Source organism: Synechococcus sp. H55.11 (assembly GCF_047462475.1).
In the GTDB taxonomy this organism is placed as follows: Bacteria; Cyanobacteriota; Cyanobacteriia; order Thermostichales; family Thermostichaceae; genus Thermostichus.
The window spans coordinates 1-49,212 of sequence record NZ_JANSJI010000340.1 but is presented as its reverse complement, the minus strand read 5'-3'; the positions used below and the strand labels follow the sequence as shown (position 1 = coordinate 49,212).

The following is a 49,212-nucleotide window of genomic DNA, read 5'->3' as shown; positions in this document are numbered from 1 at the left end:
CTAAGGGATCCACTCCAGGCCAAAGCCAAAGCTGGATTCCTGTGCCAAGGTCGAGTTGCGCAAGCTATAGCGAGCAGAAAGGCGAAAGGAAGGGCTGATGGCGTAGGCAGCGGTGATCTCCGCCAGGGTGGCTTGTCCTTTTTCCTGGGGGGCAACCCAACTGTAGCTGCCGGTCAAATCTGCTGCTTCGGGCGCCAGGGCCAAAACGGCAAAAGCCCCATAGCTAACTCCGCTGAGGCTGTGGTTTTTCTGTTCCAAAGCTCGATATCCCAGTTGGGGGGCCAGGTTCAAGCGGGATCCCATGGGGGCCAGAAAGTAGCGCATCTCCGACCCGTACTGGCGCACTTCTGGATGTTCGGAAGATTGTCGATAGTCGCCGCTGAGGGTGAGGCGATCGGCCAGGCGCAAGTCCTGCAGGCTGATTCGCCAGTGAGAGGAGGACTCGAAACCGGCCTGCAGGCGGGTGGGCAGGACGGGGGTATTGCGGATTTCTTCCAGGAGATTGGGTGGATTTTGCAGCCAGCGGCGCAGCACCGGGCTATTTTCCAGAACTTGGCCCTCCAGCCCCAAATCCAAAGCGGCTGAGAGCGGGGCCGGCACAGGATCTGGAAGACTTGCTTGCGTCGAATTGGCCCAAACTGGCCACCCTGGCGTCAGCTCGGCCCCGAGGAGCAACAGACCCAAGCAAAGCCCTTTGCCAGATCGCTCCACCAACTGCAACCCTCGCCTATCCCGTTTTTAACTCTAGCTGCTTCGAGAGGGATCCTCCACAGAAAACGGGACAGCGGAGAACCGGGGGCGGCTCAATGACAACGGAAAACCTAGCTCTTTCGGCTGTGGGCAACAACCCGCAGGCGCTCGGCTAACTTTTGCAGTTGCCGCTCAAATTGTAGATTCTCTCGCTGCAACTGGCGAACTTTTTCACAGCTATAGAGAACGGTGGTGTGGTCTTTCCCGCCAAAATAATCGCCAATTTTGGGCAAGCTGAGATGGGTGTAGTGGCGCATCAGGAACATAGCAATTTGCCGCGCTTGGCTGATGTCGCGCTTGCGGGAGGATCCCAATAAGCTCTCCCGGTCAACGCCAAACTCTTCACAGATGACTTCGATAATTATATCGGCGGTGATCTCTTTCGGCTCGCTGGGCGGATTGAGGATGGGTTGAATGGTCTCCACGCTCATCGGCAGGCCAGAAATGGAGACGTAGGCGACGGCGCGGATGAGGGCGCCTTCCAGCTCGCGAATGTTGCTGGTGTAGGTGGTGGCAATGTATTCGATCACCTCAGGTGGTAGATTCATCCCCTCGTACTCGGCTTTTTTCTTAAGGATGGCCATGCGGGTCTCGATATCCGGCGATTGAATTTCTGCAATCAAGCCCATCGAAAACCGAGAACAGAGCCGCTCCTGCAGACGAGGGATCAGGTGAGGGGAGCGGTCGGCAGCCAGCACGATCTGTTTACCCGATTCGTGCAGCGTATTAAAGGTGTGGAAAAACTCCTCTTGGGTGTACTCTTTGCCTTCGATAAATTGAATGTCGTCCACCAATAAAATATCCACATCTCGATAGTGCTCCCGGAAAGACTGCATGCTGTCTCGCCGGATGGCATCGATTAAATCGTTGGTAAAGCGCTCGGTGGACACGTAAAAGACCTTCGCCTGCGGATTCGCCTCCAGTTGGTAGTGGCCGATGGCCTGCATGAGGTGGGTTTTGCCCAGCCCTACTCCGCCGCAGAGAAACAGCGGGTTGTAGGCGCGCCCAGGCTTGTCGGCTACGGCCAGAGCTGCAGCATGGGCCATGCGGTTGTTGGGGCCAACCACAAACCGTGAGAAGGAATACTTGGGGTTGAGATCCGGCGCTCGCATCGGCAGGCTGCCGCCGACTTCCAGCCCTAGAGTGGGGGAGGCAGGTAAGCTGCCGGCTCTGGGCAATGTTGGGGAAATGGCTTTTGCAGGGGGTTCTTCCTCAACCAAAGCGTGGGGGGAAACCGAAAACTCCACCTGTAAAGGGATCCCGGCCACCCGCTGCACCACCTCGGTGATGGTGGAGGCGTAGTGCTTTTGCAGCCAACCCCGCGCCCATTCGCTGGGAGTCGAGATGGTGAGGCGGTTGTCCACCAACGACTCAGGCCGCGCCGTCTTGATCCAAGCCTCAAAAGTTGGACGGCTGAGCTGTACCTGTAGATGCCCCAGAGCTTCATTCCAGAGCTGATCCAGGGAGATATCCACACCACACACCCAGAGCGACACAGCAAAAGCCCAAGAGGAACAGCAGCCTCTGCTCCCTCGACAGTGGCTTTAGGATTCCCAATTTAGCTGCTCGGCGTGGGCTGGCCAATCTAGCTATTTTCCGTTGAGTCTGCTATAATTATTCGCCCCAGGCTGAATTTCGCTCTGGTCGGCTCTGGCAAGTGATGTTGGCTTCATAGGTTGGCTTCTCACCATGACTCAGCGTACCCTTCGCGGCACCAATCGCAGACGCATTCGCGTCTCTGGGTTTCGGGCCAGAATGCGCACAGCAACCGGGCGGCAGGTCTTGCGGCGGCGGCGGGCCAAGGGGCGTTATCGCCTGGCTGTTTCTTGAGGCGCGATCCGGCTTTAAGGGCAGGGCCCTTTGTTTAGTTCAGGGTGGGATCCGCCACCATGCTGCCTGCTCCTTATCGCTTGCGGGATCGGCGAGCTTTCCAGGCGCTTTACCAAGCGGGGCAGCGTCGTTCCGGTGCGGGCTTGACCCTTCTGTTTCAGCCGATGCCCCCAGGGTGTGAAGGGATCCCCAGCCAGGTGGGGTTGGCAGTTAGCAAAAAAGTGAGCAAATCGGCGGTACGGCGGAACCGGCTGCGGCGTCGCCTGCGGGAGGCCATACGGCCTCTCTGTCCAAACCTAAAGCCTGGCTACCAGTTGCTGCTCATCCCCAAGCCCAACCTGCTCACCTACAAGTGGCCAGAGCTACAGGCAGAGGTGCATCGTCTTTTGCAAAAGGCCGATCTGCTCGTCGATCCAAGCCCAGATCCTGGGCCTTCTTAGAGGCTGGGCAGGCTGCACTACCCGTGCTAGCCTGGTGCCATCATCTGCTGCTGGTTGCACCAGATATGGGGTGGGATGTACATCAAGCGGATCGAGCTGACCCGATTTAAGTCGTTTGGCAGCACGACCTCGCTGCCCCTGTTGCCGGGTTTTACGGTCATCTCCGGCCCCAACGGCTCCGGCAAGTCTAACATCCTGGATGGGATCCTATTTGCGCTGGGGCTGTCTTCCTCACGGGGGATGCGGGCAGAGAGGCTTTCGGATCTGGTGCATTCCGGCAGCCTCAACAGCAACCGGCGGGTGGAGACCCACGTTTCCGTCACCTTCGATCTGGGGCCGGGAGAAGATGGCCAGCCCAGAGAATGGAAAGTCAGCCGTCGGCTGCGGGTCAGCCCCGGCAAGGGGGAGGATCCCGACTCCCTGCCCTACACCAGCACCTTCTACATCAACGATGTGCCCTGCACCCTGAGCGAGCTGCACGAGCAACTGGAGGCGATGCACATCTACCCCAACGGCTACAACGTTGTCTTGCAGGGGGATGTTACCAGCATCATCTCCATGAACTCCAAGGAGCGGCGGCAGATCCTCGACGAATTGGCGGGGGTGGCCACCTTCGACCGCAAGATCGCCCAGGCCAACGCCAAGCTGGAGGGGGTGCGAGAACAAATTGAGCGCTTCCGGCTCATCGAGCAGGAATGGCAAGCCCAAAGAGAGCGGCTGCTCAAGGAGAGCGAAAAGGCGCAGCAGTACCAGCAACTGCGGCTGCAGTGGCAAACGCTGGAGCAGCAGCAACAGGTGTTGCTCTGGCGGCATTTGCAAGCCCAAGTGGAAGCAACCCAGGCAGCCATTCGTCAGCTTTTGGCAGCTCAGGAGCAAGCCACTGCTCAGGTGCAGACCTTGAGCGAGCAGTTGCAGCAGGCCGAAGCCGCCCTGAGCGAGCTGCAAAGCCGCATCCACGCCCTGGGGGAGGAAGAATACCTGCACCTGCAGGCCCAGATCGCTGCCGCCGAAGTGCAACGGCAACAGCTCAGCCAACAGATCGCAGCCTGGCAGCAGGAAATCGAGCAAGCGCAGCGCCTGCAGCAGGAGCGCCAAACCCAACAGCAGCACCTGCAGACAGAGCTGGAACACCTGCAAAGCCAACAGGAGCAACTGGCCCAAGCCCAGGGATCCCTGCAAGCCCAGGTGCAGAAAGCCCGAATCAGCCTGGAGCAAAGCCGCGAACAACTGCGGGCCCTGGCCCAATCTGCCGAGGCCTGGGTCAAGCAGCAGCGCTACCTCACCCGCCACCTCGAAGAGATCCGCGCCGAACAGGAGCCTCTGCAGCAGGAGCAAATTCGCCTGCAAGAGCGACAACGGCAACTGGAACGGCAAAGCCAGGAGACCCAGGCGGAGATCGCCCAGATCGAGACGTGGCTGGGATCCCACCTGGCCCTCACCGCCGAGCTGGAACAGGCCTGCCGGCAGTCGGAAGCCCAGGTGCAGGCCCTGGCCCAAGAGCTGGCGCAACTGCAATCCAACCTGGAGCTGGATCGCGCCACCCACGAGCGGCTGGCCGCCGAGTTCCACGCCAAGCAGCGGCAACTGGACAAATGGGAGACCCGCCGCCAAGTGCTGCAAGAATCCCAGGGATCCCGCGCCACCCAGGCCATCCTGAGCGCCCGCCTGCCGGGGGTTTTGGGATTGGTGGCCCAGTTGGGGCAGGTGGATCCCCAGTATCAACTGGCGCTGGAGATCGCGGCAGGCAACCGACTGCACTTTGTGGTGGTGGAAGATGACAGCGTCGCCGTCAGCGCCATCAACCTCTTAAAGCGGGAAAAACTGGGGCGCGCCACCTTTTTGCCTCTGAACAAGCTGCCGCCCGCCCGCCCGCCCGCCCCCCTCAACTTAAACGGTCTGATCGACTACGCCATTCGTTTGGTGCACTTTGAAGAGCGCTACCGAGATGTTTTTGGCTTTGTGCTCGGATCCACCCTGGTTTTCCAGAGCCTGGAGTTGGCCCGGCCCTACATCGGCCAGCACCGCATGGTCACCCTGGAAGGGGAGCTGCTGGAAACCTCAGGGGCCATCAGCGGCGGCACCAGCCCGCAGCGACAGGGGATCCATTTTTCTGCCGGCGAACACTCGGAAGGGGAAGCCCTGCGCGCCCGCCTGGCCGATCTGGAAGCGCTGCTGGCCGCCCTCACCCCTCGCCTAAAAGCCGCCCAAGCCCGCGAAAAACAACTGGCCCAGACCCTGCTCCTGGCCCGCCAGGATGCCCTGCAAGCCCGGCAATATCTGGAGCGACACCAGGCCGATTGCCAAAACCAGCAGGCCCGCCTGCAACACCTACAGGGATCCCTGACGCAATGGCAAAGCGAAAGCCACCAGATCCAGCAGCGGCTGCACCAGATTCAACTCCGCTGGGATCCCTTGCAACAGCGCCTGGCCGCCCTCACCCTCAAGCTCAGCCAACTGGAGGGATCCCCGGTCAACCAGCACTGGCAGCAACTGCAGCAGACAGTGCAGCAGCAGGAGAGCCACCTGGCGGAGCTGCAACACCACCTGGCCCACCTAGAGCGACAGCAACAGGAGAACCTCAGCCAGCAACACCTGAAGCAGGCCCAGATCCAGCACCACCAGGAGCGCCTGCAAGAGGGCGAACGGCGTCAGGCCCAACTTCAAGAGCAAATCGCCCAGGCCCAGGCCACTCTCGCCCAAATCCAGCAGCACATTGCCGAGCAACGGCAACAGATGGGCCAGATTGAAGCCCGCCTCGCCCACCTGCGCCAAGAGCGAGAGCGGCAGGAATTTCAACTGCGCGCCCAACAGCAGCAGCTCCAACGCCTGGAATGGGAACGCTACAACGCCCTCACCCAACAGCAAGAAAAAGAGGCCATCCTGGCCCAACTGCAAACCCAACTGCAAGCTGCGGCCCAAGCGCTGCCGCATCCCCTTCCCCCCTTGCCCCCCCACCTGACCCTAGACGAGCTGCAGCAGCAAAAACGCAAAATCGAAGAGCAATTGCGATCCCTGGAGCCGGTGAACATGTTGGCCATCGCCGAATACGAACAGACCCAAGCCCGCCTAGGGGATCTCAGCGCCAAACTGGCAACCCTGCACCAAGAGCGCACCGAATTGCTGCTGCGCATCGAGAACTTTTCTACTCTGCGCCGCCAAGCGTTTTTGGATGCCTTCCATGCCATCAACAGCCATTTCCAGACCATCTTTGCCCAGCTTTCCGAGGGCGAGGGCTACTTGGAATTGGAAAACCCAGAGGATCCTTTGGCTGGGGGTCTGACCCTGGTGGCCCGCCCCAAAGGCAAGCCGGTGCGTCGTCTCAGCGCCATGTCGGGCGGAGAAAAATCCTTGACGGCCCTCAGCTTTATTTTTGCGTTGCAACGGTTTCGCCCCTCCAGCTTTTATGCCTTTGACGAAGTGGACATGTTTTTGGATGGGGCCAACGTGGAAAAGTTGGCCGACATGATCTGGCAGCAATCCCGCCAGGCACAATTTTTGGTGGTCAGCCTGCGCCGCCCCATGCTCGAAAAAGCCGAGCGCACCATCGGGGTGACCCAGGCTCGCGGCGCCTACACCCAAGTAATTGGCCTGGTCAACCCCACCGCTCACGTCGGCTAAAGCAGCCAGCAGGCGGCCATCGCGGCGAGATCCCATCTCGCTCGCTATCCAGACAAAAGCGTAGATTCCAAAAACTCCGCAGGGCAAACCGGGAGATTTTGGTGATTTTGCAGGGCCCCAAGGCGGAGTTATGAGCTGCGCGCCAAGACCCACTCCACCAGCGTGCGCACCCCATAGCCGGTGGCCCCTTTGTTGTTGTAGCCTGCATCCTTCTCTGTCCAAACGGGGCCTGCTATATCCAGGTGGGCCCAAGGAGTTTTCTCCACAAACTGCTTCAGGAACAGGGCGGCGGTGATGGATCCCCCTGAGCGGGGGCCGGTGTTTTTCATGTCGGCCACAATCGAGCTGAGGCCCTCGAAATAGCCCTCCTCCATCGGCATTCGCCAGATTTTTTCTCCTGAGAGGTTGGCAGCTTGCTGCAGCTCCTGGGCCAGCGTCTCATCTTGGGTGAACAATCCGGCAATTTCTTCCCCCAGGGCAACCACACAGGCACCGGTCAGGGTAGCCAGGTCGAGAATGGCATCGACGCCCAGCTTTTCTGCAAATACCAGTGCATCTGCCAGGGTAAGGCGACCTTCTGCGTCGGTGTTGTTAACCTCGATGGTCTTTTGGTTGGAAGCGGTGAGGATATCCCCCGGATGGATGGCATGGCCGCTGATCATGTTTTCCGTGGCGGCGACAATGAAGTGCAGCTCCGCTTGAGGCTTGAGGGCGGCCAAGGCCCGCGCAGCCCCCAAAACCGCCGCTGCTCCCCCCATATCGGTTTTCATCATGGCGATGCTGCGGGAGTCGGTTTTGATGTTTAATCCACCCGAATCGAAGGTCAGACCCTTGCCCACCAGTGCCAATTTGGTGACGGGATCCCCTTGTGCCGGCTTGTAGGTGAGGTGGATGAACCGGGGCGGCAGATCAGAGGCTTTGGCCACACCCAGAAAGGCCCCCATCCCCAGAGCTTCACATTCTTCCTGCCCCAAGATCTCCGCCTCTAGACCGTATTCCTGAGCCAGTTGGCGGGCCGTATCGGCCAGGGCCAGAGGAGTAACGATGTTGGCGGGGGCAGCCACCAATTCCCGAGCCAAGATCGTCCCTGCAGCCATTTCAGTAGCCCGCTGCAGCGCGGCTTCGTAATCGGGGCGAGCCTGGGCCAACCCCGGCACCAAGAGGGTTACCTCCTGCACAGAAAAGCTGTTTTCCTCTTCCTGTTTGGCTGAAGATTTAAATCGATTGTCCCGGTGCGCCACCAATAGGCAGGCTTCGGCCACCGCCTGAACCACACGTACCCGATCCAACCCCGTCTCCGGCAAAGACAGCATCACCCGCTTGGCTTTTAAGCCATGAGCCTGGCGCAGGCCGTTGGCTGTGGCCCGTCGTAGGGCTTCTAGCGTCAGGGCAGCGGGATCCCCCAGCCCCACCAGCACCAGTTTGCGGAGCTCTCCGGTCAGGCGCAGGGCAACACTGCTGTTCGGCTTGCCCTGAAACCCTTGCTCCTGTACTGTTTCCGCCACCAGACCCGACCACACCTTTTCATCCCAAGAGGCGATCTCAGGGGGCAGAGGTAGGCGGCCATTTCCGCCAGAAGCCGCAAAGCAGTAGACCAGGGCACATTCCCCTTGAGTGAGTGGTGGCTCGCTGAGATGAAGCTGCATGAAAAACCCTTCGGTTACGCCGTTCACAAGCGATCCTCAGTCTATCCAATTTCACCGGCTCCCGGGATGGGGGTCTAGTGGGCGGGCCGGAAGATCCCGAAGCAAGAGGTGTAGCCGTGCAAAAAGGTGGATCCCCCAACTGGGCCGATCTCGCCGTTGCAAAAGAAGCCCCCCAGGGGTAGCTCCCCCAGCAATTCCCGAAACCGTTGCGAGTCAAAGTCGGGGGTGCCGTACAGCCCCTTGCCTCGTCCCAGACAGGAGAACATCAACGCCCCACAGGGCTCCGGCCTTGGTTGCGAGGGGCCCTCTGAGGAGTAGCTTTGCTGTAGGTTGCGCTCGGCACGATAGCGGCTGAGGGCCCACTGCAGATCTTCCGCCGAAGTCTGGGCATCGCGCAGATGAAATTGCACCGTTTGGCCGGGGCGCACCCGATCCCCGATGGCCATTGCCCCCAGCCGTGGATCGATGCCCAGGATCACGCGAATGAGAAAATCTCCCGGCGTCGGCTCGGATTTGAACTCGTCCATCAGCAGGCCGATAAAGAGAGCTTGGCGGGCCAAGCGTTGATCCGATGGGCTGAGCCGTTCGGCCAAATCCTGTAAGACCGCCAAAGGAGGACGCCCCTCTAAGCCGAGGATCACATTCCCCTCCGCTTCGGTGACGCGCAAGGGATCCCCGATGGGGCGACACCCCTGGGCCACTACGGCTTCCAGCACCACGTTGCCGGAAAGGGCCAACCCCACTGTGCCTACCCGATACAGCTCCCGCCGGGGTGTGGGGGTACGCGCATCCAGCAAGAACAGAGCATTGCCGCGCGGGCCGCGGCCGCCACTGGCCAATCCCCCCACCTTGACCGCCCCTGGATAGGCAAAATCCAACCCTTGCAGCAGCTCGGAGATGCGGGAGGAAAACCCATCCGCCAAGAGCAAAAAGTGCGGCTGGGTCTGCGGCGCAACTCCCACCAGATCGATCCACGCCGAAGGGGGTGCATCCAAGTCCGGCAATTGCTCCCCTTGCAAATAAAAAGGGCGCAAGGCTACATCCGGCAGCACCGCCAAAGACAGGGACAGGGCCGGCCCATCCTCAATTTCATGCCCCCCACCCACGATACCGCCGCCGGAGCAGCCGATCAAAACGTCCACCTCCAACAGCTCCGACAACAGGGGCAGCACGCGAATGTACTCGCTGGCAAAGGCCGCCGACACAAACAAAACCCCCAAGTTGGGCCGCAGAGGCTGAGAGGGGACATACCCGGTGAGCAGCCCCGGCAAGCTGCCGGATCCCACCGCCTGCACCTGTCGCGTCAGGGCGCTCTTCAGTTGGGCTGCCTGCAGCTTAGCCTTGGCTTCCTCCACCACCTGCCGCAGAGCCGCTTCCAGAGAAGGGAGCTGGGAGAGCGCGTTCACCCACTGCATCGGCGTGTTCCTACGGTCTGGAGTTTGCTTTTTTAGGCTAGCAATTTATGCCCGAACTGGTTGTTCGACCCAGGTTCTTTGGGGATAGGATCAGGGCAGATAGGGGCGGGGATCCACAGGTGCACCCCCGCCGGGGCGGACTTCAAAGTGCAGGTGCGGCCCTGTGCTGCGGCCCGTATTGCCCCGGCTCATGATCGTCTGCCCCTGCTGCACATACTGGCCCTGGGATACGTAGATCTGGTGGCCGTGGGCGTAGCGGGTAACGATCCCGTTGGGATGGCGAATATCCACGCGGTTGCCGTAGCCATCCCCGGCGTTGCCGGCAAAAATGACCTCCCCCTCCTGAACGGCTACAATGGGGGATCCCACCGGGCCGGGAATATCGACCCCCGCATGGAAGCGACCGCGACGGTAGCCAAAGCCGGAGGTGATTTGCCCGGCAACCGGCCAGATGAAGCCACTGCTGCGGGCCCGGGGAGGAGCTGGCGGCGCTGGCCGAGCTTGGGTCTGTCTCTGGGCTTGTCGGGCGGGGGCCGGGCGGGGGGGCTGCGTGCCCGGTGCCGGAATCGTCAGGCGTTGGCCAATGCGTAGCCAGTGGGGATTGCGCAGGTTGTTGGCCTCGATAATCGACCGCTGCGTTACCCCATAGCGAGCGGCGATCCGCTCGATGGTGTCACCGGCTCCCACCGTGTGGGTCAGGGAGCCACCGGCCAAGAGGGCCTGCCGTTCTTGCTGCATCTGCTGGGCCCGGCGCTGCTGCTCGGCCTGTAATCGAGCTTGCTCCTCGGCTTGGCGTTGGGCTTCCTCTTCCTGGCGGCGGCGCTCTTCCGCTTCGCGGGCCTTCTGGGCGGCGATCCTCTCCTTCTCGCGCCGGATCAGCTCGCCCACATCGCCGGGGATGAGTAGCCGCTGGCCGATGCGCAGATATTCAGGCCGATCCAGGGGGGTTGCCTCGATGATCCGCTGCTGCGGAACTTGGTAGCGGTTGGCAATGTCTTCCAGGGTATCTCCTGGCTGGACGGTGTAGATCAATCCCGGCTGGCTGGGGATCAGCAACTTCTGCCCCGGCTGCAGTGGCGTGCTGGCCTGCATACCATTGGAGACGGCGATAGCGGCGGCGTCGAGCTGGTACATCTGGGTCAGATGCCAGAGGGTTTCTCCCGGCTGCACCTCATGCTCGAGAATGCCTCGAGGCCCTTCCCCGGTTGGGATCTGGCCGGCCTCGAAGGCTTGCCGCAGTTGGGCTTTTTTTTGCTCGTAGTTCTGCTGCAGGGCGCCGGACAGCGTGTGCACCGAGGGCGGAATCGGCTCCGCCACCTGGGATCCCCAAGGGTGGCGATGCAGTTGTCGCTGCTGTAGGGTAGCGACCCCAGCCAAGCCCAGCATCAGCAGAAGGCTGGTGGCCCAAGCCGGATAACCCCGCCGCGCCGGCGCTGAATCCCCAGGCTCTGGCTGAGCTGTCTCAGCCTCGGTTGAGCGCCTGGCCGGCTGCAAATCCGCCATCTGCTCTGCCAAAGCTTCTGTGCAGGGATCCGCCTCCAGCTTCAGAAGCCACACCAGGCCCGTTAAGCTGAGAGAGAGGGCCAAACCGGCCCACCGGAGCCTCAAGGGGGCGGCAGGATCCCTGTCCCAGCCTTCATAGGCAGAAGGATCCTGAAGCGTTGGGATCTCGGGCGGAGAAAGGGGGCTCACGGCAGCACCCCTGTGCTCCAGCTCTCCCTGGCGGGGAGTTGAGAACGTCAATTTTGGGGGCATCCTCACACCAACAGGCTGACACTAGAGTGCAAGAGAAGAAGATGTCAAAATGAGGGGCACAGACCCCTTGTTATCCAACCCCACTGCGGTGGCTCAAGCCGAAGTGAAGTTGGATCATGAACAGGTTGGTTCGCACTCAGGTTAGGGTACCGTAGTTAACAAATCTAGACAAGCCTTTGCAGGTAATTTCGGCTAAAACGCTTACCCCACAATGATTTCAGCCCTTGGCCCGTTGAGATTTTGTCCAGCCTTATCCGATTCAGGGCAAAGTGTGCCACCTTACTTTTTTGAAAGATAGAGCCCACCTTGCTGTAGCTGAAACTACAAACTGGGGATATCAATGGACTTGGTTGTCTACAACACATTAACCCGCCGCAAGGAAGTGTTTCAGCCACTGGCAGCAGGGGGATCTGGGTTCATTTCTGCCGATCCTTCTCAGGGATCCGCCGAGGCGGCTGCTGGGGAGAAGCCCCTGGTGCGGATGTACGTCTGCGGCGTCACGGTTTACGATCTCTGCCACCTCGGCCATGCGCGCACCTATGTGGTCTGGGACATGGTGCGTCGTTACCTGGAGTGGCGGGGCTACCGGGTGAAGTATGTGCAGAACTTTACCGATGTGGACGACAAGATCCTCAAGCGGGCCCTAGAGCGGGGCGAATCGATGCAGGCGGTGGCGGAACGCTTCATCGCCGAGTATTTCCAGGATATGGATCGCCTCAACATCAAGCGGGCCGATCTCTACCCCAGGGCAACCCGATCGCTGCGGGCGATGTTCGAGCTGATCCAATCGCTGGAGCTCAAGGGCTTTGCCTACCGGGTACGGGATCCCCTTGCCCGTCAGGCGGAGATCCCTGCTTACGATGTCTACTACGCCGTCCGTAAATTCCCGGACTACGGCCAGCTCTCCGGTCGCAAGCTAGAGGAGCTGGAGGCAGGGGCCAGTGGCCGGGTGGGGGAGGAAGGGGCTGGCAAACAGGATCCCTTCGATTTTGCTCTTTGGAAGGCGGCTCCCCCTTCCGAGCCGGGGTTTGAGTCCCCTTGGGGTTGGGGACGTCCGGGCTGGCACATCGAATGCTCGGCTATGGTGCGAGAGACTCTGGGGGATCACATCGACATTCACGCCGGCGGAGCGGATCTCATTTTTCCCCACCACGAGAACGAGCTGGCCCAATCGGAGCCGATTACCGGCAAGCCGCTGGCCAAGTACTGGCTGCACAACGGCTTTGTCAACATCAACGGCCAGAAGATGTCCAAATCTTTGGGCAACTTCACCACCCTACGCCAGGCGCTTGCCGTCTATCACCCCATGGCCCTGCGGCTGTTCCTGCTCCAGACCCATTACCGCAGCCCGATTGACCTCACCGAGCCGGCGATGCAGGCGGCCAGCCACGGCTGGGAAACCCTCCAAAAAGGGATCCACTGCGCCCAGCAGTTTTGCCAGACGGCATCTCCCGATTGCGAGGCGATGCAAGCCTTTCAGGCGGCCATGGACGATGATTTTGGCACCCCTGGGGCGCTGGCCCTTGCTTTTGAGCTGGCCAAAGAACTGATCCGTGAGCACAACCTCTTGACCCACCAGGGCCACACCCACCTGCAGCCGCAGGTGCTGAGGCAGAAGAGCGCCGCCCTGCTGGAGATCCTGACCACGCTGGGCTTCTGCTGGCCCCAGCCTGCCACCGCCCAGGGATCTGAGAAAGCCGTCGCCAATGGGGAACTGGCCAAGCTTCCACCCCTCGAAGAAAAGCAGATCGAGGAGCTGGTGGCCCAACGCACGGCAGCCCGCAGGGCGAAAAACTTTGCCGAGGCGGATCGAATCCGGGAGCAGTTAAAGGCCCTGGGGATCACCCTCATCGACCAAAAAGACGGCACCACCCGTTGGCTGCGGGAGTAGGGGTTGCCCATCACGAAGGGATCCCTAGGCCGGAAACGGCCTGGCGGTAGAACTGGCGCATCTCGGCAAACCACTCCACTCGCGAGGGATCCCAGGTGTAGAACATGTGGCCGCCGCGGTAGTGGCGCAAGAGAAGGTTGGCCTTGAGGCGGGGATCCAGCTTCATCAAGTCCACCAGGTGGTCGGAGGCAAAGTAAGGGGTGACCAGGTCGTAGAAGCCGTGGTGAATGCCCACCCGCAGGTGGGGATTGAGGGCCATGCTGCTGCGCAGCTCGTCCATGGCGCCAATAAACCCTTGCTTGAGTTCCCCTTTGGGGGTAAACCGCCAGGACTTGAACACCTCTAAGTTCAGGAGGTGGTAGGTCAAGTCTGTGTCCACCTGGAGGGTCTCCCGCAGGTGGCTGTTGATGGCGGCGGTAAAGAGGCGATCCACCCCATCCAAGGTGGGATCGGATCCCTCGAAGGTAGGCCGATCCGGAAAGGGATCCACCGTGGTGACGGAAGCATCGTACAGCCCCAGCACCAGCCGCTGGGAGCGCAACAGCTCGCGGGCAAAGCTGGCCGGGTCGATCCGACCGCCTTTGTGGGCCACATACTCAGGTGAGAGTCCGATCCCTGCCGCCATCTCTGTGTAGATGGCCTGCCGCTCTGCCTCTGGCATCGCCTCCCCCATGGCCAAAAGAGGCAACAGCCGCTGGCGGGCAAAGCCTTCTGCTTTGGGCAGCAAGATCTGCAAATCCTCCCCCCAGCCACACCGCCCGTGATAGGCTGCCGTGGCTACATAGGAGGGGAACAGGGTTGCCCAGGTGCTGAGGTTGTAATCGGTGGTCTCCAGCAGCCCGAACTCGATGGCCGGCGAGATGAGAATCGCTCCTGACAGGCCCACCCCAAACTTGGCTTGCAGCTCCTTGGCCAGCCGCGCCACCCGAAATCCCCCGTAGCTCTCACCGGCAATGAAAATGGGAGAGAGCCAGCGCTTATACCGCGAGAGGAAGCCCTGGATAAACTCGCCCAAAGATTGCAAATCCCGCTCCACGTCCCAGAAGGGTGCTTCTTTGGGGGGCTCCTCCTCCTTCTCCTCCGGCTGAGTGGGCTTGGCCGCCGGATCGGATTTTTCCTGAGAACTTTTGGCGTCTTGAGACTCCTTGGGCAGGGCGCGGCTAAAGCCTGTCCCCACCGGATCGACGAAGACCAAATCAGAAAACAGCAGCCAACTTTCGGCGTTATCCACCAGTTGCACCGGCGAGGGCGGCAGGCTGCCGTTGGGCCCAAAGCAAATCCGTCTCGGCCCCAGGGATCCCATGTGCAAATAGGCAGAGGCGGCCCCCGGCCCGCCGTTGAAAACAAAAGTCAGCGGGCGGTGCGGGGAGTCAGAATCCTGCCTCAGATAAGCGACGTGAAAGATCTCGGCCACCGGCTTTTCTCGGCGGAAGAGCGTCTGCCAGCCAGCCACCGCCCTGTAGGGGAAGGACTCCCCCCCGGCGTTGAACGTGTGCTCTGTGGTGTGCAAGACAGGAGTGGACTTAGATTCTGCAGGCATAGAGACACGGGAGCTGCAACTTGCCTATCCAGTAAATCACAAGTTGCCAGATCTCCACCCCTGCCTTGGAACAGGAGCCGAGGGTTACAGGGTGAGCGGCGCTTCCAAGGTCAGATTAAAAGATTGGCCGGGGCGCAGCACCACCACCTGGGGAGCGGTAACATTGCCTACCACTACGCCAGCCGCTGCCCCTCCCAGGACATTGCCCGCCGAGACACCGCCGGTGATGGCTCCCAAAAGGGTGCCTGCGGCTGCCCCAATGGCCGCATCCTGGGCGATGGCCTCAGCCGAATACTGCCGGGGATCTTTCTCGTCGTGAAGAATGTTGGAAACAGCCCGCAGGCTATAGGTGCGACCCCCGAGGACGATGGCAGTGGCAACAAAGCGGGATCCGCCCGGCGCCGGCTCCATCTGCCCGAAGACGCGGCTGCCAGCCGGGATCACCAAACGCCCCTGGTTGTCGAAAATGTTTTGCGTGACGGCCACTTCCAGGGGATAGATGGTGTCTGGATAAAAGTATTGCGGCCCTTCGCTGCTGAGGCTGCCGACGGGAATGATCGTCCCCTGCTCAAGGCGGTAGGTGCCCAATTCAAAAAGCGGCTGGGCCACCACCGGCAAGGGGGCCAGCAGAGGGATCCCTGCCCAACCAATCACAGCGGCTGCTAAGATAGCTTTCATTGCAAATCTCCTAATTCTCCAGAGTTCTGGCGGGTGTCTGTGGCCTTGCGGGGCCAGTTGCCTTCCCTGTGCAGATCTCTCCATAACTTCTAGGTTATCGAATCAAAGTGCCAGCCCCTTTTCCGGGGTGAGTAGCTTTATCTGCAACTTTGGGCAGTTTTGGGCAGCCCGAAAGCCTACTTGTTCAACTTGAATTGAGGCGCACGGCCCTCACCCCCAGCCCCTCTCCCAGAGGCCCAAGCGCTCCGCGCCGCTCACGCGACCACCCCCAGCCCCTCTCCCAGAGGGAGAGGGGGGATGGGGCTCAAAAGTGCTGGAAGGCGTGCTGGCGGCTGAGGGGTTGTCCGTCACTCAACCACACCGTTCCCTGCGGATCCCAGCCGGTTACTTCCCCAATCCAGGTCGCCCCCGGCAACTGTTCCAGAAGGCGCTGGGCCAGCGCGGGCTCGGCGCTGAGCAACAGCTCAAAATCTTCCCCGCCGTAGAGCGCCCACTCCAGGGCTTGGCCCGGAAAAACATGTTGCAAAGCCGCCGAAATCGGGATCCGCTCCGCCTCGATCCGCGCCTCCACCCCACTGGTCTGGCACACCTGCACCAGAGCATCTGCCAAGCCATCGCTGGTGTCCATGCCGGCCAGGCGCAAAGGATCCGGGATCCTTTCCAAAAGGGGTAATAGATCCAAGCGCGGGCGCGGATATTGGTGCGCCCTGATTAACTGCTCTCGCTCGGCTGCCGCGGCTGAGGATCCCTGTTCGGGATGGAGCAGCAGCTCCAGGCCGGCCCGCGCGTCGCCATGGGGCCCTGTTACGATCAGCCAATCGCCCGGCTGGGCCCGTTTGCGCTCAATAGCCCGCCCCGGCTGTACCGATCCCAGAGCCGTGATCGCCACAAACCGCTGCGGCGACCGACACAGATCCCCCCCTACCAATTCCGCTCCCCAAGGGGCACAACAGGCTTGCATCCCTCGATAGAGCTCCTCCACCCAAGCCACCGGCGTGGATCCCGGCAGGCCCAGGCCCACCAGCAAAGCCAGGGGACGGGATCCCATCGCCGCCAGATCCGAGAGATTGGCCGCCACCGCGCGCCAGCCCACTGCATGGGCCGGGGTGGTTAAGTCGCTGAAGTGAACCCCCTCCACCAAGACATCGGTGGTCACCACCAACTGCCCCTTGGGAGCGGCCAACACTGCCGCGTCATCCCCCACCACCTGGTCAGGGCAGTAGCGCTGTACGATCTGCAACAGCCCTGCCTCGCCAATTGCTGAGATCTCCAGGGGAAAGGGATCGCTGCTTTGCTGAGGAGAGCTGTGAGAAAGACCGGAAAACAAAGGCACCTTTTGCGGACAAACAAAGCGGAAAGAGAGATCTGGATATCAGGATCCAATAGTGCCATGGGCAAGCCGGAGAACTTTATTCTGCCGCTCGCTGTCCAATCAAGGCATAGAAGGGATCCCCGCCTCCTCCTGCCAACAAGCTCAGCCAACCCATGGGGGCAGGCCGCTGGATGGCCTCGACAATCTCGAACCCCGGCACCGACTTAAAATAGCGCTTGACCAGCTCCACCCGCTCTGCTTCCGAGCTGTCCCGCCAAGCCTGAATCGCCTTCTGGAAAAACATGCGGTTGGAGAAGCTGACAATGAAAAGGCCCTGGGGCTTGAGGATGCGGTGCACCTCGGCAAACACCTCTTCCGGCTGCTGCAGGTATTGCACCGAAACCGTATTCAGCACCGCATCGAAGGATTGATCTGGGAAGGGCAGAATTGGGTTTTGGTTCAAGTTCTGGATGAAGAAGTGATGGAGCCGGGGGTTGGCCGCCAGTTCCTCGGCATTCATCCCATGCCCCTCCACATGGGCAAAATCCATCTCCGGCGGCAGATGAGAAACCCAACTGCTCATCAGATCGAGAATGCGGGTCTGGGGCCGCAAATACCGGCGGTACAGGTCGGTGAGCTGGCCGATAAAGCCGGCATCCACGTGGGTTACAAAGCGGGGATAGTCATAAAAGAAGGCATCGTCGCTGGGATCCAACTTGGAGCGCTGCCAATCTTCAAGAACCGCCATGACAAAAATCCTTTGCAAAGCTTAATCAAAGCTAACACTTTGGAACCCTCAGAAAGGGGGCGGGCGTGATAGCGTAGCAGGGCGACGGTGGCAATTTTGCGAGGGACTTCTTGCCGTGATGTCTGCGTCTTACACTTCTTCGACAGCTCGCTCCTCTTCTGCCGCTGGCTTTGGCCTGCGCGACTATGTAACCGAGCTGCAGCTCCACATGGCCCTGCAAGCCCGCAGCCTCACCCCGTCTCTGGACGTTTCCCCAGCTCAGGACAGCCCCCAGGCCCTGGTGCAGCAGGCGCAAGCGGAGCTGGAGAAGTCCGTCTCCCGCCAGTGGCTTTGAGGGGCACAGCCTGAGCAGAGGTGCTCAAGCCAAACTCTTGCGCAGCACCCCCTGCGCCAGCAGAACCGACACCACCACAAACCCCGTCAATAGGCCCAGGGATCCCGCCAGGGTGAGGTCGCCCCAGGGGGCCTGCAGTACCACATCGGCAAAGCTCCAATGGCTGCTGCGGTAAACATGTCGAATCGGCTCGATGGCAAAGGTGAGCGGGTTGAGGCTGGCCACCCAGCGCAGCCAGGTGGGCATAAAGCTGAGGGGAGCCAAAGCCGTGCTGGAAAAGATCAGTGGCAGATTCACCAAAAAGATAAAGGCCAGCAACTGCTGGTGCCCCGGCATAGCAAAGGCCAGGCCTAAGCTCAGGGCTGTAAAGCCCAAGACCAACAGGCCCACGATCAGGGCCACCACCGCCAAGCCCCGCCCGTCCGGGATCCCGGCTCCGAGGGCATAGTCTGCCCCCACGATCACCGCCGTCTGCAGCAGCGCCAAACTGACGATGAACAGGCTAGAGGCCAGCACAATGGAAAAGCGAGAGGTGAGGGGAGCCACCAACAATCGGTTTAAAAATCCAAATTCCCGGTCGAAAATCACCGGCACGCCGGCATTCAAGGCCCCGCCGAAGGCCGTAAACACGATCACCCCTGCCCCCAAAAACTGGGTGTAGTTTTGTCCGGCCCCGAAAATGCCGGCAGGGGCATTCTGGAACAAGGCCCCGAACAAAATCAACCAGAGCAGCGGCTGGATGATGCCGACCAGCAGGGTTGTGGGGCGACGCTGCAGTTGGATAAACAAGCGGCGGGCGAGGGCAAAGGTCTCCTGCCAAAAGTCGGCTGTAAATAGAGGAATTGGGTTGGATGGGGTTGGGGAAGCAGCAGAGGTCATACCAAGGCTCCTGCAAAGTTTTGAATGAGGTAGGGATCGGGAATCAGGGAAAAACTACTTCTTTTTGCCCAGGTTGGCTTCGGCGGCAGCCAGCTCCGCATCCAGGAGCGTTTGCCCGGTTGCCGCCAAATACACGTCATCCAAGCTGGGACGGGATTGGGTGCTGCTGAAGATCTCCAGCCCGTGGGCCTCGAGCTGGGCGCGGATCTGGCTGAGGGGATCCTCCCCATTGCGCTGCACCACGAGGTTGAGGGCGTTGCCCTGGGCGCTGTTGATCACCACTTTTTGGACAAAGGGCAGGGATCCCAGCAGTTCGGCCCCCCGCTGGGCCAGTTCTGGCGGCGCAAACTCCTGCAGCTTGAGGGTGATGCGCTCGCCGCCGACGCGGGCTTTTAGCTCTTCTGGGGTGCCTTCGGCAATTACCTTGCCGCGGTCGATGATGGCCACCCGGTCGGCCAACAGGTCGACCTCCTCCAGGTAATGGCTGCTGAGCACCACCGTAACGCCGGTGTTTTTAAGTTGGCGCAGAAAGTCCCAGATGGCCAGCCGGCTGGGGATATCCAGGCCCACCGTGGGCTCGTCCAAAACCAGCACCTGGGGCTGGTGCAGCAGTCCTGCCGCCAGATCTAGGCGTTTGCGCAAGCCGCCAGAGTAGGTGCCGATGCGTTGGTCGGCCCGGTCGGCCAGCCCCAGCAATTCCAGGACAGCGGCGATCCGCTCTTGGGCCAAGGGGCGAGGCAGGTGGTAGAGATCGGCCTGCAACTGCAACAATTCTCGCCCCGTCAGCACCTTATCCAAGGCCACCTCCTGGGCAACAAAGCCCAGCTTTTCCCGTACCGCCTTGGGATTTTGGTTGACCGGGATCCCGCACACCTCGATCCGACCTGCGTCAGGGCGCAGCAGGGTGCACAGGCAGTGCAGAGTGGTGGTTTTGCCGGCGCCGTTGGGGCCGAGAAGGCCGTAGATCTGGCCGGGCTCTACTTGGAAGGAGACATCTGCCACGGCCACTGTGGAGCCGTAGCGCTTCTGGAGTTGTTCTACCAAGACTGCAGGGGTATCTGACATGGGCATCCACCTTTCGCTCCTTCTAGGCTATCAAGCCGCTCAGGAGAAAGGGGGGGCGCCCCCTCTCGGCAGCTCTGTAGCCGCCGACTCCCTGGGATGGTGGGATCCAGACCGAGGCTCAGGATATAGTGGTTCAGGCGACGCTGAGGGGCTGCAGGTGGATTTTCGCCGATTTCCCGCTCAGCCCGCTCGCGCCGAACGGTCGCCAATGTCTGTTGTGGGGAGGAGATGAATGTTGAAACCAGAGCTCGCCCGCTGGCCTGCGCATCCCACCTGTGCGGGCCCGACTTCCCCTCTTCAATCTCTCATCCAAAATCTCATCAAACCTAAACTGGGATCTTTTGCAGCTTGGGCGATCTTGGCGCTCGGCCTGGTCGGCTGCGGCGAGGCGACAACTCCGCTTAGCCCGCTGGAAAATGCCTTTTTGCGAGCTGACGACTTTGAAATTACAGGGGGATCCCCGACAGCAGGCGGGGTGGGGCCCTACCTTCAGTTCAACCTGCGGCGGCAGCGGGACAACCAGATCTTGAATCGCCCCTTCAACGTCTATGTGGAAAATGCGGGGCTGGCGGAAGGGCGACCTCCTCTGGTCGATAACCAAAACCGCCCCATCCTTCTCCAACGCTCGGTGGCTTTTTTGGGCAACGGCCTGGACTTGAACAGGGATGGCCAGCCGGATCCGCCTCCCAGAGAACCTCCCAGCCTCGACAGTAGCCCGCTGCTGCCCTATGCGCCGCCCAACAACTGGCAAAGCCGCGCCGTCCTCGCCTACGTCCCCCGCCAGGCCAACATCCCCGGACGGGGCCCCGGCGACCGCTTTGGCCTCTACTTCTCCTCCATCCTGCCCTACAGGGGGCAACTTCGCTTCCGCGCCCGCGACGAGCTGGGCAACGCTCCCGCCCGCATCTTTGAGGTTACTTATCCCCCGGCACCCAGCCGGGCCAACGTCACCGTCACCTTGGCCAACGTTAGCGCCAGCGCCCAAGAACCGGTGCTCATCGCCATCTGTAACCAGTTGGGGGCTGCTGCCGTGGTGGGCCTGCGGAGCGGCACCTTTACCGAGCTGGTGGATCTTTTGCCGGCCCCCAGCTTGCCGGTGGATCCCAGCTTGAGCGAGCCCATCCGCTACGTGGCCGAAGCCTATCAGTTCAACCGCGAGCGAGCCGTTATCCGCGTCTCCCAGAATGCTGCGGATCCCAGCCGCATGAGCGTTCCCCTCTTGGGATCCGAGGGCACAACCGGCAGGGCAGACTTGACGATGGTGAACTCCACCGCTGATCGGCTCACCTGCTTTAACGACCGGCTCTCCGATCTGCGCAATACATTTTCTGACTTCTTCAGATAACAATTAAGCCACAGCTTTCCACCTGCCGGTTTGCAGCAAGCGGAGCCAGTAAAAGCTGGAATGTACGGCCTGGCTTTCCCAGATCGTCCAAAGTCTGCTGAAGAAGCTAGCCGAAAAAGCTCGAAAAATCTGTTCATGGCAAGCTTTTTTGGCTTTCCTGGCTTATTCGATTGCCCTATTGGCAAAATCTAGCCCTGACTTGGGCCTAACCCCTTTTCCTGTCGGATTGGATTGCGATATGCTGGTTTTCCAACTCTAAAATGTGATCGACTCCGAGCTGTTTTTCTGCCCATGAATCCCCATCGCTCCCAGGCTTCGGTTCCTATCCTGCAGGAAAACTGGCACTTTCAAGAGCGGGATGCCTGCGGCGTTGGGTTCCTGGTGGATCGCCAGGGGAGGGCCAGCCACGAGCTGCTGCAAAAAACCCTCCAAGCTCTCACCTGCATGGAGCACCGGGGCGGCTGCGGCGGGGACAGCCAAAGCGGCGATGGAGCCGGCATTACCACGGCCATTCCCTGGGCGCTGCTGCAGGCAGAGAGGGAGGAGATCCGAGCTTGGGATCCCCGCCGCAGTGCTGTGGGCATGGTGTTCTTGCCCCCGGATCCCGCCGAGTGCCAAGCAGTGCGGCAGCTCATCGACGACTACTTGGCCACCACGGAGTGGGGACGGCCCCTCTGGCGCCGGGTGCCGGTCAATCCGGAGTGCCTGGGGCCAATGGCGCGACAAACCCTGCCTTCTATCTGGCAAATGCTCCTCACCCATCCCAGGCTGGAGGGGGATGAGCTGGAGCGACAGCTCTATTTGCTGCGGCGGCGCCTGCGGCGGCAGGTGGAAAGCCGATTCGGCTTTTACTCCATCTATTTTGCTTCCCTCTCCTGCCGGCTCATCGTCTACAAAGGCATGGTGCAGTCAGCCGTGTTGGGCCAGTTTTACCGCGATCTGCACAACCCCCTCTACACCACCGCCTACGCCACCTACCACCGCCGCTTCAGCACCAACACCCTGCCCCGCTGGTCGCTGGCCCAGCCCTTCCGCTACCTCTGCCACAACGGCGAGATCAACACCTACCTGGGCAATGTCAACTGGATGGCTGCCCGCGAGCCCTCTTTGGCCCATCCCCTCTGGGGCGAGGCCATCGAAGAGCTCAAACCCGTCATCGATCCCGGCACCAGCGACTCGGCAGGCTTGGATGCGGTCTTCGAGCTCTTGATCGCGTCGGGCTACTCCAGTCAGCAGGCGATGATGGCGCTGATCCCGGAAGCCTACCGCCACCAGCCGGAGCTGCAAGATCACCCGGAAGTGGTGGACTTCTACGAGTTTTTCGCCGGCCTGCAGGAAGCGTGGGACGGGCCGGCGATGGTGGTCTTCTGCGACGGCAAAACCATTGGCGCCACTCTAGATCGCAATGGCCTGCGCCCGGCCCGCTACGCCCTCAGCCGCGATGGGTTGCTGGTGGTGGCTTCAGAAGCCGGGGTGGTTCCCCTGCCGGAAGCCGAGATCCTAGAAAAGGGGCGGCTGGGACCAGGGCAGATGCTGACGGTGGATCTGCAAAGTGGCCGGCTCTACAAAAACTGGGAGATCAAAGCTCGGGTGGCGGCCCAACACCCTTATGGGGAATGGCTCAAGACCTGCCGCGTCCAGCTGGCCAGCCAAGACTTTGAGGTTGCCCCGCAGCTTGCGGAGGAGCAGTTGCTGCAGGTTCAAACCGCCTGCGGCTACTCCTCGGAAGATGTGGAGATGATCATCGAGGAGATGGCGGCCACAGGCAAGGAGCCGGTTTTCAGCATGGGGGACGACGCGCCGCTGGCGGTGTTCTCCACCCAGCCCCACCCCCTTTACGACTACTTCAAGCAGCGCTTTGCCCAGGTCACCAACCCGGCCATCGATCCCCTGCGGGAAAGCTTGGTGATGTCTTTGGAGGTGTACCTGGGATCCAAAGGCAACCTGCTGGAGATCCGTCCGGAGCATGCTCGCCTGCTGCACCTACGCAGCCCGGTGCTCAACGAGGCGGAGCTGGCTGCCCTGCAGCGGACGCCTTTCTCTTGCCGGACGCTGCCCATCCTCTACCCGGTAGCCGCTGGGCCAGAAGGGCTGGCCGCTCAGGTGCGGGCCCTGTGCCAAGAGGCGGCGCAGGCGGTGCGGGAGGGGGCCGAGATCTTGATCCTCTCGGATCGCGGTCTCAGTGCTGAGCAAGCCTTGATCCCGCCCCTGCTGGCCGTGGGTGCTGTCCACCATCACCTCATCCAGGAGGGGCTGCGCCTACGCGCTTCTCTGGTGGTGGAGACCGCCCAATGCTGGAGTACCCACCACTTTGCCTGCCTGATCGGCTATGGGGCCAGCGCCGTCTGCCCCTACCTGGCCTACGAGGCGGTGCGGCAGTGGTGGCACAAGCCCAAGACGCAAACCCAAATGGCCGCCGGCAAGCTGCCCCAGCTCTCTCTGGCCGAAGCCCAACTGAAGTACCGCACGGCCATCGAGGCGGGCTTGCTCAAGATCCTCTCCAAGATGGGCATTTCTCTGCTCTCCAGCTACCACGGGGCGCAGATCTTCGAGGCCATCGGCCTCAGCCAAGAGGTGATCGAGCTGGCCTTCCGCGGCACGGTGTCGCGGGTCGGGGGGATGACGCTGGCAGATCTGGCCCGCGAGGGCATGGCCAACCACTGCCGCGCCTTCCCCGAGCTGAGCGCGAAAAAATTGGAGAACTTTGGCTTTATCCAAGCGCGGCCCAAGGGGGAGTACCACATCAACAGCCCGGAGATGGCCAAGCTGCTGCACAAGGCCATCGCCTCAGGACAGCCCGACCACTACGAGATCTACCGGGCCCATCTGCGCCACCGCCCCCCCACAGCCCTGCGGGATCTGCTGGACTTTCGCAGCGACCGGGATCCCATTCCCCTAGAAGAGGTAGAGCCGGCCACCGAGATCTTCAAGCGCTTTGCCACGGGGGGAATGTCGCTAGGGGCCCTCAGCCGCGAGGCCCACGAGACCCTAGCCATTGCCATGAACCGCATTGGCGGCAAGTCCAACTCCGGCGAAGGTGGAGAAGATCCGGAGCGCTACATCCCCATCACCGATGTGACGCCGGAGGGCACCTCGGCGCGCTTCCCCCACCTGAAGGGCCTGCGCATGGGGGACAACGCCAGCTCGGCAGTGAAGCAGGTGGCTTCGGGCCGCTTTGGCGTGACGCCAGAGTACCTGCTCAACGCGCGGCAAATCGAGATCAAAATTGCCCAGGGAGCCAAGCCGGGCGAGGGCGGACAACTGCCGGGCAAAAAGGTCAGCCCCTACATTGCCAAGCTGCGCCGCTCCAAGCCGGGGGTGACCTTGATCTCGCCGCCGCCCCACCACGACATCTACTCGATTGAGGATCTGGCCCAGTTGATCTTCGACCTGCACCAGGTCAACCCGCAGGCGCAGGTGTCGGTGAAGCTGGTGGCGGAGGTGGGCATCGGCACCGTGGCGGCGGGGGTGGCCAAGGCCAATGCCGACATCATCCAGATCTCCGGCCACGAGGGAGGCACAGGGGCTTCTCCTTTGAGCTCGATCAAACACGCGGGGGCGCCCTGGGAGCTGGGCCTGGTGGAAGTGCATCACGCCCTTTTGGAAAACGGACTGCGGCAGCGGGTGATTCTGCGGGTGGACGGCGGCATTCGCACCGGCTGGGAAGTGGTGATGGCGGCCATGCTGGGGGCGGAAGAGTTTGGCTTCGGGACAGTGGCCATGATTGCCGAGGGGTGCATCATGGCGCGGGTCTGCCACACCAACAACTGCCCGGTGGGGGTGACCAGCCAGAAAGAGGAGCTGCGCAAGCGCTTCCCCGGCACTCCTGACCAGGTAGTAACTTTCTTTACCTTTGTGGCCGAGGAGGTGCGCCAAGTCCTAGCCCAACTGGGCTACCGCTCCTTGGAGGAGGTGATCGGCCGGGTGGATCTGCTCTGCCCCCGTACCGACGCGGCTCTGGAGAAAACCCAGTCCCTCAACTTGGACTATCTGCTGCGGACTCCCCCCGGCTTCGCTCCCCACCAGCGGCCCGAGTGGATAGACCATGAGCTGGTGCATGGCAACGGCCCGGTGCTGGACGAGGCAATCCTGGCGCGGCCCGAGGTGCAAAAGGCCATCGAGACCTGCGACACAGCTACAGTGGAGCTCCCCATCGCCAACACGGATCGCTGCGTGGGCGGACGCATTGCCGGCACCCTGGCCCGGCTGTATGGGGATACCGGCTTTGCCCGACAAGGGGGGCTACTGGATCTGCGCTTTGTGGGCAGCGCCGGCCAGAGCTTTGGGGCCTTTACCTTGGCGGGCATGCGCCTGACCCTGACGGGGGAAGCCAACGACTACGTGGGTAAGAGCATGTGTGGCGGTGAAATTGTCATTCTGGCTCCCCCAGAAGCTCCGCGGGATCCAGCAGAAAACGTCATCCTAGGCAACACCTGTCTGTACGGGGCCACCGGCGGATCCCTGTTTGCCAACGGCCAGGCGGGAGAGCGCTTTGCCGTGCGCAACTCCGGCGCTCAGGCGGTAATTGAGGGATCCGGCGACCACTGCTGCGAATACATGACCGGCGGCGTGGTGGTAGTGCTGGGGCGGGTGGGCCGCAACCTGGGGGCGGGCATGACCGGCGGCCTGGCCTACGTGCTGGACGAGGAGGGCAATTTCCCCGCCAAGGTCAACGGCGAGATCGTGCGCATCCAGCGGATACAGACGGCGGCGGCGGAAGCGCAACTGAAGGGCCTGATCCAGGAGCACTACCGCCGCACCCATTCCCCCAAAGCCGAGCGCATCCTGCAGAACTGGGAGCGCTACCTGCCCCTGTTTTGGCAGGTGATCCCGCCTTCGGAGGAGGGGAGTGAGCTGACGGATCCGGCGCGATCCCAGCCGGTGGCGGTACAGTCGTAGGGGATCCGGGGCCTGTCGGTAACACTTCTTATCCCCTCGACGGCCAAAGAGGCTGGTAAACTGCGAGTGTATCCTGGCCTTTTCATCCTGTAACCCCTATGAGTTCCACTTTGCAAGCTGCCCAAACCCAGGCGCGAGTGCCCACTGAGACCATCCTGACACCGCGCTTCTACACCACCGACTTCGAGGCCATCGCCAAGATGGGGTTAGGCGATCGAGAGGCCGACTTCCGGGCCATCCTGGAGGAGTTTCGCGCCGACTACAACCGCCACCACTTTGTCCGCGGCGAGGAGTTCAACCAAGATTGGGAAAGCCGGCTTGATCCGGAGGCGCGGCGGCTGTTTGTGGAGTTTTTGGAGCGCTCCTGCACGGCGGAGTTCTCTGGCTTCCTGCTCTACAAGGAGCTATCTCGCAAGCTGAAGGAGACCAACCCGGTTTTGGCTGAGTGCTTTGCCCTGATGAGCCGCGACGAGGCCCGCCACGCCGGCTTCCTCAACCGCGCCATGGGCGACTTTAACTTGGCCTTGGATCTGAGCTTCCTGACCAAGCACAAGTCCTACACCTATTTCGCGCCCCGCTTCATCTTCTACGCCACCTATCTCTCCGAGAAGATCGGCTACTGGCGCTACATCCTTATCTACCGCCACCTCGAAGCTCACCCCGAAGACCGCATCTACCCCATCTTCAACTTCTTCAAGAACTGGTGCCAGGACGAGAACCGCCACGGCGATTTCTTTGCCCTCATGCTCCTGAGCCAGCCGCGGCTGCTCAAGGGATGGGTGGCGGAGCTGTGGTGCCGCTTCTTCCTGCTGTCGGTGTTTGCCACCATGTACCTCAACGACGTGGGCGAGCGCCCGGATTTCTACCGTCTCATCGGTTTGGATCCGCATACCTACGATATGGAGGTGATCTACAAGACCAACCGCGAGGCGGCCAAGGTCTTCCCGGTGGTGCTGGATGTGGAGAACCCGGAGTTTGTGCGCCGGCTGCAGAAGTGCGTGGCCAACAACGCCAAGTTGAGGGAGATTGCCCGCGGATCTGGCCCCTTCAAGGGCCTGCGTAAGCTGCCCCTTTACCTCAACAACGCCTACCAGTTCCTGCGGCTGTTCCTGCTCAAACCGCGCAAAGCTGGCTTTTACTTGTGGGAGCAGCCGGAGCCTCGTTTTGAAGAAGCGCCTGTTTCTGCTTGAGCGGCTCTTGATCCCAGCTCAGTATCGGTAAGCCTCGTAGGTCAGCCATGAACATCGCCGCCGAGATTACGCCCCTCTTTTTGTTGGGAACGCTGGCGTTTTTGGGTTGGGGTTTCTGGCGAGCCCGCCGGCGGGGATCCCTGGCCGTCTGGGTGTGGTTCCAGGGATCCCTGCTCCTTTTGCCGTGGGTGGTCTTCCTGGGGCTGCTGCTGTTTGGGGTTTACCTCAGCTTTGCTGGCTTCCTGCTGCTATTGCTGGTGTTCACGGGGCTCTACATTGCCGTGGGGCGCAAAACCCGCCAGTTGGCCCAGCAGGAGCTGCAGGCGCGGCGGCAGCAGTTGGCCCAGATGGAGGAGCGGCAGGAAATCCCCTCGGAAGGGGCTGGGGAGACGCCTGTCGAGCAACCTTTGGTCTTGCGGGGCATCTCTGCGGAAGATTTGCAGGCGATTCAATCCATCTTCGGTCTGGACACCTTCTTCGTCACCGAGACCATCCCCTATGGGGAGGGGGCGATCTTCAAGGGCAACCTGCGCGGCGAGGCAGAGGTGGTGGTGCCCCTGCTGACAGAAAAGCTGAAGGAACGAGTGGGCGGCCGCTACCAACTGTTTTTGGTGGAGGATGCCTCGGAAAAGCCGGCGGTGGTGGTCTTGCCAGATGAGATTGTCAACTACCGCGCTTCGACAGGGGCACAGATCCTGGCCGCGGGCCTGATGATAGCTAGCTTTCTGGCCACTTTGGAGGTGGGGGCCAACCTGCTGGGCTTCCGGCTGTTGGAGGCGCCGGGGCGCTGGGTGGAGGCCTTGCCAGTGGCGGCGGGGATCTTTGCCATTTTGCTGGTGCACGAGACCGGACACCGCTGGATGGCCGGCAAGTACGGCGTACGCCTCAGCCCAGCTTTTGTTATTCCCAGTTTGGGGATCGGCACGCTGGGATCCCTAAACCGCATCCAGTCGCCGGTGCCCAACCGCAAGGCCCTGTTTGACATTGCCTTTGCCGGCCCGGCGGCGGGGGGTCTCCTTTCCTTGGTGGTGCTGCTGGTTGGCCTGAAGCTCTCCGGCTCCGGTGGCCTATACGTGCCCACGGAGATCTTCCGTAGTTCCATCCTGGTGGGCACGCTGGCGCGGCTGGTGCTGGGATCCCAGTTGCAGGGGGAGCTGGTGCCCATTCACCCCTTCGTGGCCGTGGGCTGGATTGGCCTGGCCATCACCGCCTTGAGCCTTTTGCCGGCAGGGCAGTTGGACGGCGGGCGGATCGTGCAGGCGGTGTACGGGCGCAAGACGGCGGCACGTGCTACGGTCATCACCCTGATTGCTTTGGCAGTGGCAGCCATCAGTAACGTTTTGGCTCTCTACTGGGCGCTGCTGATTCTCTTTATTGCCCGCGAGCCGGAGCGTCCGCCGCAGGATGAGATTACCGAGACCGACGGCCAACGGGATGCCTTGGCGCTGCTGGCCCTCTTTTTGATGGTGATGACCCTGCTGCCCATTGCCCCGGCCTTGGCGGGCTTCCTCAACCTCCCCAACGGCTAAAGTCTGGGAAGCTCGATGTCGCCGCCGGGAAAGGGCTTTGGTCCCAGCCGAGATAATAGAGAGAAGCACCTGCAGCGCCTGCTGCTTCAGGCTGTCCACCATCACCAGGCGGGGCAACTGCAGGAGGCCATCTCCCTCTACCAACAGGTGTTGCAAGCCCAGCCCGCCCACCCGGAGGCGCTGCACCTCTTGGGGGTCTGTCGGCAGCAGCAGGGATCCCTGGAAGAAGCCATTGCCCTGATGCAGCAGGCCTTGGCGCGGCAGCCGTGGTTTCCCGACGCCCACTTGAATTTGGGCATTGTTCTCAAGCAGGCGGGGCGGCTGGGGGAGGCAAAAGCCCACCTCCAGCAGGCCTTGGAGCAGGGGGGACCGGATCCGGAAGTTCTGTACCAGTTGGGACTGGTGCTGCGGCAGCAGGGGGAGTTGGAGGCGGCCCTGGTGCCGCTGAGGCAGGCTCTAGAGTTGCAGCCAGACTTTGCCGATGCTGCCTATACGCTGGCCATCCTGTTGCGGGACTGTGGCCGGGAGGAGGAAGCGGCAGAGCTGTTCTACCGCCTCTGGCAAGCCGATCCGGCCGATTTGGCGGCGGCCCTGGGCTGGTGTGTCAGCCAGTTGCCCCTGCTCTACGACACTTCTGAGCAGATCCCAGTTGCCCGGGAGCGCTACCGCCAGGCCCTGGAACAGGTCAGGGCCCGCTGGGCACAACTGCCGCGGGATCCCAAAACCCTGGAGCGGGCAGCTGCTGGTGTTGGCTCCGTCCAACCCTTCTTTTTGCCCTACCAGGGCCAGAACGACCGCGAGCTGCAGCACCTGTACGGATCCCTGGTGGGGGAGGTGATGGCGGCCCGCCACCCCCAGCCCCCCGTTCTCCTGCGGCGCCGTCCTGGGCGGCTGCGGGTGGGCATCGTCTCCGGCCTGTTCCGGGATCACTCTGTTTGGAAGATCCTGACCCACGGCTGGGTAGAAGCTTTGGATCGCTCCCAAGTGGCCCTCTACGGCTTCCACACCTCGGCCGTCCAAGACGAGATTACGCGCTCCCTGCCACCGCGTTTTGAGCAGTTTATAGCCGGATCCCGCAGCTTGGCGGAGTGGCAGGCGATCATTCGAGAGGCGCAACTGGACGTGCTCCTCTACCCGGAAGTGGGCATCGATCCCGTCTGCGCCCAGTTGGCCGCCTTGCGTTTGGCCCCTGTGCAGGCCATGGCCTGGGGACATCCGCAAACCTCTGGCCTGCCGACGCTGGACGTTTTCATCAGCAGCGAACTGATGGAGCCGTCGGATGGGACCGGCCACTACACCGAGCAGCTCCTGCCCCTGCCCGGCATCGGCACCTACTACATTCCTCTGGCTATTGACCCCGCCCCTGTGGACTGGCCAGCCTGGGGTATGGATCCCGATAGGGTGCTCTACCTCTGCGCCCAATCTCTGTTTAAGTACCTGCCCCTGTACGACGAGGTCTTCCCCCGCATTGCTCGGGAGGTGGGGCGGTGTCAATTCCTGTTTTTGCGGGGCCGCCTCTCCCAAGGGATCCGCCAGCGCTTTTGGCAACGGCTGCAGCGGGCCTTCCGCGCCTACGGCCTGGCCGCGGAAGACTATGTGCTGCTGCTGCCGGAACTCTCCCCCGCCCAATATGCCGCCTACAACGCCCTGGGAGATGTTTACCTGGACAGCATTGGCTGGTCTGGCGGCAACACCACCCTGGAAGCCCTGCCTCACGGCCTGCCCATCGTCACGCTGCCGGGATCCCTGATGCGGGGTCGCCACACCTACGCCATTCTGCAGCAGATGGGGATCCACGCAACCATCGCCTCTAACCTAGATGAGTATGTCCAGATTGCCGTGCGGCTGGGCCTGGATGACCGCTGGCGCGAACAGATGGGCCAGCAGGTAAAAGCCCGCCAGGAGCGCGTCTACCGGGATCCGGCCCCCATCCGCGCCCTGGAAGCCTGGTTGCAAAGCTTATAGGTGTGAGAAATCACAGTCGTTTCAAACAAGATTGAGACGCCCTCACCCCCAGCCCCTCTCCTTTGTGGGAGAGGGGAGCTAGAGATCAACCAGCAAGCTATTCCATAACTGCTTGCTATAAAAAAGGGATAGAGCGGCAAGGGATCTACATGGCCGGTTAGGAGCGCAGCGCCCGCACAAAGGCCACCCAACCCAGGCTGAGATAGCGCTCCAGGTGCAACCCCACCTGCTGAAAGTGCTCACGCAACTGGGTTTCTGAGAAAAACCGAAGGCCGCTTGCTTCCAACCACCGCTGCACCATCTGCCCCCATCCCTGCACCTGCTGGCTGTGCATCGAGACAAACACCCCTCCCGGTTGCAAAACACGGGCAACTTCCCGCAGACAGGGATGCAAAGGCACTTCGTTCAGGGTGGCGCCGCTGATCACCGCCCCAAACGTTCCAGAGGCGAGGGGAAGCTGTTCGGCTCGGGCCCGCACCAGGCTGTAGCGCTGCCAGTGGGGCTGCGCCTGTTGGGCTGCCTCGGCCAATACCCCTGCCGCATTGTCCAAGCCGATCACCGTCCGCTGCGGATCCCTGGCCAGGAGCAAGCGGCTCCAGTACCCCCCTGCCGTGCCCAAGTCCAAGACGGGATCCGCCTCGCCCACCAGTTCCGCCAGCAATTGGCCTTCCCGCTCGCTGCCGAAGCTCTCTCCCGACAACAGCGACAGTGCCCAAGGCCGCCAGAGGCGATCGTAGCCCCAGGCAAACCCGGGCAGATGGGCAATGGCCTGAGCGGGAGTGAGCGGCCAGTCCGGCAAGGTGGCCAAAAAATCCACCGCTCCAAAGGCGGTGATGGGGTAAATTTGCCCGCAACTGGGACAGTAAACCCGATCCGCCGCGGATCCCGGCTCACGTCCCGGTGACAGGTTCAGCCCGTCTTGACCACAGCTCAGGCAGCGGTAGAGGTGAACCGGCAAAGCAGAGAGCATGAGACAGCCCAACGCAACCCACAACCCGCAAGGCAAAGAGGGCAGCCGCCGGGATCCAACCCCCAACAACCGCCCTCCCAAGTTAATCCATGCAACACCCCAGACCAACCATCTAGAGAGGATCCCTCAGATCAACTTTGGACTGGGCAAGCCGACCTTCTCTGGGATGGGCACATACTCTGAGACAATCGCCCGGAACTCGTCCCCATCCAACGTCTCCCGCTCTACCAAAGTATCGGCCAGGCGATCCAGCAGAACGCGGTGTTCCAACAAAATTTGCTTGGCTTTCTGGTAGCAGCTCTCCAGGATCTGCCGCACCTGGCGGTCGATCTTGGCGGCCACGTCCTCGGAGTACTCGACGCGGTTCATCCAGCCGCCGCCCAAGAATACCTCGTTGTTGGGCGGATCCAACATCAGCGGCCCCAGCTCGGACATGCCAAAGCGGGTCACCATCTGCCGCACCAGATTCGTGTTCTGCTGCAGGTCGTTGCTGGCTCCGGTGGTCACTTCCGAGTAGCCGAAAACGATCTCCTCAGCCGCCCGACCGCCAAAGCCCACAACCACCCGATCCAACAGCCAAGCGCGGCTGTACATGCCGGAGTCGATCTGCTCTTCGTTGGGCAGTTGCTGGGCAAAGCCACCCGCGCCGCCGGAACGAGGAATAATCGTCACCTTGTTCAAGGGATCCGCATGGGGCAGCAGCGTCATCAGCAGAGCATGGCCGCACTCGTGGTAAGCGATCAGGCGCTTGCTCTTGCCGTCCAATAGCGGCGGCTTGGTCAGGCCGATGGTGATGCGGTCGATGGCATCGTCGATGTCTTGGTTGGTGATGGCCATGCGCTGACGGCGGGCCGCCAAAATGGCTGCCTCATTGAGCAGGTTGGCCAGATCCGCACCAGCAAAGCCGGGAGTGCGGCGGGCAATGGCCTCCAGGCTGACCTCTTCTGCCAACTTTTTGTTGCGGGCATGCACGCGCAAGATCTCGTAGCGCCCCTTAAAGGTGGGCCGATCTACCGTAACCTGGCGGTCAAACCGCCCCGGACGCAGGAGAGCCGCATCCAACACATCCGGGCGGTTGGTGGCCGCAATCACGATGATGCCGGTGTTGCCCTCAAAGCCGTCCATCTCCGTGAGCAACTGGTTCAGGGTTTGCTCGCGTTCGTCGTTGCCACCGCCGATGCCGGCCCCCCGCTGTCGGCCCACCGCGTCGATCTCGTCGATGAAGATGATACAGGGAGCATTCTCCTTGGCCTTCTTGAAGAGATCCCGCACGCGAGAGGCCCCCACCCCGACAAACATCTCCACAAACTCAGAGCCGGAAAGGCTGAAAAAGGGCACCCCTGCCTCGCCAGCAATGGCTTTGGCCAAGAGGGTTTTACCCGTCCCCGGCGGCCCCACCAGCAACACGCCTTTGGGGATCTTGGCCCCCACCGCGGTGAAGCGCTCCGGCTTCTTCAGAAAGGTAACCACCTCTTGCAGCTCTTCTTTGGCCTCTTCGATCCCGGCCACATCGTCGAACTTAACACCGGTTTTGGCTTCCATCTGGAAGCGGGCCCGCGACTTGCCGAAGTTCATCGCCTGCCCGGGGCCGCCCGCTCCCCCACCGGCGCGCCGCAGGAACAAGAACAGCCCCCCCAACAGCAGCACCGGGATGATCAGGTTGCCCAAAATCGCCCAGAAGGCGCTGCCGTCGCGGGTGGGCACCACGGCCACCTCGATCCCCTGCTCGGTGAGGCGATCCACCAGTTGCGGCACGGTGTTGGGCAGCAGGTTCACTCGGTAGCGGGTGGAATGCTGTGTCTGCGGATCGACAGCTGTAACTTCGGCAACCAGGTTGTTGTCCGTGAGGCGCACATCGGTAACCCGCCCCTCCTCGACGTAGCGCAAAAAGCGATCGTAGGTGAGGGCAGAGGCCAGGGCAGCGTGGGCAGGAACCAGACCAGATCCCTGCCAGAGACAAAGGCCCAGCACAAGGGCGATCAACCAGCGCTGGGCAGATAGAGGCTTGTTCATAAGGAAGAGGAACACCCGGTGATTAAAAGTCCTTTAACAAACTTAACCTGTCCATCCTGGAAGACACAACCCTGCCCTGGCCTCGATGAGATCTCCAACTCCAATGAACTTGAGATCTTGCTGATGGGGATCCCTGCCGGAGTGGGATGATCCCCTGCAACTAGGCCGAGCCGGAGGATCCCAGCCGATCCAGCCCATAGACCCGCCGCCACATTTGGTCGGCCAGAGCGGCGGGCAGCAGCCGCATCAGCCCCAGCGCCACCTTGCCGCCCGTAAAAGCGGTGTAGCGGTCGGAAGGGTGGGGATCCGTCATGGCTCTCAGGATCGGCTCCACCACCTTCTCCACCGGCCAGGCCATTTTGTTGAACGAGCTGGCCAGATCGGCAGTTTTGTCCAAGATCGCCTTGTAGGGGCCATTTGGGTTGACAACAGCAGCAAAGGCTTCTTCTGCCACGCGGCCAAACTCGGTGGCCACCGGCCCCGGCTCGATCAAGATAACCTTGATGCCAAAGGGGGCCACCTCCACCCGCAGGGCGTCGCTGAGGGCCTCCACGGCAAACTTAGTGGCGTTGTAAACCCCACTGAAAGGCATCGACATCTGGCCAGCCACCGAGCTGAGGTTGAGGATGCGGCCGCTGCCTCGTTCCCGCATTTGGGGCAAGAGGGCGCGGGTGAGGGCGTGCAGGCCAAACACGTTGACCTCGAACTGGCGTCGCATCGCCGCCACATCCACCTCTTCCACCGGCCCCATCTGGCCATAGCCGGCGTTGTTCACCAGGATATCCACCCGGCCAAAGCGATCCAGAGCCTTTTGGGCCAGCGCCTCCACCTGGGCCGTATCGGCCATGTCGGTGGGCACCACCAGCGCTTCTGTCCCCTGCTTCTCCACCAAGTCCTTGACGTTTTGTAGCAGCCCCTCTCGGCGGGCCGCCAGCACCAAGCGGGCCCCGCGTTTGGCCGCTTCCAGGGCAACGGCCTCTCCAATGCCGGCAGAGGCTCCGGTGATCAGCACCACCTGATTGGCAAGTGAAGGCATGGCTTTCTTTCCTGCAAACTTTTTCCATCCTAGAAGGATTTCCGGGATCCCTGGAGAGGGGCAACCCCGCCCTTGGAGTTTCCGTATTCGGCACCCGGTATTGTGGCTATGATTAGATGAACCCGGGAAACGGCTAGGGTAGAGCTCGACGGACGAGTTCTTCTTGGGCGGGTGTCTTCGGGTGTGAAGTAGCGAGTTGCGGGTAGGATGCAGCGACTGTGAAGTACTTCCGCAGGCGAGTTGGCCGAGGTCGAGCTCCGTTGCCGGGGGCGGTTACCGAGGCTCGGTTGGCTCAATTGCTCAGGGCAGCGGAGGCTAACTTACAGGCCAACTCTGAGCTACGCCAACAGCAGCAAGAACAGCAGCGACAACTGGAGGCCGAGCGCCGCCACAGCGAAGCCCTGCGCGATGCCACGGCCGACTTGCGCACCAGCGTGATGGAGTTGCGGGAGGGGCAAGCCTTTTGGCAAAGCCAGGTGGACGAGCTGCGCTCTTGTCTGCGGGATTTGCTCAAGGAACAAAGCGAACTGGTGCAGATCATCGCCCAGCAGCAGCACATCCTGAAGGACTGTAAGGAAGTCATCCGCGCCATTCTGGAGCAAATGCGGGATGACCACCGCGACTTCCGCTCCGCCATCGGCATTTTGCTGGAGGAACTGCACCAAACCGTGCGCTGCCTGGTTCTCAAGTCGGGCGGCACCCTTCCCAAGCCTGTCCGCCACCCCGAAGCGCCAGATCCCGGCTCCCAGCCGCCTGATTCTGCCTCGCCTGGGGATGGCCCTCTGTCCTAGCAACCCAGACTTCTGCCTTCCCCGAAAGCTCCAGAGCTATCCAATCCCGCCCTCCGGCTGGGGCCAAAACAGGCGCAACTCCCTAACCTGCTCCCCCTTGACCAACAGGGAGCCGCCGCCGGACCGGCCTTGCAGGGGAATTTCCTCAGGAGAGAAGGAGTGTACCCGTTCGGACTCCGTGATCACATCGACTTGCAGATGGGGGTGCGCCGCCAGATCGGGGGGGAAACCCACCAAGCCCACCAAGCCATCCCCTTTGTTGGAGAAGTGAAAGGCTGACACGCCCACTTTACCCTGCTCCAGGATGGGTATCTCGCCCAGAGGCAGCCGCTTCAGATAGCCCGACCGACTGGCCAAAATCAGGATCCCTTGCGGGGGCAGCAACGCCATACCGGCGATCTGTTCTGTGCGCCCCAAACGTAGGGCTAGGGATCCCATAGCTGCCCGACCCATCAAGGGGATCTGTTCGGCATCCAGCCGCAGCACCCGCCCGGCGGAGGTGGCGAGGACAACGCTGTAGCCTTGGTGGCCGGGATGCCAAAGGGCCGCCCAGCCCAGCTCGTCCCCTTCTTTGAGTTTCAGGACGGTGGATCCCCGTTGGCTAAGGCCCGTCAGCTCCGCCAGGGCCACCCGCTTGATCCGCCCCTGCCGGCTGAGCACCACCAAAGTGGCCTCGCCGGGAGAGTGCTCCGCACCGCTGACGCGAACGGGATCCAACGGGAAGGTGGCAACGATCGGCTCGGGGTTGGGGAGAAGGGTGACCAGAGGTACCCCCCGCGAGGAGCCGGTGCTGAGGGGGATCCCTTCGCTGGGCACGGTGAAAGCTTTGCCGCTGGCGGTGAGCACCAAGATTTCCTGCTCTGGGGTCACGCATTCCAGGCCGACCAGAACATCTTCTCCCAATTCCCGTTGCGCCGGATTGCTGCGGGAGCGAGGCCCAGGCAGAGGCAGGCGGCGCACGTAGCCTTTGCGGGTAAGTTGCAGCAGGAAGCGGGTGTCTTCGCCGACTTTGCCACTGGGGATCTGGGCCTGTTCTGCCTCCAGCTCGGCTTCCGAAAGGATCTGGGTACGGCGCCGGTCGGCAAAAGTTTTCTTCAAGTGGCGCAGCTCTTTTTTCAGGTAATTCAAGAGCTTGCGGCGATCTTCCAGCAGCCCCTGCAATTCGAGGATGCGGGCCTGCAGCTCGGCCTGCTCCTGGTGCAGGCGCTCCCGCTCCAAGGTTGTCAGGCGGCGCAGGGGCATGGCCAAGATTGTCTCCGCCTGTTGGGGGGTGCAGCCCAGGCGAGTTTGCAGTTGGGCTTTGGCCGTGGCGCTATCGGGGGCTTGCCGCAGCAGGTCGATCACCCCCTCCAGATCGGCCAGGGCCAGCACCATCCCCGCCACCTCTTCCGCTTTGCGCTGTACCCGCTGCAGTTCGGCGCGAAACATCCGGTTGAGAGTGGCCTCGCGGAATTGCAAAAAGTGCTGCAAAATCTGCTTCAAGCTGAGCTGCTGGGGTTTTCCCTCCACCAGGGCCAACAGGATTACCCCAAAGGTGCTCTGCAGGGGGGTGAGCTTGTACAACTGCTGCAGAACTGCCTGCGGGTTGGCCTCCCGCTTCAGCTCCACCACCACGCGAATGCCGCTGCGATCCGACTCATCCCGCAAGTCGGCAATGCCGCTGAGGCGGTCTTGGGCGACCAACTCTGCCACCTTCTCGAGCCAGGCGGCTTTGTTCACCTGGTAGGGAAACTCGGTGATAACCAGGGCGGGCCGGCGGTGGCGTCCTCTGCCCGGCTGGATCTCCTCAAAGCGGGCCACTCCCCGCAGGGTGATGGAGCCGCGCCCGCTGAGGTAGGCCTCGCGGATCCCTTGGCTATCAACGATTTGGCCGCCGGTGGGAAAGTCCGGCCCTGGGATCCAGCGCAACAGCTCTTCAGGGCTGAGATCGGGATGGTCGATCAAAGCCAGCAGGCCGTCCACGACTTCTCCCAGGTTGTGGGGCGGGATGTTGGTGGCCATGCCCACGGCAATGCCGGCAGAGCCGTTGAGGAGCAGGATGGGCAGGCGGGCCGGTAGAACGGTGGGCTCCGCCTGGGATCCGTCGAAATTGGGCATAAAGTCCACAATTTCTTCGGAGATCCCCTGCAGAAGGGCCGTGTGGCTCAGCTCCGCCAGCCGACACTCGGTGTAGCGCATGGCCGCCGGCGGATCGTCGTCCACCGAGCCGAAGTTGCCGTGCCCCGCCACCAGGGGGTAGCGGCTGGAAAAGTCTTGCGCCATGCGCACCAGCGCGTCATAGACCGCCTGATCCCCGTGGGGGTGATATTTACCCAGCACGTCCCCCACCACCCGCGCACACTTGCGGTAGGGGCGATCCGGGGTCAGGCCCAGCTCGTGCATGGCGTAGAGGATGCGGCGATGCACCGGCTTGAGGCCATCCCGCACATCCGGCAAGGCCCGCCCCACGATCACGCTCATGGCGTATTCCAGGTAGGAGCGTTGCATCTCCCCCTGCAAATCGGTAGCGATCACCCGCCCTGAACGGGATCCCCTACCCGATCCAGATCCCAGTCCGTCGAGAGTCAGTTGCTGAGTCATGGCAAACCGGAGCGGAACGCTTTCCAGGTTACTGTAGCCGTTTCTTTGGCCCTTGCGAGGTGGGATCCCATTCTCAAGGCCAGCCTGTTGCTAGCCGTTGTTTGTTGGCGTATCAATGGGCGTAGCTCTGTCCCTCCTAGGCCGGCCAGTCAGCTTGGGGTTTTCAATCTAGCGGAGTTTGCACTTTTGCCGGCAAAGGAAGGATTCTCGGCAAGGATCTGGCGCTACTTGGTTGGGCTTTTTCTTCTCACTTCTAGTCGAGATATAGTCGTTCCAGGCTAGCTTGAGACAGCTCCCTCACCCCCGGCCCCTCTCCCACCCTCACCCCCGGCCCCTCTCCCAAAGGGAGAGGGGAGTTAGAGCGGCGACCTGCGACAGCATTGCGTAGCAATAACGGCGCGACGAACTGTTTCACGACTATTTGAAATGACTGTAGTTGTTGAGAGGGTTGGCAGAGTTGAAAGGCTCCATCTGCCAGAGCAGACGGGGTGGGATCCCCAGCCCTTCGGTCAGGGGTGCGGGCCTTGGCGGAGCCTGAGGGTCGCAGTCGTAGAGGGTGGTGGTGTAGCGATAGGTGCGCGGCGGCCCACCCTTGAGGCGGATGCCGCTGATCTCAAAGAGATAGGGGCGATTGGGCTGAACGGATCCCACCGAGTAGGTGAGGGTTTCCAGGCCAAAGGCGGGATCCCCAACCCGGATATCTCCAACAGGCACCAGTTCGCCGGTGAGGGCATCGGTGATGCGGATTTGGGCTTGGCTGAGGTCAGACAGGCCGCCGCGGCTGGGCACCGAGAAAGACCAGCGGTAGGCAGATAAGGGCTGGCCGGAAAATCCCTCCAGACGGTAGAGATAGCCGTCCCTCTCCGGGAAGGCAATAAACTCTGGATCCGGCACCGACTCGTCAAAACCGAAGATCCAATTGGCATTGGCCTGGGTCACCCGTCCGGCCCGCGGGTCAAAGACGATGCCGTAGGCGCCTTGGGCATATTGGGGATAGAGGTTCCAGCGGCGATGCCCCACGTCCACGAAGTTTTCCCGGCCCGGCTCGGCAAAGTAGATGTCCACCTGGCGCGCCAGCACCCGCCCTGGGTCGGGGCCGTTCAGCTCCAGAATCGGGCCGATCGCCAAGTTACCAAAGCGGGATCCCGCCGCCCCGGCAGGAGTGAAGCAACGCCAAGAGGGGGGTGGCTCGTGGCTGAGGGCGCCATTGGCCACCTGCAGCAGCGCCGCTTGCTGAGCGGCCTCCAAGAACTCGGGATTGAGCTCCACCGGCGGCAACTCGTGCAACAGCCGCAGAAAGTTCAGCCGATCCATCATCTTCTGGGCTGCTGCCGGGGTGAGGCGACCGGGATCACAAGTGGCAACTTGCGGCTGCTCGGCATAGATGGGGCCGGCAAAGGTGCGGGTCTGGCGATCCAACTGGCACATGAAGCTGGCGATGGGCAGCTCCCCCGCCGGCGGGGGCCCCACCGCAGTAAGGGATCCCTCCCCCCTGCCGCCGCAGGCGGCCAACAGAACAAGGCAGAGCAGACTCAAAACCACCCCTGCCCAGACTTGCTGCAAACTGGGCAGCCGCTGCCAAGGCATGCAAGATCCTGTAGGCTTACCGACTGGCGGGGGTGGGAGTGGGCGTGAGGCTGGGGGGACTGACGGTGCTGCTGCTACCCTCGTCGCAGGCAGACAGCAGCCCCAGGCACAGGAACAGGGCCAGGGCCCCCGAGAGCTGGCGGGTTACTGGGGTGGGTTGGAGTGTAGCCATCGCAGCAGATCTCCAAAACAGTACCGAGCTTGACCCTGTTTTATCACCTGGCCAAACCGGTCGCCGTGCCAGGGCTTGTGCCGACAAGAGCAGAACCTGAGAACAGGGCAAGGAATGCCGACCCAACTGGGCCCCACCCACTAGAGATAGAGCCTAAGTTCATTCTCCATCGCCACCATTAGTGCTGCGACGGATCCGCGTACCTTTTTCTGCGCTCAAGCGTAAAGATTGCGTGGATGAATCTGCTTTTTGCCGCTGAATCGGACTGCTCACGTTGACATGATTTGCCCATCATCTGCCTGAAGGGATCCCTTTCTCAAGGGATGATCTGAAACTCCAGATTGTAAGTCTGGAGCAGGTTGATTGTCTCGTGGTCGGTGAGGTTGGTGTCGGCCAGCTCCAGGTTGTAGAAATCGATAAACTCCTCGTGGTCGAAGTAGGGGCCGGCATGCCAGGTGCCCATTTCCAGTTTGATAAAGCGGTCGCCGGGCACCCGAAAAGCTTGAATCTCATCCACCTGTAGCTCGTCGGCAGGCGGCGCGACGGCGATAAACCACTCCTTGCCGTGCAGGGATCCCAGACACTGGGTGCAACGGGTGTGGTGAGTTATTTGGGTGAACCGAAGGCCACGGCGGGGCAAGCGCATGAGGTAGAAGCGGGGTTGCCCCTGATTCAAAACCAACTGGGCATCTTGGCCGTCGAAGGGTTTGTCGTCAGGAGTAGGATAGATCACCTGCCCGTAGAGGGCAAAGTTTTCCGGTTCAGCGAGATGGGCCTTCAGTTGGCGCAGTTGACTGCTCACCCTGCTTGTCTCCTCTTTCCCAAAGCTGTACCCGTTGTTGCTCCGCAAGCCGATCCCCACCTGCTGCCGGCACAAGGTCGTGAAGACCCAAATAGCAGAGCAGATCTTAATCTTACCCAGATTTGCCGGTAGTCTCCTTCCGGAGAACAGTCTCAGTAAAATGGGAGAAATTTGTAACACTCGGCAATGGTGATGCGGCGGGATTTACAGGAGCTGGTCATTTCTCCTTTTCAAGTGCAAAGTCTTTCTGGGGTGCCCGTAGCTTGGCTGTACCGACCTCGGCCCGTCCGCCGCTGGAAAGACTGGCTGCGCCAGTTCTCCGCCTTCTGGGATCTGCTGCGCCTGTTGTTGGTGCTGGATCTCTGCTGCCGTTTCTTGACCTTTTGGACAGGGGGATCCCTGCTGACCTTGCTGGGGCGGATCTGGATCCCCGGCCTGTACAGCAGTTGGCGCACTTGGCTGGTGGAATGGGGGATCCTGGCAGCCATTGCCGCTTTGGGCCAAGCCTATTGGATTTTCCGCAGCCGCCGCCTGCCGCTGCTGTTGAACTTGCTGGAGGAAGTAGATCGCTACAACCGGATCATCCAAGCCATCCACCTCAACGACCAATTGGTGGAAGCCGGCAACCCCGAGGTCAAGCTGGCCCAGCGGGCTGAAGTAATCGAGGCTTTGAAGCTGACGCGGACAGATCTGATCCGCGCTTTGAAAACGGAGCGGATTTTGCGGCAAAACGAGGATCTGATCGAGCAGCAGAGTGAGCTTTTCGGAGATAATCTGGCGGCTTTGACCGCCCTGCAGGTGAGGGAGCAGGCCGGTGAGCAGGGGCGGCTTTTGGACGCCGCTTTGCAAGTTGCCCTCCACGTGCGCTCCCAAATCCGCCAACTGCAGCAGCGAGAAGCAAACCTAGCTCAAGACAAAGTTCAAAATCCAGAGGAAACAACTTTTGATTTGTAGTTATATCAAGTTCCCTCAATCGGGCATGAGGGCGTGGATGCGCTTGCCACCGTTGGGATAGAGAAGAGCACGTTTGGGGCCGTGGATGGGATCTTCGACAATAATCGTCTGCTCGCGGCTGGCCCCCAGCGAAACAATGGCAATCGGCACCTGCATCAACTGCGCCAAAAACTTCAGGTAATCATGGGCTTCGGGGGGCAGGTCTTGGATGGAGCGGCAGTCTTTGGTGGAGCACTTCCAGCCGGGCAGGGTTTCGTAGATGGGCTTGCACTGGGCAAAGACACGGGCATCGCTGGGGAAGTGACGGATCTCCCGCCCCTGGTACTCATAGGCCACGCACACCTTGATCTCATCCAAGCCGTCCAGCACATCCAGCTTGGTGATGGCCAGGCAATCCAAGCCATTGATCCGCACCGCATAGCGCCCGATCACGCCATCGAACCAGCCGCAGCGCCGTTGTCGTCCGGTGGTGGTGCCAAATTCGGCGCCGGTTGCCCCCAGGTACGCCCCGATCTCATCTTTGAGCTCGGTGGGAAAAGGGCCTTCCCCAACGCGGGTGGTATAGGCTTTGGCCACCCCGATCACCCGGTCAATGCTGGTGGGGCCGATCCCGGCGCCAATACAAGCGCCACCGGCAATGGGATGGGAGGAGGTGACGTAGGGGTAGGTGCCGTAGTCGAGATCCAGCAGGGTGCCTTGAGCCCCTTCAAACAAGATGTTCTCCCGATCTTCGATGGCTTGGGTGAGCAGCAGGGCGGCGTCGGTAACGTAGGGACGCAGCCGCTCGGCGTAGGCCAGGTATTGCTGGATGATCGGCTCGGGATCCAGCGGGGGCAGGTTGTAGATTTTTTCCAGCAAAACGTTCTTGTAGGGAATGGCCCAACTGAGGCGTTCCCGCAGTTGATCGGGGTACATCAAGTCCACGACGCGGATGCCCATGCGCTCGGCCTTGTCGGCATAGGTGGGGCCAATGCCTCGTCCGGTGGTGCCCAGCTTATAGATGCCGCGCCGCTCTTCCTCGGCCACGTCGATGACACGATGGTAGGGCAGGGTCACGTGGGCGGTTTCGGCGATGTACAGGTTGTGGGTGGAGATCCCCAGTTGGTGCAGTTGGTCGATCTCCGCCAGCAACACCTCAGGATCGATCACCGTGCCGCTGGCGATGATGCAGCGTTTGTCGGGGTAGAGGATGCCGGAGGGGATCAGGTGCAACTTGAAGGTTTGGCCCCCCACCACCAGGGTATGTCCTGCATTCACCCCACCTTGATAGCGGACGACCACATGCGCCTTTTCACTGAGGAGGTCGGTGATCTTGCCTTTTCCTTCGTCGCCCCACTGGGCACCGACAACCACAACGTTTGCCAAGAGCTTCTCCTACAGTCCGTGGATGGCACAAAAAATCCCCTTTGCGGGGGCTGCTGCACTAATTTACCGCATTGCTCGGGGCAATGTTGAGGTCTTGGGACAAAAACGTTAACAATCGATTAACTTTTTCCTTCCCCTTTCAGCTCCCTGGTTTGAACAGGCCAATGGCAGTGACCTGGTTGGATCCCGCCGCAAAGGTAAAAGCCAGGCCCAAGGCATCGTAGTTGACGTAGTAGCGATCGTCGCGCAGATATTCTCGGCTTCCCTTGGGATAGGGCACCACCTCGTTGTAGCCGTTCTCGCCGGGCCCACCATAAACGGCGATCACTTCGGAGTAGGTGGAGCCCATGCGGATCCCTTCGCCGGTCATAGCTTCTGGGTGGGTGGTGTAGATGCGGTTGGCAAAAAAGCTATCCACAATGCCCGGATGGCGGTAGGTAAAGAGGATGTAATCTTGCAGGTAAAAGATCTTCAGGTCGCTGTTGGGCTGAAAGACGTTGGCCCCAGAGGCCGCCGGGATCTGATCCACATTGCCCAGGAGGTGGGTATCGACGTTGCGGGTATCCATGCCTAGGACAAAACGGCCGACACGGCCCTCTTGAACCAGTACGGTGGGGCGGGGTGGGGGGCTGGGGCGGCGAGGGGGCAGGGCCAGCGCTTCCAGGGCGGCACTCAGCCAGGCGTTCTCATCTCCCTCTACCCTTTGCAAGGGCACCAAACCCTGCGCTAGGGAACGACCATCTCCCGTTTTCCAGGTGGCTACGGCCAGTTCCACCGCCGCGCCGGAGGGAAGGGCAAAGAAGCGGGTTTGTCGCTCGCTGCCTTGGGTGGGCTGCCCCAAAATAAGGGTGCTACCGCTGGAGCCCAACTGGGCAGCCAAGAGGGTGGCCCCCTGGCGCGTGTTGCCATCCACCAGAACCGCCAGCGGGATCCCGGCGGCAATGGGCAAATTTTCGCTGTTCCAGAGGGTGGGCTGCCCAAAGCGGTCTTCGGTAATCAGCAGCGGTTGAATGGAGCGGGGCAAAAACAGGCGGGCCACATCTGCCACCACTTGCGGGTCATAGCCCACGGATCCGCGCAGATCGAGAACTATGCCCTGGCTGTAGTCTTGGGTGTAGAGGGTTTGGCGGATCTGCTGAGCGGTGGCAGGGGTGAGCTCCGGCACCGCCAAATAAACCTGGCGCGGGCCGATCCCACGCGCCTGGACGGGCGGGCGAGGGCGGTTGAGCAAGTCCTTAAAAGCTTGCGCATTCCAAAACCGATCGGCAGGATCCCCATACTCCCGCAAGATTTCTTGGATCAACTCCTGCTCCACCTCGATGGGGGGACGGGGATCCCCGTAGGTGCGGGCCAAGAGGCGGGTGTAGAGGTCGTGGTAACTGACTGCAGCCGCTTGGCTGCCCGCCCCCAAAGACTCGTTGATGAACAGTCCCACTAAGTAGCGCAGATCCTGGCCTACTGGCGGAGAAGGGAGAGAAGGCGAGCTCTCAGGAGGGGAAGGAGCCGGCTCAACCATCGGCCCCTCAACAGACGGGATGACCGGCACCGGCGGCAAGCCTGCCTGACCCATCACCCTGATGGGAAGGATCCCAGCAAGTGCCACGACCATTCCCCCCGCTCCAATTGCACGCGCAACTCCCTTCATGGCGGCCTGGCCTCTTGCAGATGCTGCGAATAGGATAAACCCCAAACGCTTCCCTCTGCCACTGTCCGCGGTGTCAGATATCTATTTTTTGCATCTTAGAACACTAGATGTGGCTGCCTCGTCCCCCTTCTTTTGAGCAGAGTGTTTCCAGTCAGAAAACCCCCCCGCACAGACCTGGTTGTTCGCTTACTTGCCCTTTTTGCCCTTTTTGCTTGGCTTGGGCTTTTCTGCTGTCTCCTCAACCGGGGTTGTCACTTCGAGTTCCGAGCCGACCGCAGAGGCGGAGACAGTTTCGGCAGGGGATACTTCTACAGCTAGAGTCGGTTCGTCTGCCGCTTCTCCGTCAGCGTCCGTGGCCGTCTCTGAAGAGGCTGCCACTGCCTCTGGCCCCTCGGACTCGAACTCCGCCTCTGGCACTGTAACCCTCTGTTCTGAGCTCGCCGAAGAAGTGGGCGCCTGGGTGGGATTCCCCTCGCCATCGACCCAGTTGACTGTGGTCTGAGCCTTCAGCCAGGCCATCACTTTGTTGGTCAGAAGATCTTCGTGAACGACTTGGCGTACTCGCTCCCGATCCAGCTTCTGCCCTTGCTGGGCATAGGCCGCCATCACCTCTTCCACTTCGACTTCCAATTCGTTGGGGCCTACGGCAATCTGCTCCTGCCGGACGATGGCACTGAGAGCCAAGGTGCGCCGCAGCCGGTTGATGGCCTCGGGCCGGTAGCGCTCCATCAACTGGTTAAGGGTTTCGGGCGGCATTTGGGACAAGAGCTTGCGGATCTCTCCCGGCGTGACCCCTTGCTGCTGCTGCAGCGACTGAAGGCTTTGGGCCAGCAGTTGTGTCGTTTCTTGCTCGACTAGGGTCTCCGGCAGATCCACCTCGGTGGTTTCCAAAATGGCGTTGAGGATGGCCGTCTCCAGGTTTTCCTCAGATTGTCTCAGAGCATCTTGTTCGAGGCGCTTTTGCAGGTGTTCCCGCAGCTCGGACACCGTCTGAAAGTTGCTGATCTCCTGCACAAAGGCATCGTTCAACTCGGGCAGCTCTTTGGCTTTGATCTCGTTCAGATGGACGGTGAAGGTAACCGTTTTTCCAGCCAACTCTTCTCTGAAGTAATCGTCGGGGAAAGTGGCTGTGATCTCCTTGGTTTCGTCGAGCTGCATGCCGACAACGCCCGCCACAAAACCGGGGATGAAGTTCTCCTCTTTGAGCTCCAACTGAAAGTCTTGGGCGGCGATCTCCTCCAGGGGATTGCCCTCGGCGTCGCGAGCTTGAAAATCGATCACCACCACATCCCCCAACTGGGCGGGCCGATCTTCTACGGGCAGGAGGGTGGCCCGCTGATCCCGCCACCGGTCGATGAGCTGGTCGACCTGTTCGGGCTTGACGGTGACGCGGGTGGCCGTGACGGTTAGACCTTTGTATTGGCCGACGCGGGCTTCGGGGTACACCTCCACATACCCTGAGAAGCTGAAATCGGCTTCCGGGTTGAACTGGGCCAAGAGCTGCCCCACCTCCTCATCCAGCTCGAAGCGGCTGATGGGGGTGAGCTGAGTTTCCTGGAAGGCCTGTTGGATGGCCTCGTTGATCAAGTCATCCACAGCGCTGGCCATGATGCGCTCACGGCCCACCTGGCGCATCACCAGGTTGCGGGGGGCCTTGCCCTTGCGAAATCCCGGGATCTGGATATTCCGCTCCAGTTGGCGCAAGGTTTTTTCGTAGGAGCGCTTCACCTGGTCCGCTTCTACCACGATTTTGAGGCCAACCCGGCTGCCAGGGCGTTTTTCTTGTGTGACCTGCATAGGAAGTGATGAGCTGGTGAGAGAAGCAAGCAGAAGTTCAATTGTACCCCAACCGCTTGGGGATCGACGGGATCCATACGGGGCAGTTCTAGGCAGGGGATCCCTCGGTGGCCACTTCTTTCACCTCCTGGATGTCCTCTTGGGGTTCGGCGCGCTTGCTGGGGGGCAGTTGCTTGACCTTGGCTTCCAGCTCCACCACCATTTCCTTGAGCTCGGTGATGGTGACTTCCTTCTCCTGCAGTTGCCGATTTTTTTCGCGGGCTTCGATGCTGAACTGGACACGCATCCAGAGGCTATACAGCCAGGCAAGGGCGGCCCCGATCCCGGCAGAAGCCAACAGTTCAATCACCAGCGGGCTTTCGATGCTGACTCCGGGGGCGAAGTTAATCGTGACCGGGGTGGCGTTTTGCATGGCAAAAAGAGCGATTCCCAGGAGGGCCGAGAACAGGATCAGGTAGTTGAACAGTTGCATGATTTTCTCCTTCGAGGGATCCACGACGGCTTGCCAGCACCAGAATACCCACAAACGGGGGTTGATTTGTTGGCCCGAGAGATCTCAGAAGAACCAGCCATAGCTGTGTAAGCCTTTGCCCAGAAAGTTCACCCCCAGATAACACACCCAAACCACCCCAAAGCCCAAGCTGGCCAAGAGGGCGGGGCGCCTGCCCTGCCAGCCTTTGGTGATGCGGGCGTGCAAATAGGCGGCAAAGACCAACCAGGTAATCAAAGCCCAGGTTTCTTTGGGATCCCAGCTCCAGTAGGTACCCCAGGCTTCGTTGGCCCAGACGGCGCCGGCAATGATGCCGATGGTGAGCAGCGGGAACCCCAGCCCGATTAGCCGGTAGCTGGTGTTGTCTAAGATTTCCGCCAGGCTCAGCCGTTGCCAAGCGATCGCTTCGTTGGGTGCCGGTTGGGGAAGAGGTTCAGCCGGTCGGGGGGAGCGGATCCCGGCGTAGACCAGTTCTGCAGCAGGAGATGGCAGGGTGGCTTCTGTCCATTCCGGGTGGGTTGCAGGCTGAGAGGGGCGAAATTGCAGGCCGAGGGAGTTGCCCTTCAACTGAACTTCCTGGCCGCGGGTGACGATGAGAAAAGTGATGGCCAAAAGGGATCCCACCAAGAGGGCTGCGTAGGCCAGCAGCATCACAGTTACGTGCATCATCAGCCAGTTGGATTGCAAAGCCGGCACCAGTGGTTGGGCCGCCTGCATATCTTCCGGCAGGGCCAGGGCGGCAAAGGCCACAATGCCTGTCGCCAGCGGGGCGGTCGTCACCCCCACCCAACGGCTACGAGTCCAGTGGAGAGCCAGCAGGTGCAAGGTGGTGATCCCCCAGGCCAAGAAAAACAAAGACTCGTACAAGTTACTCAAGGGGAAATAGCCGGCATCGATCCAGCGGGCCGTCAGCAGGGCGGCGATCGTCAAGTTTGCCCCGATCATCCCCGCCAAGCCCAGCTCAGACAGAAGCTGCACCTGGGGAAACGCTGCCCCCCCCCAGTAAAACAGCATGGCCCCCAAACAGACAGCAAAGGCCATGTTGTTGAGCAAAGCCTGCCACTGAGCTAGATCCAAGCCTGCAAAAGCCGTTATCGCCAACCAAGCCATACCTGACCTCAAAAGTTCTCCTGACCCCGCTTGGGCCAGACCGCTGATCCCATTCTAGGGTGGGGGAGGGGATCTTCCCCAAAGGACACATGCTGGTAATGTGGGGATGGCTTATCTGCTGCTCGGCAGGATACCGAAAGTGTTGGGATGTGAGGCTCATGCAAGGACACGCGGGAAAGGCCAGAACCTGGAGATGGGGATGGTGGATGGCGCTGGTGGCAGCTCTTGTGCTGGTCGCTTGCGGTGGATCCCCGCCCGAACAGCCCCAGGAACAGCTACCTCAGCTCGAGCGGGTACCAGTGCCGCCGGAGATTGCCAAGCTGGATGCCCACTTGGAGCACTGCCGTCCGCGGGTGCAGATCCTCAGCCCTAAGCCGGGTGAGGTGTTGTCGGAGCGGCAAGTAACCGTTCGCTTTGCAGTGCAGGGGTACCCCCTTTTTAAGGATCCGCAACTGGGCCTCGGCCCCCATTTGCACGTAGTGCTGGACAACCGGCCCTACATCGCCCATTACGATGCCGATGCTCCCCTTGTTTTTGAGGATTTGGAGCCGGGATCCCATACTCTGCGGGTGTTTGCCGGCAAGCCCTGGCACGAGAGCTTTAAAAACTCCGAGGCCTACGCCCAAGTCAGCTTCCATGTGCTAGCGCCTACGCCGGAATACGTGCCGCAGCCGCACCTGCCTTTGCTCACCTACAACCGCCCCACCGGCAGCTACGGTGCCGAGCCGATCCTGGTGGACTTTTGGCTGGCCAACGCCCCGGTACGCGAGAGTCTGCTGACCGACCTGCCGCGGGATTGGCGCATCCGCTACACCCTCAACGGCCAATCTGGCCTGCTGGATCGCTGGGAGTCTTTTTACTTGAAGGGCTTGAGGCCCGGTCGCAATGTGATGGTGGTGGAACTGGTGGACAGCAAAGGGGATCCCATCCGCAACGTGTTCAACAGCGCTGCCCGCGAGATCACCTACACCCCCGGCGGCCAAGACACTCTCTCCAAGCTGATCCGCGGCGAGCTGAAAGCGGAAGAGGCCCTGGCCATTGTGCAGCCCCAGCCCACACCGACGCCGACAC

The 49,212-nt window shown here is 61.4% G+C and carries 35 protein-coding genes and 1 pseudogene; 13 read left to right on the top strand and 23 right to left on the bottom strand.

Translation table 11 applies throughout. The features are described from left to right. Both NW853_RS13240 and dnaA read right to left on the bottom strand, forming a co-directional pair. A complete protein-coding gene (locus NW853_RS13240; RefSeq protein WP_414334701.1) occupies window positions 1-600 on the bottom strand; it encodes a hypothetical protein in 600 nt (199 codons plus the stop codon). Between the two features lie 221 nt (window positions 601-821). Then, a complete protein-coding gene (dnaA, locus tag NW853_RS13235; RefSeq protein ID WP_414349254.1) occupies window positions 822-2,225 on the bottom strand; it encodes a chromosomal replication initiator protein DnaA in 1,404 nt (467 codons plus the stop codon). Window positions 2,226-2,439: 214 nt separating this feature from the next. Between dnaA and rpmH the strand changes: the two genes are divergently transcribed. The 3 genes from rpmH to smc all read left to right on the top strand — a co-directional run bounded on the left by rpmH (window position 2,440) and on the right by smc (window position 6,638). Then, the gene (gene rpmH, locus NW853_RS13230) at window positions 2,440-2,580 is read left to right on the top strand and encodes a 50S ribosomal protein L34 (protein WP_011434477.1); all 141 of its coding nucleotides are present in this window, start codon (window positions 2,440-2,442) and stop codon (window positions 2,578-2,580) included. 59 nt (window positions 2,581-2,639) lie between these two features. Then, window positions 2,640-3,020, top strand: coding sequence for a ribonuclease P protein component (rnpA, locus tag NW853_RS13225; protein WP_414334703.1), 381 nt, complete (start codon window positions 2,640-2,642; stop codon window positions 3,018-3,020). A 75-nt stretch (window positions 3,021-3,095) separates the two neighbouring features. Continuing rightward, window positions 3,096-6,638 (top strand): chromosome segregation protein SMC, encoded by a 3,543-nt coding sequence (gene smc, locus NW853_RS13220; protein ID WP_414349252.1) that lies wholly within the window; start codon window positions 3,096-3,098, stop codon window positions 6,636-6,638. 128 nt (window positions 6,639-6,766) lie between these two features. On the opposite strand, the gene NW853_RS13215 is transcribed toward smc, so the two are convergent. The 3 genes from NW853_RS13215 to NW853_RS13205 all read right to left on the bottom strand — a co-directional run bounded on the left by NW853_RS13215 (window position 6,767) and on the right by NW853_RS13205 (window position 11,391). Then, window positions 6,767-8,284 (bottom strand): leucyl aminopeptidase, encoded by a 1,518-nt coding sequence (locus NW853_RS13215; RefSeq protein ID WP_414334711.1) that lies wholly within the window; start codon window positions 8,282-8,284, stop codon window positions 6,767-6,769. A 74-nt stretch (window positions 8,285-8,358) separates the two neighbouring features. Beyond that, entirely contained in the window at window positions 8,359-9,699 is a 1,341-nt protein-coding gene (locus NW853_RS13210) for an FIST N-terminal domain-containing protein (RefSeq protein WP_414334705.1), read from the bottom strand. Window positions 9,700-9,789: 90 nt separating this feature from the next. Then, a complete protein-coding gene (locus NW853_RS13205; protein ID WP_414334706.1) occupies window positions 9,790-11,391 on the bottom strand; it encodes a LysM peptidoglycan-binding domain-containing protein in 1,602 nt (533 codons plus the stop codon). Between the two features lie 403 nt (window positions 11,392-11,794). Here NW853_RS13205 and cysS point away from each other — a divergent pair, with 403 nt between their 5' ends. Continuing rightward, complete coding sequence (cysS, locus tag NW853_RS13200) at window positions 11,795-13,345, top strand: cysteine--tRNA ligase (RefSeq protein ID WP_414334707.1); 1,551 nt, start codon at window positions 11,795-11,797, stop codon at window positions 13,343-13,345. 10 nt (window positions 13,346-13,355) lie between these two features. Here the strand turns inward: cysS and NW853_RS13195 are convergent, their stop codons facing one another. From NW853_RS13195 to NW853_RS13180, 4 genes are all read right to left on the bottom strand, one after another. Then, window positions 13,356-14,885, bottom strand: a complete 1,530-nt coding sequence (locus NW853_RS13195; RefSeq protein WP_414334708.1) for a S10 family peptidase — start codon at window positions 14,883-14,885, stop codon at window positions 13,356-13,358. 84 nt (window positions 14,886-14,969) lie between these two features. Beyond that, on the bottom strand, window positions 14,970-15,563 hold the full coding sequence (locus NW853_RS13190) for a hypothetical protein (protein ID WP_414334709.1): 594 nt from the start codon (window positions 15,561-15,563) through the stop codon (window positions 14,970-14,972). Window positions 15,564-15,867: 304 nt separating this feature from the next. After that, complete coding sequence (gene thiL, locus NW853_RS13185; RefSeq protein WP_414349251.1) at window positions 15,868-16,890, bottom strand: thiamine-phosphate kinase; 1,023 nt, start codon at window positions 16,888-16,890, stop codon at window positions 15,868-15,870. A gap of 82 nt (window positions 16,891-16,972) precedes the next feature. After that, window positions 16,973-17,623 (bottom strand): class I SAM-dependent methyltransferase, encoded by a 651-nt coding sequence (locus NW853_RS13180; protein ID WP_414334308.1) that lies wholly within the window; start codon window positions 17,621-17,623, stop codon window positions 16,973-16,975. 118 nt (window positions 17,624-17,741) lie between these two features. Between NW853_RS13180 and NW853_RS13175 the strand changes: the two genes are divergently transcribed. Beyond that, the gene (locus tag NW853_RS13175) at window positions 17,742-17,957 is read left to right on the top strand and encodes a hypothetical protein (protein WP_414349250.1); all 216 of its coding nucleotides are present in this window, start codon (window positions 17,742-17,744) and stop codon (window positions 17,955-17,957) included. A 24-nt stretch (window positions 17,958-17,981) separates the two neighbouring features. Here NW853_RS13175 and NW853_RS13170 read toward each other — a convergent pair whose 3' ends face one another. Continuing rightward, on the bottom strand, window positions 17,982-18,836 hold the full coding sequence (locus tag NW853_RS13170; RefSeq protein WP_414349249.1) for an ABC transporter permease: 855 nt from the start codon (window positions 18,834-18,836) through the stop codon (window positions 17,982-17,984). A gap of 54 nt (window positions 18,837-18,890) precedes the next feature. Then, entirely contained in the window at window positions 18,891-19,907 is a 1,017-nt protein-coding gene (locus NW853_RS13165; protein WP_414334302.1) for an ATP-binding cassette domain-containing protein, read from the bottom strand. Window positions 19,908-20,259: 352 nt separating this feature from the next. Between NW853_RS13165 and NW853_RS13160 the strand changes: the two genes are divergently transcribed. The 5 genes from NW853_RS13160 (at window position 20,260) to NW853_RS13140 (ending at window position 30,829) form a co-directional block, all read left to right on the top strand. Beyond that, a complete protein-coding gene (locus NW853_RS13160) occupies window positions 20,260-21,246 on the top strand; it encodes a hypothetical protein (protein ID WP_414334301.1) in 987 nt (328 codons plus the stop codon). A 291-nt stretch (window positions 21,247-21,537) separates the two neighbouring features. Beyond that, window positions 21,538-26,145, top strand: coding sequence for a glutamate synthase large subunit (gltB, locus tag NW853_RS13155; RefSeq protein ID WP_414349248.1), 4,608 nt, complete (start codon window positions 21,538-21,540; stop codon window positions 26,143-26,145). Between the two features lie 98 nt (window positions 26,146-26,243). After that, window positions 26,244-27,335 (top strand): magnesium-protoporphyrin IX monomethyl ester (oxidative) cyclase, encoded by a 1,092-nt coding sequence (gene acsF / locus NW853_RS13150; RefSeq protein WP_414349247.1) that lies wholly within the window; start codon window positions 26,244-26,246, stop codon window positions 27,333-27,335. A 47-nt stretch (window positions 27,336-27,382) separates the two neighbouring features. Further along, a complete protein-coding gene (locus tag NW853_RS13145) occupies window positions 27,383-28,864 on the top strand; it encodes a site-2 protease family protein (protein ID WP_414349246.1) in 1,482 nt (493 codons plus the stop codon). A 15-nt stretch (window positions 28,865-28,879) separates the two neighbouring features. Continuing rightward, window positions 28,880-30,829, top strand: a complete 1,950-nt coding sequence (locus NW853_RS13140; protein WP_414349245.1) for a tetratricopeptide repeat protein — start codon at window positions 28,880-28,882, stop codon at window positions 30,827-30,829. Between the two features lie 157 nt (window positions 30,830-30,986). Here NW853_RS13140 and NW853_RS13135 read toward each other — a convergent pair whose 3' ends face one another. From NW853_RS13135 to NW853_RS13125, 3 genes are all read right to left on the bottom strand, one after another. Next, window positions 30,987-31,799, bottom strand: coding sequence for a class I SAM-dependent methyltransferase (locus NW853_RS13135; protein ID WP_414334294.1), 813 nt, complete (start codon window positions 31,797-31,799; stop codon window positions 30,987-30,989). Window positions 31,800-31,925: 126 nt separating this feature from the next. Then, the gene (gene ftsH / locus NW853_RS13130) at window positions 31,926-33,812 is read right to left on the bottom strand and encodes an ATP-dependent zinc metalloprotease FtsH (RefSeq protein WP_414334292.1); all 1,887 of its coding nucleotides are present in this window, start codon (window positions 33,810-33,812) and stop codon (window positions 31,926-31,928) included. 160 nt (window positions 33,813-33,972) lie between these two features. Further along, window positions 33,973-34,848, bottom strand: coding sequence for an SDR family NAD(P)-dependent oxidoreductase (locus NW853_RS13125; RefSeq protein WP_414349244.1), 876 nt, complete (start codon window positions 34,846-34,848; stop codon window positions 33,973-33,975). 218 nt (window positions 34,849-35,066) lie between these two features. Between NW853_RS13125 and NW853_RS13120 the strand changes: the two genes are divergently transcribed. Then, entirely contained in the window at window positions 35,067-35,639 is a 573-nt protein-coding gene (locus NW853_RS13120) for a hypothetical protein (protein ID WP_414349243.1), read from the top strand. A gap of 36 nt (window positions 35,640-35,675) precedes the next feature. On the opposite strand, the gene NW853_RS13115 is transcribed toward NW853_RS13120, so the two are convergent. From NW853_RS13115 to NW853_RS13100, 4 genes are all read right to left on the bottom strand, one after another. Continuing rightward, entirely contained in the window at window positions 35,676-38,219 is a 2,544-nt protein-coding gene (locus NW853_RS13115) for a DNA gyrase/topoisomerase IV subunit A (RefSeq protein WP_414349242.1), read from the bottom strand. Window positions 38,220-38,636: 417 nt separating this feature from the next. Then, window positions 38,637-39,806, bottom strand: a complete 1,170-nt coding sequence (locus NW853_RS13110; protein ID WP_414349241.1) for a CAP domain-containing protein — start codon at window positions 39,804-39,806, stop codon at window positions 38,637-38,639. 16 nt (window positions 39,807-39,822) lie between these two features. Then, window positions 39,823-39,978, bottom strand: coding sequence for a hypothetical protein (locus NW853_RS13105; RefSeq protein WP_414349240.1), 156 nt, complete (start codon window positions 39,976-39,978; stop codon window positions 39,823-39,825). A 316-nt stretch (window positions 39,979-40,294) separates the two neighbouring features. Then, window positions 40,295-40,780 carry an ureidoglycolate lyase gene (locus NW853_RS13100; protein WP_414349238.1) on the bottom strand — a complete coding sequence of 162 codons (486 nt, stop codon included), beginning with the start codon at window positions 40,778-40,780 and terminating at the stop codon, window positions 40,295-40,297. A 192-nt stretch (window positions 40,781-40,972) separates the two neighbouring features. On the opposite strand from NW853_RS13100, the gene NW853_RS13095 reads away from it, so the two are divergent. Then, window positions 40,973-41,734 (top strand): hypothetical protein, encoded by a 762-nt coding sequence (locus NW853_RS13095; protein WP_414335448.1) that lies wholly within the window; start codon window positions 40,973-40,975, stop codon window positions 41,732-41,734. A gap of 15 nt (window positions 41,735-41,749) precedes the next feature. Here NW853_RS13095 and NW853_RS13090 read toward each other — a convergent pair whose 3' ends face one another. From NW853_RS13090 to ccsB, 5 genes are all read right to left on the bottom strand, one after another. Further along, window positions 41,750-43,099, bottom strand: a complete 1,350-nt coding sequence (locus NW853_RS13090) for an adenylosuccinate synthase (RefSeq protein ID WP_414335446.1) — start codon at window positions 43,097-43,099, stop codon at window positions 41,750-41,752. A gap of 139 nt (window positions 43,100-43,238) precedes the next feature. After that, on the bottom strand, window positions 43,239-44,708 hold the full coding sequence (locus tag NW853_RS13085) for a S41 family peptidase (protein WP_414349237.1): 1,470 nt from the start codon (window positions 44,706-44,708) through the stop codon (window positions 43,239-43,241). 222 nt (window positions 44,709-44,930) lie between these two features. Next, a complete protein-coding gene (gene tig / locus NW853_RS13080; protein WP_414335443.1) occupies window positions 44,931-46,541 on the bottom strand; it encodes a trigger factor in 1,611 nt (536 codons plus the stop codon). A gap of 88 nt (window positions 46,542-46,629) precedes the next feature. Next, window positions 46,630-47,013 carry a LapA family protein gene (locus NW853_RS13075; protein ID WP_414335441.1) on the bottom strand — a complete coding sequence of 128 codons (384 nt, stop codon included), beginning with the start codon at window positions 47,011-47,013 and terminating at the stop codon, window positions 46,630-46,632. A gap of 84 nt (window positions 47,014-47,097) precedes the next feature. Further along, window positions 47,098-48,108, bottom strand: coding sequence for a c-type cytochrome biogenesis protein CcsB (ccsB, locus tag NW853_RS13070; protein ID WP_414335454.1), 1,011 nt, complete (start codon window positions 48,106-48,108; stop codon window positions 47,098-47,100). A 239-nt stretch (window positions 48,109-48,347) separates the two neighbouring features. On the opposite strand from ccsB, the pseudogene NW853_RS13065 reads away from it, so the two are divergent. Then, a pseudogene (locus NW853_RS13065) lies at window positions 48,348-49,212 on the top strand (hypothetical protein); the annotation flags it as partial.

Excerpts from the sequence above, each read along its gene's own strand:
- gltB (WP_414349248.1), top strand. The coding sequence starts at position 21,538 with ATGAATCCCCATCGCTCCCAGGCTTCGGTTCCTATCCTGCAGGAAAAC.
- NW853_RS13175 (WP_414349250.1), top strand. The coding sequence starts at position 17,742 with ATGTCTGCGTCTTACACTTCTTCGACAGCTCGCTCCTCTTCTGCCGCT.
- rpmH (WP_011434477.1), top strand. The coding sequence starts at position 2,440 with ATGACTCAGCGTACCCTTCGCGGCACCAATCGCAGACGCATTCGCGTC.
- NW853_RS13195 (WP_414334708.1), bottom strand. The coding sequence starts at position 14,885 with ATGCCTGCAGAATCTAAGTCCACTCCTGTCTTGCACACCACAGAGCAC.
- smc (WP_414349252.1), top strand. The coding sequence starts at position 3,096 with ATGTACATCAAGCGGATCGAGCTGACCCGATTTAAGTCGTTTGGCAGC.
- NW853_RS13190 (WP_414334709.1), bottom strand. The coding sequence starts at position 15,563 with ATGAAAGCTATCTTAGCAGCCGCTGTGATTGGTTGGGCAGGGATCCCT.
- NW853_RS13085 (WP_414349237.1), bottom strand. The coding sequence starts at position 44,708 with ATGGTCGTGGCACTTGCTGGGATCCTTCCCATCAGGGTGATGGGTCAG.
- tig (WP_414335443.1), bottom strand. The coding sequence starts at position 46,541 with ATGCAGGTCACACAAGAAAAACGCCCTGGCAGCCGGGTTGGCCTCAAA.
- NW853_RS13180 (WP_414334308.1), bottom strand. The coding sequence starts at position 17,623 with ATGGCGGTTCTTGAAGATTGGCAGCGCTCCAAGTTGGATCCCAGCGAC.
- NW853_RS13075 (WP_414335441.1), bottom strand. The coding sequence starts at position 47,013 with ATGCAACTGTTCAACTACCTGATCCTGTTCTCGGCCCTCCTGGGAATC.
- NW853_RS13210 (WP_414334705.1), bottom strand. The coding sequence starts at position 9,699 with ATGCAGTGGGTGAACGCGCTCTCCCAGCTCCCTTCTCTGGAAGCGGCT.
- ftsH (WP_414334292.1), bottom strand. The coding sequence starts at position 33,812 with ATGAACAAGCCTCTATCTGCCCAGCGCTGGTTGATCGCCCTTGTGCTG.
- NW853_RS13215 (WP_414334711.1), bottom strand. The coding sequence starts at position 8,284 with ATGCAGCTTCATCTCAGCGAGCCACCACTCACTCAAGGGGAATGTGCC.
- acsF (WP_414349247.1), top strand. The coding sequence starts at position 26,244 with ATGAGTTCCACTTTGCAAGCTGCCCAAACCCAGGCGCGAGTGCCCACT.
- NW853_RS13140 (WP_414349245.1), top strand. The coding sequence starts at position 28,880 with ATGTCGCCGCCGGGAAAGGGCTTTGGTCCCAGCCGAGATAATAGAGAG.
- NW853_RS13170 (WP_414349249.1), bottom strand. The coding sequence starts at position 18,836 with ATGACCTCTGCTGCTTCCCCAACCCCATCCAACCCAATTCCTCTATTT.
- NW853_RS13145 (WP_414349246.1), top strand. The coding sequence starts at position 27,383 with ATGAACATCGCCGCCGAGATTACGCCCCTCTTTTTGTTGGGAACGCTG.
- cysS (WP_414334707.1), top strand. The coding sequence starts at position 11,795 with ATGGACTTGGTTGTCTACAACACATTAACCCGCCGCAAGGAAGTGTTT.
- NW853_RS13115 (WP_414349242.1), bottom strand. The coding sequence starts at position 38,219 with ATGACTCAGCAACTGACTCTCGACGGACTGGGATCTGGATCGGGTAGG.
- NW853_RS13165 (WP_414334302.1), bottom strand. The coding sequence starts at position 19,907 with ATGCCCATGTCAGATACCCCTGCAGTCTTGGTAGAACAACTCCAGAAG.
- NW853_RS13135 (WP_414334294.1), bottom strand. The coding sequence starts at position 31,799 with ATGCTCTCTGCTTTGCCGGTTCACCTCTACCGCTGCCTGAGCTGTGGT.
- NW853_RS13095 (WP_414335448.1), top strand. The coding sequence starts at position 40,973 with ATGCGGCGGGATTTACAGGAGCTGGTCATTTCTCCTTTTCAAGTGCAA.
- NW853_RS13105 (WP_414349240.1), bottom strand. The coding sequence starts at position 39,978 with ATGGCTACACTCCAACCCACCCCAGTAACCCGCCAGCTCTCGGGGGCC.
- rnpA (WP_414334703.1), top strand. The coding sequence starts at position 2,640 with ATGCTGCCTGCTCCTTATCGCTTGCGGGATCGGCGAGCTTTCCAGGCG.
- NW853_RS13110 (WP_414349241.1), bottom strand. The coding sequence starts at position 39,806 with ATGCCTTGGCAGCGGCTGCCCAGTTTGCAGCAAGTCTGGGCAGGGGTG.
- NW853_RS13125 (WP_414349244.1), bottom strand. The coding sequence starts at position 34,848 with ATGCCTTCACTTGCCAATCAGGTGGTGCTGATCACCGGAGCCTCTGCC.